Here is a 55,521-nt window from a genome sequence, read left to right as displayed (position 1 = left end):
CCGCCCATGACGAAGACGTCCCGGTCGCCGGCGGCCTCCCTCGCCCGGTCCAGGGCCGCCGCCGACCCCTCGGTCACGAAGGTGAAGTCGTGGGTGGCCGCGAGCCGGTGGCGCTCCGGCGGGCTGCCGGTGACGACGAAGAACGGCGGCCGGGCGTCGACGGCGGCGCCGTAGCCCATCCCGTCGGTCCAGCCCCGGTCGACGTCGTCGAAGGTGCGCCGGCCCATGACGACGGCGCCACTCGCGGCCGCGTGCCGCTCCAGGACGCCGCGGTCGACGGGGTGGTCGCTGCGCAGCGCCCAGGCGTGGAGGGCCTCGACGCCGTCGCCGGAGCCGCTCACGAAGCCGTCGAGGGAGACGGTGATGTCGCCGATGACGAGGGTCATGCAGGGGGGACCCCGAAGCGGTCGTGGACTCATCGGCACGGTGTCGTCAAGGGATGCACCGGATCTGTGGACAGGCTCCTGACCTGGGTATTCGTGCTGCGAGAGGTCGCCGGAGCCACTACACTTCGTACATGCGTTCGGGTGAGCCGGGTAGCGGTGACGTCCTCGACGACGTCGCCGCGCTGGTCGCCGAGCGCAACCGGATCGACGCACGGCTGGCCCGCGCGGTGCGTGCCGCCGAGCTGGAGCAGGCGCCGGAGCGGGACGGCCTGAGGTCGATGGCCTCGTGGCTGCGCGGGCACTGCCGGCTCTCGGTCCCGGAGGCCTCCCGGCTGGTGCGCAACGGGCGGGCGCTGGAGCACCTGCCGGCGCTGGCCGAGGCGCACGACGCCGGTCTGGTGTCGGCCGAGCAGGTCGCCGTCGCGGCGAAGGCGATGACACCCGAGCGCTTGGTCGCCGCCGCGGCCGCCGGGGTGGACCTGGCCGTGATCGACGCGGTCCTCACCGGTGTCGCGGTCGAGCGCGCGCACGCCGACCTGGTGCAGGTGGTGCAGCACTACTGCACCGACCTCGACCCCGACGGCCCCGAGCCGGACCCCACCGAGGGCCGGTCACTGACGCTGGCCAGGCACGCCGACGGGTCGCTGTCCTTCCGCGGCCATCTGGACGCGGTCGGTGGGGAGAGGCTGCAGACCGCCCTGGAGGCGCACGTGCAGGCCGACCGCCCCGCCGGCGACGACCGCACCCGCGCCCAGCGCCTCGGCGACGCCCTGGTGCAACTGTGCGACAACGTCCTGGCGTCGGGATCGCTGCCTCTGCTGCGCGGGCACAAGCCGCAGATCGCCGTCGTGATTGATCTGGCGGACCTGGTCGACTCCAACGACAGCCCCAACGCCGGGCGGATGGGGTTCGGGGCCACCATCTCCGCCGCCCGGGCGCGGTGGCTGGCCTGCGACGGGGCGGTGTCGCGGGTGGTGTTCGCGCCCGACGGCGCACCACTGGACCTGGGCCGGGAGCGACGGCTGGCCGACCGTCACCTGCGCCGAGCCGTCGAACTCCGCGACGGCGGCTGCGTGTTCGCCGGCTGCGACGCCCCGACCTGGTGGTGCGACGTCCACCACCTCGTGCACTGGATCGACGGCGGCGAGACCGGCCTCGACAACTCAGCCCTGCTGTGCGAACGCCACCACACGAAGGTCCACCACGGCTTCCGCGTCGAACGACATCCGACCGGCCGATGGCGCACCTATCGACCGGACGGCACCGAGATCACCGTCCGGCCGCCCCTCCTCGCCCCTGCGGCCTGACGCTGGACGCGGGAGTGCAACCGTGGTTGCATCGGCGCCGTGACGGAGACCGGCGAGTGGGTGCTGCTGTCCTACCGCCTGCCGCGGGAGCCCTCGGGTCCGCGGACGACGCTGTGGCGGCGGCTGCGCCGGCTCGGCGTCGCCCAGCTGGCCGACGGCGTGGTGGCGCTGCCGGCCGACGCCCGCACGCGGGAGGCGCTCGAGTGGCTCGCCGACGACGTCCTGGCCGCCGGTGGCAGCGCCGGCATCTGGACCGCGCACCCGGCGACCGCCGCGCAGGAGCGCGGGCTGGCGGCCGGCATGGCCGCCGCCCGGGCGGAGGAGTACCGCGAGCTGGCGGCGCAGTGCGCCGCGGCGATCGGGGAACCGCCGGCCGAGCGCGCCCGCGCGCTGCGGCGGCTGCGGGGGGAGTGGCGGGCCGTCGGGCGGCGGGACTTCTTCCCCCCGCCCGAGCGGGACGCCGCCGGTGCGGCGCTGCACGCCCTGGCGACCGCGGCCGGCGAGCCGGTCGCCGCCGGGCGGGGGGTCCGGCCGTGAGGTGGGCGACCCGCGCCGGGATCCACGTCGACCGCGCCGCCTGCGCCTGGCTGATCCGCCGGTTCGTCGACCCGGACGCCGAGTTCCTCTTCGTCGCCGGCCCCGCCGAGGTCCCGGCCGACGCCACCCCGTTCGACATGCGCGGCGTGGCGCTGGGCCACGTCGGCGGCGACTGCTCCTTCGAGACGATCCTGCGCGTCCACGGGCTCGACGACCCGGTGCTCGAGCGGATCGGCGAGATCGTGCACGAGGCCGACCTGGACGACGGCCGGTTCGACGCCCCCGAGGCGCCCGGCCTCGACGTCCTGCTCCGCGGTCTGTCGATGACCGGCGACGACGAGCGCACCCTGGCCGTCTCCGGCCCGCTGTTCGACGGCCTCTACGAGTACACCCGCCGCCGCCTGCTGCTCGGCCGTGAGCCGGCCTGACCCGACGGAGCCCCTGATGACCGACCCGACCCCCGCCGGGCCGACGGTGGCGCCCGCCACGGCCTACCCGTCCTTCCGCGAGGCGGTGCGCGCCTGGTTCCTCGTCTCGCTGCAGACGTTCGGCGGTCCGGCGGGCCAGATCGCGGTCATGCAGCGGGAGCTGGTCGACGAGCGGCGGTGGATCGGCCAGCGCCGGTTCCTGCACGCGCTGAACTACTGCACCCTGTTGCCCGGCCCCGAGGCCCAGCAACTGGCCACCTACGTCGGGTGGCTGCTGCACGGCACCCGCGGCGGCCTGGCCGCCGGCGGCCTGTTCGTGCTGCCCGGCGTGCTCGCGCTGCTGGCGCTCTCGGCGGTCTACGTCGCGTTCGGGGACACCACCGCGATCACCGCCGTCTTCACCGGTCTGGCCGCCGCGGTGCTGGCGATCGTCGTCCAGGCGGTCGTCCGCGTCGGGAAGAAGGCGCTCGACAGCCGCGCGCTGGTCGTCCTGGCGGTCCTGGCCTTCCTCGCGCTCGCGCTCTTCGGCGTGCCGTTTCCGGTCGTCGTCGCCCTCGCGGGGGTCGCCGGCTGGGCCCTCGGCCGGTGGCGGCCGTCCGCGCTGCCCCAGGAGAAGGCCGCCGAGGGGCCCGACGCCGGCCCGCCGCCGGTCGTCTCCGACGACGTCCTGCACCACGAGGCGCCCAGCGCGCGGCGCGCCGTCCGGGTGCTGCTGGTCGGGCTGCTCGTCTGGGGGCTGCCCGTCGCGGCGGTCGCCGTCCTGACCGGCGGGGGCAGCGTCCTCACCCAGCAGGGCCTGTTCTTCTCCGGTGCCGCGGTGGTGACCTTCGGCGGCGCCTACGCGGTCCTGGCCTACGTCGCCCAGCAGGCGGTCGAGGTCTACGGCTGGCTGACCCCGCGGGAGATGGTGCGCGGGCTGGCGCTGGCCGAGACCACGCCCGGGCCGCTGATCATGGTGGTCCAGTTCGTCGCGTTCCTCGGCGCGTACCGGGCCTCCGGGGACCTGGACCCGTGGGTGGCGGCCGTCCTCGCCTCGCTGCTGGTCACCTGGGTGACCTTCGTGCCGAGCTTCCTGTTCGTCCTGCTCGGCGCCCCCTACATGGAGCGGCTGCGCGGCAACCGGTCGCTGTCGGCGGCGCTCACCGGCATCACCGCCGCCGTCGTGGGGGTCATCGCGAACCTGGGCGTCTACTTCGCCGTCCACACGCTGTTCTCCGGGACCACCGAGGTCGACGCCGGGCCGCTGGCCCTCGAGCTGCCCGACCCCTCGACGCTGCGCTGGGTGCCGCTCGCGATCGCCGCCGTGGCGGCGGTGCTGCTCTTCCGCGTCCGGTGGTCGGTGCTGCGCACCCTCGGCGTGTGCGCCGTGCTCGGCCTGGTCGCCGGGCTGGCCGGCCTCCCGGTCGGGTGAGCGTGAGCAGGCCGGGGACGGGTAGGGGCTCTCCCCGGGACGGCGTGCAGCCCCGCGCGCCGACGAGGGAGGGACCGACATGGCCATCGCCACCATCAACCCGGCCACCGGCGAGACGCTCAAGACCTACGAGCCGCTGTCGGACGAGGCCCTCGACGAGAGGATCGGCTGCGCCGCGGCAGCCTTCCGCAGCTACCGGCTGACGAGTCCCGAGGAGCGGGCCGGCTGGCTGCGCGCGGCCGCCGACGTCCTCGACCGCGACGCCGACCAGGTCGCCGAGCTCATGGTCACCGAGATGGGCAAGACGCTGGCCGCGGCGAAGGCCGAGGTCGCCAAGTGCGCCAAGGCGCTGCGGTACTACGCCGAGCACGGCCCGGCGATGCTCGAGCCCAGGCCCGCCGACGCCGGCGCCGTCGGGGCCGAGCAGGCCTACCTGGTGCACCAGCCGATCGGCGTCGTGCTGGCGATCATGCCGTGGAACTTCCCGCTCTGGCAGGCGATGCGCTTCGCCGCCCCGGCGCTCATGGCCGGCAACGTCGGGCTGCTCAAGCACGCCAGCAACGTGCCGCAGACCGCGCTGTACATGGAGGAGCTGTTCCGCGAGGCCGGCTTTCCCGCCGACGTCTTCCAGACCCTGCTGATCGGCTCCTCGGCCATCGACCGGGTCCTGCGCGACGACCGGGTCGCCGCCGCCACCCTCACCGGCAGCGCCCCCGCCGGGCAGTCGGTGGCCTCGATCGCCGGGGACGTCCTGAAGAAGACGGTGCTCGAGCTCGGCGGCAGCGACCCGTTCATCGTCATGCCCTCGGCCGACCTCGACCGCGCCGCCGAGGTCGCGGTCACCGCGCGCTGCCAGAACAACGGGCAGAGCTGCATCGCGGCCAAGCGGTTCTTCGTGCACGCCGACGTCGCCGAGGAGTTCACCCGGCTGTTCGGCGAGAAGATGGCCGCCCTCGTCGTCGGCGACCCCATGGAGGACGGCACCCAGGTCGGCCCGCTGGCCACCGAGTCCGGCCGCGAGGACGTCGAGCGGTACGTGCAGGACGCCGTCGACAAGGGCGCGACTCTCGTCGTCGGCGGGAAGCGGCCCGACCGCCCCGGCTGGTTCTACGAGCCGACGCTGCTCACCGGCATCACGCCGGAGATGGACCTCTACGCCGAGGAGGTCTTCGGCCCGGTGGCCGCGCTGTGGACCGTCGACGGCCTCGAGGAGGCCATCGAGATCGCCAACAGCCACCCCTACGGCCTCGGCGCCAACCTGTGGAGCGAGGACGAGCAGGAGCGGGCCACGTTCATCCGCGACGTCGAGAGCGGCATGGCGTTCGTCAACGGGATGGTCACCAGCTACCCCGAGCTGCCGTTCGGCGGGGTCAAGCAGAGCGGCTACGGCCGCGAGCTCACCGAGCTCGGCATGTACGAGTTCACCAACGCCAAGACGGTGTGGATCGGCCCGTCCAGCAGCGAACAGGCGCAGGGGGACACCGCCAGCGCGTCGGAGTGACCCCGGCGTGGCGCGGGTAGCCGCCCCGGACGTCCGCCCCCTCAGCAGCGGGGACCCGGGCGGACGGTCCAGCGGGTGCGCGGCACCCGGACGGGAGGACTCGTGAGGACGACCACCAGCCCGGACGACCGCTTCCTGACCCAGGCGGTGCACGACCTCGGCACCGCCCTGTGGTTCGGCGGCTCGGTGATGGGCATCGCCGGCGTCAACAAGTCCGGCAGCGACCTGACCGCGGGCATCGACAAGGTCCGGGTGGCGAGCTCCGCGTGGGGGCGGTTCGCGCCGGCGCAGTGGGGCGGGATCGCGGCCACCCTCGTGACCGGGCTGCAGCTGACCCGGTCGAACACCCAGCGGCTGGCCCTGCAGCAGGGGTACGGGACGGTCGGGACGCTCAAGGCCGCGCTCACCGTCGCGGGCGCCGGCGCCACCGCCTACGCCGCCTACACCGGCAGGAAGATCGGCCGGCTGGCCGAGCAGGCGGCATCCGACGGCGGGCTCGAGGTCAAGGACGCCACGCTGCCCTCCGAGGGCACCCCGCCGGAGATCCGGAAGTGGCAGGCCCGGCAACGGTTCACCCAGGCCGCCGTCCCCGCCCTGGCCGGCGCGGTGATCACCTGCAACGCCTGGCTGGTGCAGTCCTACCGGGTGGGCCCCACGGTCAAGGGCGTCCTCGGGCGGCTGCTCCCGACCTGAGCCGCGCCCGGCCCCGGCTCAGGCCGGGGCCGGGCCGCCCGGTCCCGCCGTCAGGCGCACCCAGCCGCCGTCGCCGGCCTCGATCCGCACCGCGGTGGCCGCGGACGCGGCGAGGGCGAGCCGGCCGCCGTCCCCGGGCCCGGGCAGCCGGCCGGCCACGCGCACCTCCAGGCCCGGTCCGCCGTCGAGCAGGCGCACCGGCCGCGGGCCGGGCGCCGCCGCGTCGGCGACCAGCACCTCCGACAGGAGCAGCAGCACCTCCTCGACGACGTCCGGCGGCCAGCCGCGCGCCGCGGCCGCCGCGCGCACCCAGGCCCGCGCCTGCTCCGGCCGGCGCGGGTCCACCACGCACGCGTCCACCGCGCCCTCGTCCACCCCGCTGTCGGTCATCGGTCCACCACCCCCGGTGAGCAACGAGGAACGCCGCGGCGGGGTGCGCGACACGCCGGGGAGCGGTCAGGCGGTGTCGGGGTCCAGCGCCCGGACCACGATGCGGCTGCCGGTCCCGTCCGGCCGCACGCCCAGCGACACCGCGGGGGAGACCTTCCCGGCCAGCCACAGCATGAGCAGCCGGCGGTCCGCGGGCACCGCGTGCGCCTCCAGCGGCGGGCAGCCGGAGCGGACGGCGACCTCGGCGGTCAGCGTGCCGCCGTGCCGGACCACCCTGACCCGGACGCCGCCCCGCGCGCCGGCCGGGCCGCCGTCGAGGACGGCCGCGGTGCCGACCGCCTCGTGCAGCACGAGCACCAGCTCCTCCCGCCGCGTCCGGGCCAGACCGGCCGCGGCCAGGCAGGCGTCCCACCAGCGGCGGTTGTCCGAGCCCGCGGACGGGTCGACCAGCCGGTCGGCGACGAGGACGCCGTCGCCGGCCGGCGGGCCGGCCGGCGGCCGCAGGTCGGGGTTGGCGACGTCGCCGCCGTCCCACCACAGCACCGGGTGCGTGGCGCGGGCGACCGCGAGCCGATCGGGCGGGCCGCCCCCGGCGGTGTCGACCAGGCAGGTGACCGCGAGCCCGTGGCCGGCGACCGCCGCGGTGGTGGCGTGCTCGGCCCGGTGCCACAGCCCGCCGTCGGGGACGAGGAGGAACGCCTGCTGGCACAGCACGGTGACCGGGCCGTCCCCGCCGGGCGGCCGCCGCCCGGTCCACTCGCCGAGCAGGGACCGCAGCGACCGCTCGGCGAGGCCGCGGTGCGGCGCGAACGCGACCCCGGCGGCGGCGGGCAGCCGCGCCACCACCTCCCGCCGGAGGTCGTCGTCCACGTGGGCGACCACGGGCCGCCCGGCCGCCAGCGCGCGGCGGCACAGGTCCGCGGCGATCGCGCCGGCCTCCGCCCGTCCCGCGTGGAACGCGCACCGGTGCACCGGTGCGGCGTCCGGCTCCGTCACCGGCCGGCGCCCTCGGCGGTCGCGTCCACCAGCTCCACCGCGCGGTCGGGGTAGCGGTCGGCCAGCAGGCGGACCAGCCGGGCGGTCAGCCGCGAGGCGCCGACGACGGTCAGCCCGGGCGGGCCGGCGGCCGCCGCGACGAGGGAGTCGGCCGCCCCGACGTCGAGGAAGCGCAGGTCGCTGAGGTCCCACGCGCCGCCCCCGGCCAGCGTCGCCTGCAGCACCGCGCGCAGCGCGTCCGCGTTGGCCGAGTCCAGCTCGCCGGCGAGGTGCAGCCGGTCGCCGCGCCGGGTCAGCCGGAAGACGCCGTCGTCGTACTCCGCGGTGGCGTCGACCTGCGCGCGGTGCAGCGCGGTGAGGTCCGCGTGCTGGCCGGGCTCGAGCAGGTCGCGGAAGTAGGGGCACAGCACGGTGAGCGGGTGCCGGGCGGTCAGCTCGCCGACGACGGCCTCGAACGCGTTGACGCCGGGGGTGGTGATCGCGCCGGTGAACCGGACGGCGGGCCACCCCTCGGACAGCGCCCCGGTGACCGCCGCGGGCAGCTCGGCCGGGTCCGGCGGCACGAGCCGGACCGCCGTCGTGGCGGCCGGCTCCCAGGTCTCGCCGACGACGCCCGCGCGGCGCAGCCGGGCCCACAGCCGCTCCTCGCGGTCGCCGAGGGCGGTGACCAGGACGCACTCGCCGCGGCGCACCCCGTCCGCGACGAAGTCGCCGACGACCTGCGCGTGCGCCTCCTCGCTGTCGAGGACGACGAAGTCGTGCGCGCCGCCGGTCACCGCGGGCCCTCCGCGGGCGCGCCGGCCGGGGCCTCCCCGGTCTCGGTGACCAGCCCGGCGACGTCGCGCACCTTGCGGCCGGTGTCCTGCGAGGCGCGGACGAGCATGCCGAAGGCGGCGTCGGGGGTGATCCGGTAGCGCTCCATGAGCACGCCCTTGGCCTGGCCGATGACGTCCCGGCTGTCCAGCGCGACGGTCAGGTGCGCGGTCCGCCGCACGGTGTGCAGCGCCAGCGCGGCGTGCCCGGCCACCGGGGTGAGCGTCGCGCGGTCGGGCCCCGGTCCCGGGCCGGCCACGTACACCGAGAGCGCCCCGACGACCTCGCTGCCGGTGTCCAGCGGCAGGCAGGTGGCGCGCTGGACACCGGCGGTGGCGGCCCGGTCGGCGAGCGCCGGCCAGCGCAGGTCCCGGCCGAGGTCGGCGCTGCCCGCCGGGGTCCCGGCGAGCGCGGCGCACAGCGGGCCCTCGGACAGGCGGAGCTGGGCGGCGTCGAGCCCGGCGGCCGGGCCGCCGCTGCCGACCGGGGCCGCGGGGGAGCGCCCGGGTCCGAGCAGGGTGACCGCGACGCTGCACCCCTCGGGGAGGACGGCGGCCAGGTCGCCGGCGACCGCGCGCGCCGCCGGGCCGGCGTCGTCGCGGGCGTGCCAGCCGCGGACGGCGCGGAGCAGCCAGCCCGCGAGGTCGAGACGGGCGTGCAGGGGAGTCGTCGTCGTGGTCCTCGTCGTGGTCGTGGGACTGGCCGCAGACTGCACCGCGACACCTCCAGCCGGGCGAGCCCGGAGTCGGCGTGCACCGCCGTCCGGCATCTCGACCGGCGGGCCCCGTGGACGACCATGCTGCCACCCGGCCGGGCGACACGCCGAGGGCCGACCCCGGAGGGTGAGTTGGACCACACCGGCCGCTCAAGGACCGGCCCGGCCGCGCCGATGGGAGGACGTGACCGCCACCCCGAGGACGCCGGCCGAGCGCGCGGACGTCCTGTCCTCGCTGCTCCGGCTGCCCGACGCCGTGCTGGCCGCGATCGCCTCCGACGGCGTGCTCGTCCCGATGCCGGCCTCGCTCGGCGTCCCGCCGGAGCGGGTGATGACCCCGCCGGCCGACCGCACCACGTTCCTCGACGCGATCGTCCCCGCCGACGCGATGTTCGTCGTCACCGCCTTCGAGCGGGCCCGCACCAACGGGGTCGGCCTGGCCACCGTCCACGGCCGGGGCGAGCCGGCGGTGCCGCTGTCGCTCACCTTCGTCGACCTGCGCGAGCAGCACGGCGTCCTGCTCGGCGCCCTCGACGTGCTCGACGCGGCCGCCGGCGACCGCGGGCCCGCGCCGCTGGCGGGGCTGGAGGTGTCGCGGCGGCCGCGCACGGCGACGGTCCGCAAGACGTCGCTGGCGGTGATCACCGAGATCGACGAGCGCGCCACCCGGATGCTCGGCTGGACGCCGGCGCAGATGGTCGGCCAGCGCTCCTCGGAGTTCGTCCACCCCGACGACCAGGAGCGGGCGATCGCCAACTGGCTGGAGCTGCTGTCCCGCCAGGAGGCGCAGCGGGTGCGGCTGCGGCACCGCCGCGCCGACGGCACGTGGGCGTGGCTGGAGCTGGAGAACCAGTACGTCGCGGCCGACGACCCCGCCGACGCCGTCGTCGTCACGCAGATGAGCGACGTCTCCGACGAGATGGCCGCGCACGAGGCCCTGCAGCAGCAGGAGCGGCTGCTGCGCCGGCTGACCGAGGCGCTGCCGCAGGGCATCGCGCAGCTGACCCCCGAGCGGGAGGTCGTGCACACCAACTCCCGGCTGCCGGTGCTGCTGGGCGTGCCCGCGGTGACCGGCTGGGACGACGTCGCGGCGCGGGTGGACGAGGTGGGCCGGGCCGCGCTGGAGGCGGCGCTCGCGCGGGTCCTCGGCGAGGGCGTGGACGCCGCGGTCGAGGTCGGCATCCGCACCCCGGCCGGGGAGACCCGGGTGTGCGCGGTGAGCCTGGTCGCGCTTAGCGACCGCGAGGGCGCACCCGGCGCGCTGGTGTGCGTCTCCGACGTCACCGACAGCGCCCGCATGCGCGAGGAGCTCACCGCCAAGGCGACCTTCGACGCGCTGACCGGCTGCCACAACCGCGCCTCCACCATCGCCGTCCTGGAGGCCGCGCTGGCCGGGCCGGACGCGGGGGCGACGGCGGTGGTCTTCGTCGACCTCGACGACTTCAAGCCGGTCAACGACACCCTCGGCCACGACGCCGGCGACGAGCTGCTGGCGACCACGGCCGCGCGGCTGGCCGGCGTGCTGCGCCGCGACGACATCGTCGGGCGGATCGGCGGGGACGAGTTCCTCGTCGTCAGCCGCGGCGTCGACGGCCCCGCGGCGGCCGCCTCCCTCGGCGCCCGGATCCAGGCGGCGCTGGCGGTGCCGGCCGAGATCACCGCGGGCACCGTGCCGCTGCGGGCCAGCCTCGGCGTGGCCTGCGGCGAGCCCGGTCTCCACGCCGCGGCGCTGACCAAGCGCGCCGACCAGGCGATGTACCTGTCCAAGCAGGACCGCCGCGGCGAACCCGTGCTGTGGCGGGAGGACCTGGTCCTCACCCCCGCCTGAGCGACGGCGGCCGTAGCGTCGCGGGCGTGACCTCCGTCCGCGACGCCGGCCCGGACGACGCCGCCGCCTGCCGGGACGTCTACGCCCCCTACGTCACCGGCACCGCCGTGTCGTTCGAGACCGAGCCGCCGACGGCGGAGGAGATGGCCCGCCGGATCGCCGCCGCGCAGGAGCGGCACGCGTGGCTGGTGCTCGAGGCGGACGGCGCGGTGCGCGGCTACGCGTACGGCGGGCCGTTCATGGCCCGCGAGGCCTACCGCTGGTCGTGCACGGTGAGCGTCTACCTCGAGCCCGGCCGGCGGCGCACCGGCGCGGGGCGGCTGCTGTACACGGCGCTGCTCGACCGGCTGGCCGCCCGCGGGTACCGGGTCGCGCTGGCCGGCGTCGCGCTGCCCAACGAGGCGAGCCTCGGCCTGCACCGCGCGCTGGGCTTCGCGCCCGTGGGCACCTACCGGCGGGTCGGCTGGAAGGACGGCGCCTGGCACGACGTCGCCTGGCTGCAGCGCGACCTCGGCCCCGGCCCGACCGGCAGTCCCGCCGAGCCCCGCTGAGCGCTCAGCCCCGGTCCACGGACAGGAACGGCGGCGGGTCGGCGGGCACGTCGCCGGTGCGGGCGAAGTGCGCCCACACCCGGCGGACCTCCCGGCCGGCCGCGACGACGTCGTCCCACGGGAGGCCGGCCAGCAGCGGCGAGGCCTCCCAGGTGTGCCGGTGCGGGAACAGCAGCGGCAGGTCGACGGCGTGCGCCCCGGTGAGCGCGCCGGTCCCGTAGGAGAGCGTGTAGTGCACCGCCCGGCCGCCGGCCGCGCGGTGCCGGCGGGCGGCCCGGGCGGCGTCGCGGGCGTAGATGCGGCGGGTGAGCACCCGCACGACCGCCTCCACCAGCGGCCGGCCGACGACGGGCACCCGGGCCAGCCGGGCGGCCGGCGGCAGCAGCGCGGCGAACAGCGCCACCTCGCGGCTGTTGGTGCCGACCAGCAGGTCGACCTCCGGCGCCGCCTCCGCCCACGCGTCCTCGACCGCCTCCTCGGCCGGCAGCGGCGGGAGGCCGTACTGGGTGCCGAACGGCATCGCGGCGACCAGCCCGTACCGCCGGGCGCGCGCCGCCACCTGCGCCTGCGCGTCGACGACCTCCGCGACCGGCGCGGCGGCGTCCAGCGAGCGGGCCTCGGCGGCCATCGCGGCGCTCATCCGCGCCCGGCCGCGGGACAGCCCCAGCGGGGCGCTGGACACGACCGCGCGGCGGAACAGCCCCCGGGCGCCGTCGGCCGCCATCAGGTGGGCGATCGCGTCGCCGCCGGCGGACTCGCCGAACAGCGTCACCGCGTCCGGGTCGCCGCCGAAGGCCGCCACGTTCGCCCGCACCCAGCGCAGCGCCGCGACGAGGTCGAGCAGGCCCAGGTTGGCCGGCCGGCCGTCCCCGTCGCCGAGGAAGCCGAGCAGCCCGAGTCGGTAGGTGACGCTGACGACGACCACCCGCTGCTCGCGCACGAGCGCCGCGGGGTCGTAGGCGGGGGCGTCGCCGGCGCCGCTGACGTAGGAGCCGCCGTGCACCCACACCATCACCGGCAGTTCGTCGCCGGGGGAGGCGTCCTCCGGGACGGTCACCGACAGCCGCAGGCAGTCCTCGTCGGCGACGAGCTCGCCCATGGGGTCGGTGACCATGAGCTCGAGCTCCGGCGCCGGCGGTTGCGGGCACGCCGGCGACCACGCCGTCGCGTCGACGACGCCGGCTGCCGGCGGCTCGGGCACCGGCGGGCGGAACCGCTCCGCCCGGGCGTACCGGATCCCGGTGGCCCGCACGACGCCGTCGGACCGCCGGGCGGTGACCGTCCCCGCGGGCGCCGCGAACCGCGGTGCCGTGTCCTGCTGGGTCACGCGGCACCGACCGCGGCGCCGAGGGCGTCGAACGCGGCCTGCTGGAAGGCGCGCATGGGGGCGACCGTGGTCTGCAGCTCCACCTCGGCGGCGTGGTACATCCCCGGCTCGACGTGCAGCCGCACCGGCACTCCGGCCGCCTGCAGCCGCCGGGCGTAGGCGACGTCCTCGTCGTGGAACAGGTCCAGGTCGCCGACGCCGATCCACGCCGGTGGCAGGCCGGCGAGGTCCAGCCGGCGGGCCGGCGCGGCGTAGGGGCGGGGCTCGTCGGCGCGCGGCGCGTGCCCGAGGTAGGCGGTCCACGCCCAGCGGTTGGACCGCGGCGTCCACACGAGCCTGCCGCGGCCGGCGGTGCTGCGGCGCAGCACGGTGCGGTCGTCGAGCATGGGGTAGACGAGCAGCTGGAAGGCGACGGGAACGCCCTTGTCGTGCGCCCGCTGCGCCAGAGCCGCGGCCAGCCCGCCGCCCGCGCTGGCCCCGCCGACGGCGACGCGCGCCGGGTCCACGCCGAGCTCCCCGGCCCGGCGGTGCAGCTCGCACAGCGCGGCCAGCAGGTCGTCGAGCGCGGCGGGGAACGGGTGCTCGGGCGCCAGCCGGTAGCGGGCGCTGACCACGACGACGCCGAGGTCGCGGGCCATCCGGCTGCACAGGTCGTGGTCGCTCTCGGGGTGCCCGATGACCGTGCCCCCGCCGTGCACCCACAGCAGGGCGCCGCCGGTGCGCTGCGCCGGCTCGTACACGAACACGTCCTGCCCGGCGGGGACGTCGTGCCGCGTGACGGTCACCCCGGCCACCGGCTCGGTGACCCGGGACCCGAACAGCCGGCGCCCGATCCGCAGCTCGGCCCGCGAGCCGATCGACAGCGGCAGCCAGAGGTCCGGGCGGCGCAGCCCGGGCGGGACGGGCGCGACGGTGCGGGCGCGGCGGGCGAGGGCGACGGCGAGGCCGAGCGCGGTGAGGCGCGTCAGGCGGCGGGAGCGGGCGGTCACCGGGCGGACGCTAGCGCTCGGCCCCCGCGCGGCCGCGGGGGCTACGGTGCGCGACGGCGCCCGGGGCGGGCGCGGGCGACGGATCGGGAGGACGCGTGACCACAGCGGTGCGGCACGGGGAGGGCACGCTGCCCTCGGGGCAGTACTGGCAGGGCTGGAGCGTCCCCGACCCGGCCGGCGTCGTCGTGTTCGTGCACGGCGTGCACGAGCACGGCGGCCGGTACGCGCACGTGGCCGAGCGGCTCGGCCGCGGCGGCTACGCCTCCTACGCGCCCGACCACCCCGGCCACGGCCGGTCGCCCGGCCGGCGGGGCGACATCGGGAGCATGGCGGGCACCGTCGAGGGCGTGACGCAGACCGTCCGCGCCGCCGCCGACCGGCACCCCGGCGTCCCGGTGTTCGTCTACGGCCACAGCCTCGGCGGGCTCATCGCGCTGCAGTACCTGACCGGCGAGCCGGACGCGCGCATCGTCGGCGCGGTCGTCTCGGCGCCCGCGCTCGACACCAGTGCCGCCACCCCGGTGCAGCGGGCGGTGGCGCCGCTGCTGGCCCGGCTGGCGCCGGGCCTCGGCGTGCTCACCCTCGACGTCGAGGCGGTCAGCCGCGACCCCGAGGTGGTGGCCGCCTACCGGGCCGACCCGCTCAACCACAACGGCAGGATGGTCGCCCGCACCGGCGCCGCGCTCATGCAGACCGCCGCGGCGATGCCCGACCGGCTGCGCGGACTGCGCCTGCCGCTGCTGGTCGTCCACGGCACCGCCGACCGGCTGGTGGCGCCGGCGGCCAGCGAGGTGGTCCGCGAGCACGCGGGCTCGCCCGATCTCACCCACCGGGTCTACGAGGGGCTGTTCCACGAGCCGCACAACGAGCCGGAGAAGGAGCAGGTCCTCGACGACGTCGTGGCCTGGCTCGACGCCCACCGGGCCGGCTGAGCGGTCGTCCCGCGCCGCGATCCGTGACAGGGTCCGGTCAGCCGCGCCGCCCGGGGCGGCGGAGGAGGGGACCCGTGCCGCAGACCCTCGGCGACGGCGTGCGGCTGCTGCGCGCCTTCGTCACCAACCCGCGTCAGGTGGGGGCGGTGCTCCCGACGTCCCGGACGGCGGTCCGCGCCATGCTCGACCTCGCCGACGTCCCGGCCGCCGGCCTAGTCGTCGAGCTCGGGGCCGGCACCGGGGTGGCCACCCGGGAGATCCTCGCCCGGCTCGGCGCGGGCGCCCGGCTGGTCGCGCTGGAGATCGACCCGCAACTGGCCCGCCGGCTCGCCGAGCGCCTCGACGACCCCCGGCTGCAGGTCGTGTGCGGCTCCGCGGAGGACCTCGACGGCCTCCTCGACGGGGAGCGCGCCGACGTCGTCGTCTCCATGCTGCCGTTCACCTCGCTCGAGGCGGGCCTGCGCCGCCGGCTGCTCGACCAGCTGCCCCGGGCGCTGCGCCCGGGCGGCACCGCGGTCGTGATCCAGTACTCGCCGCTGGTGCTCGGCGAGCTGCGCCGCCGGTTCGCCGACGTCCGGACGCGGGTGACGCCGTGGAACGTGCCGCCCGCGTTCCTCTTCGGCTGCACCGGCGCCGCCGGGGGCTGACCCGGGGGCGATGAGCCGCCGGCCCCGCGGCGGTCTCACCGGGCATGACCACCGGACAGATCGACCCCCGCTACGGTGACGCCACGGCGACCGCGCCACCCTGGGCCGACGTCGAGCGGCTGCTCACCGCCGCCCAGCTCTACTGGATCACCACCGTCCGCGCGGACGGCCGGCCGCACGCGGTCCCGCTCGTCGGCGTCTGGCACGACGGCGCGTTCGCCTTCTGCACCGGCGCCGACGAGCAGAAGGCGCGCAACCTCGACGGCAACCCGCACGTGGCCGTGACCACCGGCAGCACCGGCGCGCACGGCTGGGACAGCGGGCGCGACGTCGTCGTCGAGGGCGTCGCGGTGCGGGTCACCGACCCCGGGGAGCTGCAGGCGCTGGCCGACGCCTGGTACGCGAAGTACGGCGAGGACTGGCACTTCGCGGTGCGCGGCGACGAGTTCGTCGAGCTGAGCTCCTCCGGCGGGGCCACCGAGGGCGGCGCCCGGGTGTACCGGGTCCCGCCGGACAAGGTGCTGCTGTTCGGCGGGCCGCACGGCCAGACCCGGTACCGCCCCTGAGCCGGGGCGCCGCCCTCCTACGCTGCCCGCCGTGGACGCGACGACGACGCTGGCCGGCGACCTCGGCTTCCCCGAGGGCCCGCGCTGGCACGACGGCCGGCTGTGGTTCTCCGACTTCCACGACCGGCGGGTGCGCACGCTCACCCCGGACGGCGTCCTGACGACGGTCCTCGACCTGGACGACGCGCCGTCCGGGCTGGGCTGGACGCCGGAGGGGACGCTGCTCGTCGTCGCGATGACCCGGCGCGCGCTGCTGGAGGTCGCCGGCGGGCGGCCGGTCGTGCGCGCCGACCTCACCGGCCTGACCCGCTCCCGCGCCAACGACCTGGTCGTCGACGCGGCCGGCCGGGCCTACGTGAGCAGCTTCGGGTTCGACCTGGTCGGGGGCGCGCCGGTGGAGCCGACCGGGCTGGTGCGGGTGGACCCCGACGGCACCGCGTCCGTCGTCGCGGACGACCTGCGCTTCCCCAACGGCATGGCGCTCACCGGCGACGGCCGGACGCTGGTGGTCGCCGAGACCTACGGCGCCCGGCTCACCGCCTTCGACGTCGCCGACGACGGGCTCGCTGTCCGGCCGGCGGGTGTTCGCGGAGACGCCGGGCCTGGCGCCCGACGGCATCTGCCTCGACGCCGAGGGGCACGTCTGGTTCGCCACCGCCCGCACCGCCGAGGTGCTGCGCGTGCGGGAGGGCGGCGAGGTGACCGGCCGGGTGCCCGTCGGGTCGGGCTCGCTGTCCTACGCCTGCACGCTCGGCGGCGACGACGGGCGGACGCTGTTCGTCTGCACCGCGCCCACCTGGGCCGAGGGCGGCCCGCGCGCCGGCCGGGTGGAGGTCGCCCGGGTCGACGTCCCCCGCGCCGGCCGGCCCTGACCCTCAGGCCGGGCGGGCCGGGAGCAGGTGCTCCTGGTGGTCCAGCTCCCGCTCGAGCGTGCGCAGCCCCTCGTCGGGCAGCCGGCCGAGGTCGCGCCAGCGCAGCAGCTCCTCGCGCTCGGCGTCGATGACCGCCCGGCGCACCCGCAGCGCCGCCTCGTACTCCGGCGACATCGGCACCTCGCCCTCGGCGTCCACGAGGACCTCCAGCCGCCGCTCGTAGCGGGTCCGCCGGGTGCGCAGCGCCGCGCGGATCGACTCGATCGCGGCGTCGTCGACGTGGTCGTGCCGCTCGGCCTGCAGCTCGTCGAGCCGGGCGAGGCCCGCGTCGACCGCCGCGACGCGCGCCTGGTTGCGCAGCCGGGCGGCGTCGGCGGCGTCGGCCCGCAGCCGCAGCCGGCGCACCAGCGGCGCGAAGGTCGCGCCCTGGCCGACGAGGGTGACCAGCACGGCGAGGAAGGCGCAGAACAGCAGCAGGTCGCGGTCGGGGAACGGGTCGCCGGCGTCGGTGGTCAGCGGGATGGTGAAGACGGCGGCCAGGCTGATGACGCCGCGGGTGCCGGCCCAGCTCAGCACGGCGATCTCCCGGCCGGACAGCTGCCGCGGCGGGGTCGAGGGGTCGTCGTCCTCGTCGGCGGCGGGAGCGCCGCTGAGCCGCATGTGCAGCGCCTGCGGCGCGTGCTCGGTGAGCCACAGCCACAGCGGCCGGACCAGCAGCACCGCGCCCACGGTGATCAGCGAGGCGACGACGACGGTCGAGGGCGCGTACTGGCCCAGGCCGCGGATGACGGCGGGCAGCTGCTGGCCGATGAGCAGGAAGACGACGCCCTCGAGCAGGAAGTCCACCAGCTTCCACACCGCGTCGGTCTGCAGCCGGGTGGCGCCCGACTGCCAGTACGGCGCGTTGTGCGCGATGACCAGCCCGGCGACGACGACGGCCAGCACGCCGGACACGTGCACCGACTCGGCCAGCAGGTAGGCGACGAACGGCGTCGCCAGCGAGACCGCGTTGGACGACAGCGGGTCGCGGCGCAGCCGGCGCAGCGGCCGGACGCCGTAGGCGACGACCAGCCCGGCGGCGACGCCCCCGGCGGCCGAGAGCGCGAACTGGCCCAGCGCCGACCAGGTGGAGAAGCCGTCGCCGACCGCGGCCGCGATGGCGACGCTGAGCAGGGTCAGCGCGGTCGCGTCGTTGAGCAGCCCCTCGCCCTGGATGAGCGTGACCAGCCGCGGCGGCAGCCCGACCCGGCGGCCGACGGCGAGCGCGGCCACCGGGTCCGGCGGGGCGACGGCAGCGCCCAGGGCGATGCCCGCGGCGAGCGTCGCCCCGGGGACCCACAGCGCGAACCCGACGCCGATGACCAGCGCGGTGACCAGCACGAGCAGCACCGACAGGCCGACGACGGTCCGCATGTTGGCGCGGATCGCGATCAGCGAGGAGTCCAGCGCGGCGCTGTAGAGCAGCGGCGGGAGCAGGACGGTGAGGACGATCTCGGGGTCGAGCGTGAGGTTCGGGCCGGGCAGCAGCGCGTAGACCAGCCCGGTCACGGTGAGCAGCGCGGCCGCCGGGATGCCGGTGCGCCCGGCGAGCCAGCGGGCCGCCACGATCACCGCGACCGCGGCCAGGACGAGCAGGAGGACGGTCTCGGCGTGCACCGAGTCATCCTCGCCGAGCGCCGTCCCCGGCTCATCCCGACGCCCCGGCTACGCGGCGACGGACTCCATGGCCTCGGCGGTCAGCGTCACCGAGCGCAGCCGCGCCTCGGTGCCGGGCGCCTGGTGGGCGACGATCAGCTCGTCGGCGTCGGCGAGCCGGGCGAAGTCGGTGAGCCGCTCGCGGACCTCGGCCGGGGTGCCGACGGCGGTGTGCGTGAGCATCGAGTCCACGTGCCGGCCCGCGCCCGAGGACAGCAGCAGCTCGGCGGCGTCGTCGTCGAGGTCGCGGCCCTGGCCGAACAGGCCGACGGCGAGCCGGCGGCGGGTGGCCTGCAGCAGCTCCTGCGCCTGCGCGGTGGTGTCGGCGGCGACGGCGTTCACCCCGGCGATCACGTACGGGGCGTCGAGCTGCGCGGAGGGGCGGAAGTCGCGGCGGTAGGCGGCCACCGCGGGCTCCAGCAGCTGCGGCGCGAAGTGCGAGGCGAAGGCGTAGGGCAGGCCGAGCGCGGCGGCCAGGCCGGCGCCGAACATCGACGAGCCGAGCACGTACAGCGGCACGTCCGACCCGCGGCCGGGGACGGCCTGCACGCCGGGCACCCGCGACTCGCCGGTCAGGTAGCCCTGCAGCTCGAGCACGTCCTGGGGGAAGCGCTCGGCGGAGGCGGCGTCGCGGCGCAGGGCGTACATGGTGTTCTGGTCCGAGCCGGGCGCGCGGCCCAGGCCCAGGTCGATGCGCCCGGGGTACACCGCCTCGAGCGTGCCGAACTGCTCGGCGATCGTGAGCGGCGAGTGGTTGGGCAGCATGACGCCGCCGGCGCCGAGCCGGATGGTGGAGGTGTGCGCGCCGACGTGCGCGATGAGCACGCTGGTGGCCGACGACGCGATCGTCGGCATGTTGTGGTGCTCGGCGTACCAGACCCGGCGGTAGCCGGCCTCCTCCGCCCGCTGCGCCAGCGCGACGCTCCCGGCGATGCTGCTGCCGTAGGTCTCCCCGGGGGCGACGGGGGCGAGGTCGAGCACGGACAGCGGGATGCGCACGGGGGTCCTCCTGGGACGACGAGGTTCGTTGCCCGCTGCAACGCCCGGCGGTCCCGGGGGCTTCCGCCGCGGCGGTAGTCGGACGCAAGTCACCGGCAACCGGGCCGGGCGACGGTGGCACCGTGACCGCGACCGCACCGCTGCCGTTCCCCGTCACGCCCCGCCGGCCCGGCGACCCCGAGGCCGACGTGACCCGCCTGGCGCTGGCGCACCGCGCGCTGTGCGCCGGCTGCCGGCTGCTGGCCGGCGTCGCCGCGGAGGCCGCCGCCGGGGCGGTCTGGACGGCGGAGCGGCGGCGGGCGGTCGTCGCCTTCGGCCGGTGCGTGCTGCGCGAGGTGCGCGCGCACACCGCGCGGGAGGACGCCGTCCTGTGGCCGGTGGTGGCCGCCTCCGCCGGGACGCACGCCGCCGACCTCGAGCCGCTCACCGAGGACCACGCCGTGCTGCGTGCGGTGCTGGGCCGGGCCGACGCGGCGCTCACCGCCTTCGCCGCCACCGCCGCCGGCCCCGACGCCGCGGCGCCGCTGGCCGCCGTCCTCGCGGAGCTGGCCGACGCCCTCGACGAGCACGTCGCGGAGGAGGAGCGCGAGGTGTTCCCGGTGATCCGCCGGTGCGTGTCGGTGCGCGACCTGGCCCGCTACGAGGGCGTCTGCGCGCGCGCCTCGGGGCCCCGGTCCGCGGCGTTCGCGCTGCCGTGGGTCGCCGACGCCTGCCGCACCCCGGGCGAGCGCGCCGGGCTACTCGGCGCGACCTCGCCGCTGCTGCGGGTGCTGCTGCGCGCGGCCGAGCCGGGCTGGCGCCGCCGCCGCGACCTCGTCGCCGGCCGCTAGTCCGCTTCCGCTGGTCCGGCGCCGCTGGTCCACGGCCGCTGGTCCAGCGCCGCGCGGGCCTGCGCGATCCACCCCGGGTGGCCGGTCCGCTCGGCCACGGCGACGGCGACCGCCCGGTGCGCCTCGGCCGTCTCCCGGTCGCCGCGGGCGGCGGCCAGCCGGGCGAGCAGCGTCGCCGTCGGGCCGAAGGCCAGCTGGGCGGTGTGCGTCCCGCACACCGTGTCGCGGTAGGGGAGCAGCTCCGCCTCGGCCTCGGCCATCCGCACGCGGTCCCCGAGGGCCAGCCCGACGAGGCCCCGGCAGTACTGGAGGAACGGGGTGAACAGGTCCCGCACCGCCTGGAGCCGCGGCGGGCCCACGGACCGCGCCTCCTCCAGCCGCCCGGCCAGCACCAGGGCCAGGGCCCGGGTCTCGGTCGCCAGCTCGGGGGAGATCGGCGCCAGGCCGGCCATCTCCTCGGGGTCCACCGGCCGGGCACCGGGGTCGGCGAGCCGCAGGGAGAGCTGGGTGGTCAGCCGGAGCGCCCGCGCCACCGCGGGGTAGTAGCCGGCGTCGAGCAGGGCCTGCTCGGCCACGTCGTACGCCGCCTGGGCCTCGGCGACCCGCCCCGCGACGGCGGCGCGCAGGCCGGCGTAGCAGCGGGCGATGCCGTGCAGCAGCGGCAACCCGTAGGCCGCGGACAGGCGCTCGGCCTCCGCGGCGTGCCGGTCGGCGGCCTCGAGGTCGAGGACGGTGCAGGTCGTCTGGAGCAGCACCAGCCGCGCCACCGCCTCGAAGAGGCCGAAGCCCTCCTGCTGCGCGAGGGCCAGCAGCTCGGTGCCCAGGGCCGTCGCCTCGCTGCGGTCGGGCCCGCGCGTGGCGTGGAACTGCCGGACCGTCAGCGCGTGGGCCAGCGCGAGCGGGTCCCCGGCGAGGCGGGCCTCGGCGAGCGCCCGGGCGGAGGCCTCGACCGCCTGCGGGTCGTTCCGCTCCTCGAGCTCGACGGCCAGCATCGCCAGCAGCCGGGCGCGCTGCGGATCGCCGGGCGGCAGGGTGCCGACCACACGCCGGGTGCGGTCCACGAACCGGTCGTCCACGGGGTCCACCCAGGAGTTCCAGAAGGTCGGGACGTCCGAGGACAGGAGCACCGCCGCGGTCAGCTCCGGCGGGGCGTCCTCGGGCAGGACCGCCAGCGCGCGGGTGCGCAGCGCGCGGGCGTCGCCGACGGCGCCGGCCAGCGCCGTGGCGTGCGCCTGCGCGGCGAGCAGCGGCGCCATGCCGGCCGCGTCACCCCGCTGCACCGTCGTGGCGGCCTCGGCCGCCCGGCCCCACATGACCGCGGCGTCGGCGTACGCGAAGCGCCGCTCGGCGAGCTCGGCGGCCGCCTGTGCCCAGCGGGCGGCCGCCGCGGCCGAGCCGGGTCCCGCGGAGGCGGCGTGGTGGGCGAGCGCGGTGACGTCGTCGGGCCGCAGCCGCTCCAGCACGGCGGTCACCCGGCCGTGGAGACGGGTGCGGCGCAGGGAGGACAGGTCCTCGTAGAGGGTGTCGCGGACCAGCGCGTGCACGAACCGCAGCCGCCCCGGACCCGGCTCGACCAGCAGCCCGCTGACCAGCGCCGTCTCCAGAGCCTCGACCAGGGCCTCCTCGTCCTCGTCGGTGCCACCGCCGGCCGGGGCGGCGGCGGCGAGCAGCACGTCGGCGTCGACCTCGCGGCCCATGACGGCGGCCAGCCGCAGCAGCGTGCCGGTGCGCGCGGGCAGTCCGGCCAGCCGGTGGCGGACGACGTCGCGCACGGTGCCCGGGACGGCGTCGACGTGGGCGCCGGCGTCGACCAGCCGCAGCAGCTCCCGGACGTAGAACGGGTTGCCGTCGGCGCGGGCGCCGATCGCGGCGCGGGTGCGGCGGTCGACCGGGGTGAGCGCCCAGTCCCCGACCAGCTCGTCGACGGCGGCGGCGTCCAGCCCCCGCAGCGACAGCCTGACCGGGGACCGCCGGGCGAGCGCGGCGAGCACGTCGGCCAGCCCGGCGCTCTCCTCCGGGCGGTGCCCGGCGACGACCAGCACGCGCGACCCGGCCAGGGCGGGCAGCAGGTCGAGCAGCAGCGCGGTGGTCTCGCGGTCGGCGCGGTGCAGGTCGTCGACGGTCACCAGCAGCGGCGCACGCGCCGCGACCGCGGCCAGCCAGCCGGCGACGGCGCGGTGCAGCCGGAACCGGTTGCCGGTGGGGTCGCCGCCGGTCGCGGCCGGGGCGTCGTCGGTAAGCAGCGCGGCGAGCGGGGCCGGGTCGGCGGGCGGGTGCTCGGCGGCGAGCGCGCGCAGCGCCGCGGCCCACGGCCAGCCGGGCGGGGCGCCGTCGGTCTCGGGGCAGGACACCGCCAGCGTCGTCCAGCCGCGGCCCGCGTACTCCGCGCGCAGGTGGTCCAGGACGGTGGTCTTGCCGCTGCCGGCCTCGCCGGCGAGCAGGGCGACCGCGACCTGGCCGCCGGCCGCCCGCTCGGCCGCGGCGGACAGCGCGGCCAGCTCGGCGTCGCGGCCGACCGGGCGGGGCACGTCCGGCGCGGGGGCGGCCGGAGCCGGGGCCGGGACGGACGAGGGGGAGGGCGCCGGGCGGCCGACCGGCGGTGCCGGTGGACGCGCGGGCAGGAGCGAGGGGGACTGGGCGAGGACGGCCTCCTCCAGCGCCCGCAGCTCCGGGCCGGGGTCGACGCCGAGCTCGTCGGCCAGCCGTGTGCGGACCTCGCGCAGCGCGGCCAGCGCCTCGCCCTGCCGCCCGGCGCGGTAGAGACCGAGGGCGAGCAGGCGCCAGCCCTCCTCGCGCAGCGGGTGCTCGGCGACGTGCGCGCGCAGCTGCGGGAGCGGGTCCCGCCCGCCGGGGGCGTCGAGGGCGACGGCGGCCCGGCGCTCGACCGCGGTCAGCCGCAGCTCGTCCAGCCGGGCGGCCTCGGGACCGGCCCAGGGCTCGTCGCGGTACTCGGCGTACGCGGGACCGCGCCACAGGTCGATCGCGGCGCTGTACCGGGCGCGCGCCTCGGCGGGGTCGGTGGCGGCCAGCCGGTCGCCCTCGTCGAGCAGCCGCACCGCCTCGAGCACGTCCACGGCGTCGTCGGCCGGGCGCAGCGCGTAGCCCGGCGGCACGGTGACCAGCAGCCGCGCGGGCGTGCGCGGGGCGCGGCCGGGCTCCAGCACCCGGCGCAGGTGGCTGACGTGGGCCTGCAGCGTCCCCAGCGCGTCGGCGGGGGAGGCGCCGCGCCACAGGTCGGCGACCAGCACCTCGGCGGGGACCACGTGCCCGCCGGCGACCAGCAGCCGGGCGACCACCGAGCGCTGCCGCCGGCCGCCGAGGTCCAGCGGCTGGCCGTCGCGCACGGCACCCACGTCGCCCAGCACCCGGAACCCGACGGTTCCGGCACCCCCGCTCCCCATAGCGGCGCGAGCATATGGCGCGCGAGCCCGATCGCCGAGGGATCGGGGGAGGTTCCACCGGAAGCGGTCACGGCCGGGTCACGTCGCGTGTCGTCCTGTCCCGGGGGTCGCCGACCAGCGGCTCGCAAGCCGCTGCCAACCGCGCGCCGTCACCGTGCCGGCATGACCTCGACCGTCCCCGCCCTGCCGTTCCCCGTCACCCCGCGCCGGCCCGGCGACCCCGAGCCCGACCTGTTCGGCTTCTCCCTCGTGCACCGCGCGCTGCGGTCGGGCTGCCGGCTCCTGGCCGACGCGGCCACCCGCATCGCCGCCGGCGAGCCGTGCCCGCCGGGGCGGCGTCGCGCCGTCGTCCGCCACGCCGGGGCGGTGCTGCACGAGGTGCACGTGCACCACTCCCGGGAGGACGACGTCCTGTGGCCGGTCATCGTGGCCTCGGCCGGGGACTCCGTGGACCTGGGCCCGCTGTCCGACGGCCACACCGCGCTGCAGGGCGTGCTCGACCGCGCGCAGGCCGCGCTCGCCCGGTTCGCCGACGACGGTCCCGCGCAGGCCGGGCCGCTGGCCGCCGTCCTCACCGAGCTCGCCGACGAGCTCGACGAGCACATCGAGGAGGAGGAGCGCGAGGTGTTCCCGGTCGTGCGCCGGTTCGTCTCGGCCGGGGACTTCGCGCGGGTGGAGACCCGCTTCCGCAAGGGCACCAGCCTGCGGCACATGGCCTTCGTCCTGCCGTGGGTCGTCGACGCCTGCCGGACGCCGGAGGAGCGGGCGCGGCTGTTCGCCGGGGCGCCCGCGCCGCTGCGGCTGCTGCTGACGGCCGTGCAGCGCCGCTGGACCCGCCGCCGCGACCTCGTCGCCGGCGTCTGAGCCGGTCCCGGCCGGGGTCCCGTCCGGGGACCCCGGCCGCCGGGTTCAGGCGCTGCGGGCGCGGCGGGTGCGGGTGGGCACGGCCTCGACCGGGGCGTCGGCGCCCTCGACGCCGAGGCGCCGCTCGAAGCCGGGCGGGACGACGAGGTCGTCGCGGGACAGGTCGGCGGCGGACTCCCGCGCCAGGCCGGTCAGCGCGGAGCCGAGGCCGTCGCGCAGCAGGTCCAGGACGTTCTCGACGCCGGCCTGCCCGTTGGCGGCCAGGCCCCACAGGTAGGCGCGGCCGATCATCACGGCCCTGGCGCCCAGCGCCAGGGACTTGGCGACGTCGGAGCCGCGGCGGATGCCACCGTCGAGCAGCACCTCGACCTGGTCGCCGACCGCCTCGGCGATGGCGGGCAGGGCGCGGATGGAGGCGGGGGTGCCGTCGAGGTTGTTGCCGCCGTGGTTGGACACCGAGATCGCGGTGACGCCGGCGTCCACGGCGCGCTTGGCGTCGTCGACGCGCATGACGCCCTTGAGCATGAACGGCCGGTCGTCGCCCCACAGCTCGCGGAGCCAGGCGACGTCCTCCCAGGTCGGCATGGGCGACTGCATCCAGGCGCCGTAGGCGCCGAAGAACGTCGGCGGGGTCTCGGCGGGGTCGCCGACCATGTTGGGGACGGACAGGTCGGGCAGCTTCCGCGTCCTGGCGAACTCCCACAGCCAGCGCGGCCTGAGCGCGACCTGCGGGGCGTAGCGGCGGACCGCCTGGAGGTCGATCCTCTCCGGGATGAACGGGGAGCCCCAGTCGCGGCCGTAGGAGAACGACCAGTCGAGGGTGGCGATGAGCCCGGCGGCGCCGGCCCGCCTCGCGCGCTCGACCTTGGCGGCCATGGTGTCGCGGTCGCCGACCCAGTACAGCTGGAAGAAGGTCTTGGGATTGGCGGCGATGACCTCCTCCATCGGCTTGCTGGCCATCGAGGACAGGCCCATCGCCACGTTCCGGGCGGCGGCGGCCCGGGCGACGGCGACCTCGCCGTCGGGGTGCACCGCCTGCACGCCAGTGGGGCTGATCAGCACCGGCATCGACACGTCCTGGCCCATGACCGTGGTGGCCAGGTCGCGCTTGTTGGACAGGCCGGCGGTGTGCGGGGCGAAGCCCAGCTCGTCGAAGGCGCGCAGGTTGTCGTCGACGGTCAGGCCCTTCTCCGAGCCGGCCACCAGCGCGCCGTACACGCCCTTGGGCAGCCGCCGCCTCGCCCGCCGCTGGGCCTCGGCCACGGTCTCGAACCAAGGGTTGGCCATCTCGTCTCCGTCCGGTCGGTCCCCGGGACCGACCCCCGGTGGCACTCAGTGCCACCCTAGCGGCGCAGATGTAGCGCGGGCCACACCCCGGGACCGTCGCGCCCCCGGGACGGAGCAGCCCCGCGGCCGAGGGGCCACGGGGCTGTCGTCGGGGGTGCGCCGGCGGGCGGCGCGGGTGTCGCGGTCAGAAGCGGGCGGCCGCGGCGGTGATCTCGTGCGCCGACTCGAGCGTCGGGGCGGCGGCGAGGGCGCGCTGCAGCTCGCGCTCGTCGCGACGGCGGGCGCGGGTGCTGCGGGCGGAGGCCAGGGCGGTGCGCAGGCGGGTCATCTCGGTTCCTCCTCGGGGCGGGTGCCGCCGGTCGATCCACGGCGGCGGCCACCTCCGGTCGTCACCGGCGGGCCCGTGCAGGTGCGGCGGCTCACTGTGACCACCGTCTCGACCTGCTGGGTCTGCATCTCCAACCATCCTCTCCGGCGCACGGTTCGTCAAGCGAACCCAGCGTGACCTACGCTGCACCCGTGACCGCCGACACACCTCCCGACGGGTACGACCGGGCGCGCTGCTCGGTCGCCGGCACCCTCGCCGTGGTCGGCGAGAAGTGGAGCCTGCTGGTGCTGCGCGAGGCGTTCCTCGGCGTGCGCCGGTTCGCCGACCTGCAGCGCGCGCTCGGGGCGCCCAAGGCGGTGCTCACCGACCGGCTCAACTCGCTGGTCGCCCAGGACCTGCTCACCCGCGTCCCTTACCAGGAGGAGGGCGCGCGGCAGCGGCACGAGTACCGGCTCACCGAGCGCGGCCGCGACCTCTACCCGGCGCTGGTGGCGCTGATGCAGTGGGGCGACCGGTGGCTCGCGGAGGACGGCGTCCCGCCGCTGGCGCTCACCCACCGGGACTGCGGCGCGCCGGTGGCGCTCGGGCTGCGCTGCGCCGCGGGTCACGAGGTCGGCGGCCCGCGCGAGGTGACCGCCACCCCGGTGCGCCGGGAACGGGCCGGTGAGACGGCCGACACACCCGCGGGCTAGCGTCGGCGGCGCCTGCGCTGCCGCTGCGACCCGGGAGGCCTCCCTGCCCACCATCGTCATCCCCGGTGCCGCGAGCGCCCCGGAGCTGTCCGCCCACCTCGCCGTGCCGCCGGTGGGGGAGGGGCCGTGGCCCGGCGTCGTGGTCGTGCACGAGGTCTTCGGGCTCACCGACGACGTCCGCCAGCAGGCCGACCGGCTGGCCGCCGCCGGCTACCTCGCCGTCGCGCCCGACCTGTTCACCGCCGGCGGCGCGGTGCGCTGCCTGCGCTCGACGTTCCGGTCGCTGGGCCGCGGCGAGGGCCCGGCCTTCGGCGACCTCGAGGCGGCCCGCCGGTTCCTCGCCGACCGCGACGACTGCACCGGCCGGATCGGCGTCCTCGGGTTCTGCATGGGCGGGCAGTTCGCGCTGCTCGGCGCCACCCGCGGCTTCGACGTCGCCGCGCCCAACTACGGCCCGCTGCCGAAGGACGCCGAGAGCGTGCTCAAGGGCGCCTGCCCGGTGGTGGCCAGCTTCGGCGGCCGCGACCGGGCGCTGCGCGGCGCCGCAGGCCGGCTGGAGCGGGTGCTCACCGACCTCGGCGTCGAGCACGACGTGGAGGAGTACCCGGACGCCGGGCACTCGTTCCTCAACCGGCACAACGCCGGGCCGTTCACGGCGCTGGAGAAGGTGCTCGGCGTCGGCTACCACGGCCCCTCGGCCGAGGACGCCTGGGCGCGCATCCTGCGCTTCCTCGACCGGCACCTGCGGGCCCAGGCGTGAGCGAGGGAGTGAGCGGCCCGCTGACCGGCCTGCGGGTCGTCGAGCTCGGCGGGATCGGGCCCGGCCCGCACGCCGCGATGGTGCTGGCCGATCTCGGCGCCGACGTCGTGCGGGTGGAGCGGCCCTCCGGCGGCCTGTCGCTGGGCGGGGCCGCCCGCGACGTGGTCATGCGCGGCCGGCGCTCGCTCGGCGTCGACGTCAAGGCGCCCGAGGGGCGCGACCTCGTGCTCGGCCTGGCCGGGCGCGCCGACGTGTTCCTCGACGTCTTCCGCCCCGGCGTCGCCGAGCGGCTGGGTCTCGGCCCGGACGCGTGCCTCGAGCGCAACCCCGGGCTGGTCTACGCGCGGATGACCGGCTGGGGCCAGGACGGGCCGTGGGCCGACCGGGTCGGCCACGACGTCAACTACCTCGGGCTGACCGGCACGCTCGCCGCGCTCGGCCGGCCCGGGCAGGTGCCGCGGCCGCCGTTGAACCTGGTCGCCGACTACGGCGGCGGCTCCATGCTGGTGCTGGTCGGCATCCTCGCCGCGCTGCACGAGCGGTCCCGCTCGGGCCGCGGCCAGGTGGTCGACGCCGCCATGGTCGACGGCGTCGCGCTGATCTCCCAGATGCTGTGGTCGATGCGCGGCACGGGGCTGTGGTCGGACCGGCCGGGCACCAACGTCCTCGACGGCGGCGCGCCCTACTACGACGTCTACGCCTGCGCCGACGGGCGGTTCGTCGCCGTCGGCGCGCTGGAGCCGCAGTTCTACGCGGCGCTCCTGGAGGGGCTCGGGCTGGCCGGCGACGACCTGCCCGCGCAGACCGACCCGCGCGGCTGGCCGCGGCTGCGCGAGCTGTTCACCGCCGCGTTCGCCGCGCACCCGCGGGAGCACTGGGAGCGCGTCTTCGACGGCACCGACGCCTGCGTCACCCCGGTGCTCACGACGGAGGAGGCGGCCGCGCACCCCCACCTGGCCGCCCGCGGCACGCTCGTCGAGGTCGACGGCGTGCGGCAGGCCGCCCCCGCGCCGCGCTTCTCGCGCACCCCGGCCGGCCCCGCCGCGCCGGTGAGCCCCGGCCCGGCCGACGCCGCCGCCGTCCTGGAGGAGTGGTCGCGCCCCCGATGACGGGAGCGCACGAGCCGCGGTGCGCCGCGGAGGAGGAGGGACCGTGACCGAGCCCGTGCTGGTGGAGCGCCGCGGCGCCGTCCAGGTCATCACGATCAACCGGCCGGAGGCGAAGAACGCGCTCGACGGCGCGGTGGCCCGCGGCGTCGCCGCGGCCGTCGACGAGCTGGACGCGTCCGACGAGCTGCGCGCCGGCGTGCTCACCGGCGCCGGCGGCACGTTCTCCGCCGGCATGGACCTCAAGGCGTTCCTGCGCGGCGAGCGGCCGGCGATCGAGGGGCGCGGGCTGTGCGGGATCACCCAGACGCCGCCGCGCAAGCCGCTGGTCGCGGCCGTCGAGGGGTGGGCGCTGGCCGGCGGGTTCGAGCTGGTGCTGGCCTGCGACCTCGTCGTCGCCGGGTCCTCGGCGCGCTTCGGCGTGCCCGAGGTGACCCGCTCGCTGGTGGCCGCCGCCGGCGCCGCGCTGTTCCTGCCGCGGCGCATCCCGCAGGCGGTGGCGATGGAGATGCTGCTGACCGGGCAGCCGATCGACGCCGAGCGGGCGGCCGCGGTCGGGCTGGTCAACCAGGTGGTCGCCGAGGGCGGGGCGCTCGAGGCCGCGGTCGAGCTGGCCGGGGTCATCGCCGCCAACGGCCCGCTCGCGGTCGCCGCCACGAAGGAGATCGCCCGCGGCACCGCGGACTGGACCGCCGAGGAGGGCTGGGGAAGGCAGCAGGAGCTGATCGAGCCGGTGTTCGCCTCCGAGGACGCCCGGGAGGGCGCGACCGCGTTCGCCGAGCGCCGCGCGCCGGTCTGGCGCGGCCGCTAGCCCACCGGGCCGGTCGAGGTCCGCACGACCAGGTCGGCGGGCAGGGTGCGCGGCGGCGGGGCGGGCCGGCCGGCGAGCAGGTCCAGCAGGGCCTGCCCGGCCGCCCGCCCCTTCTCCCGGGTCGGCTGGCGCACGGTGGTCAGGCCCAGCCCGGCCGCCGTCGTCGCGTCGTCGAAGCCGGCCACGGACAGGTCCTCCGGCACGCGCAGCCCGCGCCGGGCCGCCGCGCGCAGGGCGCCCTCGGCCAGCCGGTCGCTCAGGCACAGCAGCGCCGTCGGCCGGGGGTCGGCGGCGAGGACGGCGTCGGCGCCGGCCTCCCCGACGGCGGGCGTGCTGTCCCCGCCGTGGAACACCGGGACGGCGGCCCAGTCCAGCCCGGCCCGCTCCGCGGCGTCGCGGTAGCCGGCCAGCCGGTCGCGGGTGACGGCGTAGGTGGCCGCCTCCTGGGTGGCGACGTCGACCAGCCCGGAGGTGATCGGGTCGCCGTGCATGCCGAAGGAGACGACGGCGAGCCGCCGGTGCCCGAGGTCGAGCAGGTGCCCGGCGACGGCGGCCGCTGCGGCGCGGTCGTCTACGCCCACCCACGGCGTCGCGGGGGCCCCCAGGACGGCCAGCCGGTCCGGGCGGGGCTGGTCGACGACGGCCAGCGGCAGGCCGCGGGCGACCGCCGCCGCGAGCAGCGGGTCCTCGTCGCCGACCGAGGAGACGACCAGCCCGTCGACGACGGCGTCGGTGACCGCGGCCAGGCGCCGGGCGGGGTCGGTCGAGCCGGGGACCAGCAGCAGTCCCGACCCGGCGGGCTCGGCGACCTCGGTGACCCCCGCCAGCAGCGCGACCGCCACCGGGTCGGCGAAGGCGTAGGACAGCCCGTTGTCGTAGGCGACGCCGATGGCGCCCACCCGGCCGCGGCGCAGGCCCGCGGCCAGCGGGTTGGGCCCGGGGTAGCCGAGCCGGCGGGCGGCGGCGAGCACGCGCTCGCGCAGCGCCGGGGAGAGCTGGTCGGGCCGGGAGAAGGCGTTGGACACCGTCTTCGCCGAGACGCCGACCTCGGCGGCCACGTCCCGCAGGGTCACCGGGCGGGCGCGGTCGGCGGGCACGCGGCCATTCTGCGGGGGCACGCGGGGCTCACCGCCCGCCGCCCGCCGCCCGCCGTCCGGGGGTCAGCCCGGCGTCTCGGAGCGGCCGGACGGGGCGGGCGGGCGGTCGAAGTCGCCCTGCAGCCCGCTGAGCTGCAGGATGCGCTCCACGATCGGCGACGCGGCGCGCAGCACCGGGCGCCGGCCGACGGCGTGGGACGCCTCGACGCACCGGGCCAGGACGCTGACGGCGGTCGAGCTGATGAAGGACACCCCGGCGGCGTCGATGGCGTCGACGAGCAGCGGGGTCCGCCCCTGGCGCTCCTTGAACCGCGTGGCGACCGCGGTGTCCACCTCGCCGCGCAGGCACAGCACCCGGTCGTCGCCCTCCTCCCGGACGGTGATCGATCCAGGAGACGGCCGGACGTCCTCGGGGTGGACAGTCATCTCGGCCTCCTCGCCCGCGGACGCGTCGAGAGGAAGGGTGCCGCGGGTCCGCCGGCTCGGCCCGACCCGCGCAGACGACGGTACGCGTCGGGCGTGGCGGCAGGCGGCATCCGCGGGCCGGGGTCCTAGTTGATGCAGCCGGTGTCGGCCGCCGTCCGGGGCTCCTCGGTGGGCGCGGCGGTGTCGCCGGTGTCCGCGGGCGGGGTGGTGGCCTGGCCGATGCCGGTGAAGTCCGCGCCCAGGATCAGCTGGACGGTGCCGGACGCGGCGTCGTCGGCGACCTCGGTGACCGCTCCGGGAACCTGCGCGGCGAGCGTGGCGGCCAGCGCCTCGTCGCCGGCGGCGTGCCGGATCGTCGTCGTCCCGTAGTCGGTGCTGTCGGCGTTGCCGGTGCTGACCACCGGGAAGCCCGCGGCCTCCAGGTCGGCCGTGGCCTCCGCGGCGATCCCCGGGACGCCGGAGCCGTTGTAGACCGCGACCGGGACCTCCGACGGGTCGACCGTCGCCGGCGGCGCCGGGGCCTCCGGTGCGGGCGCCTCGGGCTCGGCGGACAGGCCCGCGAAGAACGCGCGCAGCGTGCCCTCGTCCGCCAGCTCCACGATCGAGGAGCCGGCCTCGTTCTCCGCGTTCGGGTCGGCGATGGGGATGGTCTGGAACCGGATGTCCCCGGCCGTCACCGACTGCATCTGCTGCGCGAGGTCGAGCAGGTCGAGGTCCTCGTCGATGGTCAGCGACTCCGACGCCGCCCGGATCAGCTCCCGCTGCTTGCCGAGGTCCAGCAGCACGTCCTGGGAGAGGATCTTGCGGAGCACCCCACCGATGAAGACCTGCTGGCGGACGATCCGGTCCAGGTCGCCGCGGGGGAGGGCGGGGGTGCCGTCCGGCCGGACGCCGTGCCGCTGGCGGACGAACCTCAGCGCGTCGGCGCCGGAGATCGTCTGCTTCCCCGCGGGGAACACCGCGCCGGAGTACCGCGAGTCGTCGACGGCGTGGCAGAGGTTGACCTCGACGCCGCCGACGACGCTGGTGAGCTCGAAGAAGCCGAGCAGGTCGACCTCGGCGTAGTGGTCGATCCGCAGCCCCGACAGCTGGTTGATCGTCCGGATCAGCAGCTGGGCACCGGCAGCCTGCTTCTCGCTCTCGGGCGCGGCGGCGTCGACCTCGGCGGCGCCGTAGGCGTAGGCGGCGTTGAGCTTGTCCGTCCCGTGCCCGGGGATCTCCACCCAGGAGTCCCGCGGGAAGGAGACGAACGACGCTCCCGACCCGTCGGCCGGGACGTGCACCAGGATCATCGTGTCGGTGTTCGTGCCGGAGTCGACCCCGGCGTTGAGCTCGGCGAGCTGCTCGGGGGTGAGGTCGGCCCGGCTGTCGTTGCCGACCAGCAGCAGGTTCATCGCCTCGGGCATGCCGCCGGACTCGGCGTTGCCGTCGGCCGGGATGGCGTCGGTGCGGTTGACCGTCGAGTCGGCCAGCCGCCCCAGGTACCAGCCCCACCCGCTCCCGGCCAGCACGACGACCGACACGACGGCGGCGACGACGCGGGCCGCGACGGCGCCCCCGGAGGAGCGGCGGCGCGGCGCCGGGTTCCCGCGGCCGCCGGCCCGGGCGGCACCGGGGGAGCGGTCGCGGGACGGGCGACCGGCGCGCGGGTCGAGCCGTGGGGGGATCGGCCGGCCCGGGGGCCCGCCGTGCTCGGGACGGTCTCGGCTCACGCGGCGCAGGTTAGGGGCGTGCGGCGGTCCTGTGGGGCCCGCGACACGGGGCGACCCCGCTTCGCCCGGGACGGATCGGTGCTGACGCGTGCTTCATCGATGAAGAAGCGGGTATCCGCCCCGGCATGGCAGGTCCGGCAGTGGTCCCGACCCTGTGCGCGGTGCAGTTCGTCGACGTCCTCGGCACCACGCTGGTGGTCGCGGCGCTGCCCACGATGCTGGCCGACCTCGGCGCGCCGCCGTCGGCGGCCGCGCCGGTGGTGACCGTCTACGCCGTCCTGTTCGGGGCGCTGCTCATGCCGGCCGCGCGCCTGGGCGACCGGTTCGGCCACGCGCGCGTCCTGGGGACCGGGCTGGCCGGCTTCGGCGCGGCGTCGCTGCTGGCCGCGGTCGCTCCGTCGGCCGGCGTGCTGGTGGTGGCGCGCGGCGCCCTCGGGGCCGCGGCCGCGCTGTCCGTGCCGACCGCGCTGCGCCTGCTGACCGCCGCCGCGGTGGAGGGGAGCGCGCGGCGGCGGGCGCTGGCCGCCTGGAGCGCGACCGGCGCGGCCGCCGGCGCGAGCGGGCTGGTGCTCGGCGGCGTGCTCACCGACCTGGCCGGCTGGCGGGTGCTGTTCTGGGTGCAGGCGCCGCTGGCCGTCCTGCTCCTGGCGGCGGTGCGCCGAACGGCGCCGCCGACCCCGCGGCGGACCGGGGGAGCGCTCGACCTGGCCGGCGCCGCGGTGCTCACGGCCGCGGTGGCGGCCGTGGTGGCCGGCGCGTCGCTGCTCGAGGGGGACGCGCACCGGACCGCCGGCGTCGCGCTCCTGCTCGCCGGGCTCGCCGCCGCCGCGGGCCTGCCGGCGGTCGAGCGGCGCTCGCCGGACCCCCTCCTGCCGCGGCCCGCAGTCGGGCACCCCCGCCTGCGCCGCGGTGTGCTCGCCTCGGCGGCCAACACCGCGACCACCAGCTCGGCGGTCACCGTCGCGACGCTGCACCTGCAGGACGCCGGCGGCCTCGGCGCGACCGCCGCGGGGCTGGCGCTGGTGCCGTTCAGCCTGTGCGTCGTCGCCGGGGCGGGCCTGGCCGCGCGGGTGCTGCGGCGGAGCTCGGCGCGGGTCACCGCCGCGGCCGGGCTGGCCGTCATCGCCGTCGGCGACGCGGCGCTGCTCGGCGCGGACCTGGGCACGGGGGTGGTGTCGGCCGCGGTCGCCGTCGCGGGGCTGGGCATCGGGCTGTCCTCGGTCGCCGCGACGTCGCTGGGGACCGACGTCGGCCCGGAGCTGCAGGGGACGGCGGCCGGCGCGGTGAACACCGCCGCGCAGCTCGGCACCGCCCTCGGGGTGGCCGCCGTGCTGCTCGTCGTCCGGGCCACCGAGGGGACGGGCCTGCCGCTGGCCGGCAGCGGCCTCGGCTGGGCCACCGCGGCGCTGCTCGCGGCCCTCGCGGCGGGACTCCTGACCCGCCGCCCGGCCCGGACCGCGGAGCCGGCCAGGAGTGCGGGTTAGTGTGCCGGGCACCACACCAGGTCGGAGGGAGCAGACATGCGTGACGCGGTGATCGTCGAGGCGGTGCGCACGCCCGTGGGCAAGCGCAACGGCGGGCTGTCCGGGGTGCACCCGGTCGACCTGTCCGCGCACGTCCTCACGTCGCTGGCCGAGCGGGCCGGCATCGACCCCGCCGAGATCGAGGACGTCATCTGGGGCTGCGTCTCCCAGGTCGGCGAGCAGACCTTCGACATCGCCCGGACGGCGGCGCTGGCCGCGGGCTGGCCGGAGACGGTCACCGGCGTGACCGTCGACCGGCAGTGCGGGTCCTCGCAGCAGTCGGTGCACTTCGCGGCCGCGGGCCTGGTCTCGGGCCAGTACGACGTCGTCGTGGCCGGCGGCGTGGAGTCGATGTCGCGGGTGCCGATGGGCAGCGCGCGGCAGGACGCCAACCCGTTCGGGACGCGGTTCTTCGAGCGCTACGGCGGCGCGAAGATCAACCAGGGCCTGGGGGCGGAGACGATCGCCGAGCGGTGGGGCCTGTCGCGCCAGCGCTGTGACGAGTTCTCCGTCGCCTCCCACGAGAAGGCCGCCGCCGCCCGCGCCGAGGGCCGCTTCGACGCCCAGATCGCGCCGGTGACCACGCCCGACGGCACCGTCGTCAGCCAGGACGAGGGCATCCGCGAGTCGTCGGTGGAGAAGCTCGGCAGCCTGAAGACGGCGTTCACGGAGGACGGCGTCATCACCGCCGGCAACTCCTCGCAGATCTCCGACGGCTCGGCGGCGCTGCTCATGACGACGTCGGAGAAGGCCGCCGAGCTCGGCCTGCGCCCGATCGCCCGCGTGCACACCGCGGTGCTGGCCGGCGCCGACCCGGTGGTCATGCTCACCGCGCCGATCCCGGCCACGCAGAAGGCGCTGGCGAAGTCGGGGCTGTCGATCGACGAGATCGGGGTCTTCGAGGTCAACGAGGCCTTCGCGCCGGTGCCGCTGGCGTGGCTCGCGGACCTCGGCGCCGACGAGAAGTCGCTCAACCCCAACGGCGGCGCCATCGCCCTCGGCCACCCGCTCGGCGGCTCGGGCGCGCGGATCATGACGACGCTCGTGCACCACATGCGGGACAACGGCATCCGCTACGGCCTGCAGACGATGTGCGAGGGCGGCGGCCAGGCCAACGCCACCATCCTCGAGCTGCTGTAGAGACGCCCCGCCCCGCGGACCCGGGGTCGCCTCCGACGGCGGCCCCGGGTCCGTTTACGTTCCGGAGCGTGACAGCGACCGCGGGAGACCCGACCCTGCTCGACGTCCTGACGCTCGAGGAGGTCGACCGGGACCTCTACCGCAGCACGCTGGTGTTCACCGACCCGTTCCCGCTCTACGGCGGGCAGGTCGCGGCGCAGGCGCTGCTCGCCGCCGGCCGCACGGTGGCGCCCGACCGGCTGCCGCACTCGCTGCACGGCTACTTCCTCCGCAGCGGCGACGCCGCCCGGCCGACCGTGTTCCGCGTCGACCGCGACCGCGACGGCGGGTCGTTCTCCGCGCGCCGGGTGGTCGCGGTGCAGGGCGGCGAGGTGGTGCTGTCGATGTCGGCGTCGTTCCAGGCGCCCACCGCCGGGCCCGACGTCCAGGTGGCCGCGGCGCCGGCGGCCGAGGACCCCACGGAGTGCGAGCCGTTCGCGCTGCCCCGGCTGTTCACCATGGACGGCCGCCGTCCCTCCCAGCCGCACCCGGCCGCCTCCTGGCCGACCCGGTTCTGGTCGCGGTCCACCGTCGCGCTGGCCGACGACCCGCTGGTGCACGCCTGCGCGCTCACCTACCTGTCCGACATCGGCACCGGGCTGTCGGCGCTGCCCGAGGACGAGGCGGCGCCCGGCCCGACGCTGGACCACGCGGTGTGGTTCCACCGGACGGCCCGGCTCGACGACTGGGTGCTCATGGACCTGGTCCCGCACACGGTCTCCGGCGGGCGCGGCTGGTACACCGGCTCGGTGACCACCCGCGACGGCGTCCTCGCCGCGAGCCTGACCCAGGAGACGCTGTTCCGGCCGGGCCGCAACCCGTTCCGCCCGGGTCGCTGACGCCGTCCGCGGGCCGTTCCCGGAGCCCGGCGGTGGCAGCGTCGGCAGGATCGGCGAGGATGGTGTGTCAGCGAGGGGGAAGGACGGACACGTGGCGAAGCACCGGGCAGCAGAGAGCGACCCCACCGACTTCGACGCGGCGACGGCCGCGCTGGCCGATGTCACGGGCGACTACACCATCGACGTGGCGCACACCCGGATCGGGATCCGGGCGCGTCATGCGATGGTGACGACCGTCCGCGGGTCGTTCGCCGACTTCGCGGGCGAGGCGCACCTCGACACGCAGAAGCCCGGGGCCAGCAGCGTGTCGATCCGGATCAGGACGGCCAGCATCGACACCGGCCAGGCCGACCGGGACGCGCACCTGCGCTCGCCGGACTTCCTCGACGTCGAGCGGTTCCCGGAGATGGTGTTCACCTCGACCGACGTCGAGCAGGTCGACGACGACGCCTACCAGGTGACCGGCGACCTCACCATCCGCGACGTCACCCGGCCGGTCACCATCGAGTTCGCGATGACCGGCTCGGCGAAGGACCCGTTCGGCAACACCCGGGTCGGCTTCGAGGGCGCGCTGGCGATCAAGCGCAGCGAGTGGGGTCTGACCTGGAACACGGCGCTGGAGACGGGCGGGTGGCTCGTCAGCGACCGCATCCAGGTCGAGTTCGACGTCTCGGTGATCCGCACCGCCTGACCGGCCGTCGATCCGGCGACCTGTCGCCACGTCGCCGGATCGGCACGGAGGCATGTCGCCGCGTCGAGGTGTCGACACGGGATCGTGGTCCCGGTCGGAGCGGCACACCGCGGCGGCCCGTTCCGCCCCTCGGACGGGCCGCCCGGGTCCACGGCTCAGCCGGGGCGGACGACGTCGTACCGCACGACGGCGAACTCGCCGTTCTGCGCGACCTCCCGGGTGACCAGCTCGACGTGCGCCGGCAGCAGCGGCATCCCGGCGCCCAGGGTGACCGGCGCGATCGAGACGACGACCTCGTCCAGCAGCCCAGCGCCGGCGAACTGCGCGGCCACCGGGCCGCCGCCGACCACCCACACGTCGAGGTCGCCGGCCGCGGCGGTCATCTCCGCGTGCAGCGCGCGCAGCTCGTCAGGGGTGTCCGCGGCGGTGAAGCGGATGTCCGCGCCCTCGTACGGCGTCAGCCGCCGGTGGGTGAGCACCCACGCGGGCTGGTCGTAGCTCCACGCGTCCGGGCCGCCGTGCTCGCGCACCCACTCGTACGTGGAGGCGCCCATGACCAGCGAGCCGACGGTCTTCTCGAACGCCTTGTAGCCCATCGCCCCCTCGTGGTCGGCCTCCCGGGTGAGCAGCCAGTCCAGCGAGTGGCCGGGGCCGGCGATGAAGCCGTCGAGGGTCGTGGCGGTGTAGTAGACGGTGCGGGTCATCGGTCCCTCCGGGAGAGCCACTCGATGGGGTCGCCGGCGTCGACCGCGACGCCGGCGTCGCGCAGCCAGTGCCGCGCGAGCAGCCGGCGGTGCGCGGAGAAGGTGAGGACGTGCGCGACGACGCTGCCGAGGACGAAGCTCTCCGGCGGCTCGCACAGCGCGTCGACCAGCCGGTCGCCCCAGGCGCCGCGGCGGGCGATCTCGCGGACGGCGGCCAGCCAGCGCGGCGCGACGGCGTCGTGCCGGTCGATGAGCGCGGCCGGGTCGCCGGCGCCGCGCACGGGGTGCTCCCCGCCCTCGATCGAGGCCACCCAGACCTCCAGCGACCAGACCAGGGTGTCGAGGACGGCGGCGAGCGTCTCCTCGGCGCCGTCCCAGGCGAGGACCGTCAGGCCCGGCGCCCGCACCCGCCGGTACTCCTCGTCGGGCAGGCCCTTGGCCAGCTCGAGCAGGGCGCGGGTGTCCTCGACGCCGTGGTGGACGAGCAGCGCGGTGACCTCGTCGCCGCCGCGGCGCGCGGGCTCGTCGGCCACCCACAGCGACGCCGGCGGGTGGAAGTGGATGCCGTTGGGCGCGGGCAGCCAGTGCCCGTCACGCGCGGCGCTGCCCGCGTGGGCGGAGCCCGGGCTGCGGCCGTAGGCCCGCGCGAACGCCCGGCTGAACCCCTCGACCGACTCGTAGCCCGCGGCGAAGGCGGCGTCGGTGACGCTCGTGCCCTGCCGCAGCTGCCAGGCCGCGCGCTCGAGCACCACCCGGCGGCGCAGCGCGACCGGGGACTCCCCGGCGCCGCCGGACACCTGCCGGCTGAAGTGGAACGGCGAGGCGTACGCGTCGCCGGCCATGTCGGACAGCGTGCGGTTGTCCTCGTCGAGGACGGCGTCGAGCAGTTCGCGGAGGCGGTCGCGGCCGGGCGGGGTCACGCGTCGAGTCTGGCGAGCCGGGTGGCCGCGTGGCCCGACCGTTCTTGCGCCGTGCCCGCCGGCGGACACCGACCGCGCCCACCGGCACCCGCGGGTGTCGGTGGGGCACGACCGGGTAGGGCAGCACGGCGCGGCCGGCCGGACGGCGGCTGCGCCCCCGCTGCACCACCGGAAGAGGCCCTCCCCGTGCCGCCACGCGCATCCACCGACGCCCCGCCGCAGGCCCCGGCCGGGGACGAGGGGTACCGCCCGGACCCGAAGCGGTGGACCGCGCTGTCGGTGACGCTCGTCGTCGGCTTCATGAGCCTGCTCGACGTCAGCATCGTGTCGGTCGCGCTGCCCTCGCTGCAGTCCGACCTCGGGGCGACGCCCGCGACCGTGCAGTGGGTGGTGTCCGGGTACGCGCTGACCTTCGGGCTGATGCTGGTCCCCGCCGGCCGGCTGGGCGACGCGTTCGGCCGCCGGCGGCTGTTCCTGCTCGGGCTGGCCGGGTTCGTGCTCTCCAGCGCCGCGGCCGGGGCGGCACCGTCGGTGGGCTGGCTGGTCGCCGCCCGGCTGGTGCAGGGGTTGGCGGCCGGGTGCCTCGCGCCGCAGAACTCCGCGCTCATCCAGCAGCTGTTCCGCGGCGCCGAGCGCGGGCGGGCGTTCGGCCTGTTCGGCGCCACGGTCGGCATCTCCACCGCCGTGGGCCCGATCGTGGGCGGTGCCATCCTCGGCCTGGCCGACGGGCCCGGCGGCTGGCGGTGGCTGTTCTACGTCAACGTGCCGATCGGCGTCGCCGCGTTCGCGCTCGCCCTGCGGCTGCTGCCCCGCGGCGGCGGTGGCGGGCGCGGGCGGATCGACGTCGTCGGGGTGCTGCTGCTCGGCGCCGGGGCGCTGGCCGTGCTCTTCCCGCTGGTGCAGGCCGAGTCCGGCGGGCTGGCGCGGCTGTGGTGGCTCTTCCTGGTCGGGGCGGCGCTGCTCGCGGTGTTCGTGGCGTGGGAGCGGCGGGTGGTGGCCCGCGACGGGCAGCCGGTGTTCGACCCGCGGCTGGTCACGCAGACCCGCGGCTACGGCATCGGCGCGGCGCTGGGCACCGTCTACTTCGTCGGGTTCAGCGGCATCTGGCTGGTGTTCGCGCTGTTCTTCCAGACCGGGCTGGACTACACGCCGCTGCAGTCGGGGCTGGCGGTGACGCCGTTCGCGCTCGGGTCGGCGTCGGCGGCGGTCGTGGCTGGGCGGCTGGTGGAGCGGCACGGCCGGCGGCTGACGGTGTTCGGGCTGTCGGGCGTCATGGTCGGCCTGGCGGCGGCCGCGGTGGTCCTGCTGCTGGTCCCGCCGTCGGCGGCCGGGTGGGCGATCGCGCCGGCGCTGCTGGTGGGCGGCATCGGCGGCGGGTTCGTCATCTCGCCCAACATCACGATGACCCTGCGCGACGTGCCGGTGTCCATGGCCGGATCGGCCGGCGGGGGGCTGCAGACGGCCCAGCGCTTCGGCGCCGCCGTCGGCACCGCGGCGCTGCCCGGGCTCTTCTACCTCGTGCTGTCGGCGTCCGGGGACCACCCGACGGCGGCGGCGGCCGGGCTGGCCGTGTCCGTGCTCGGCGCCGGCGCCGCGCTGGTGCTGGCCGTGGTCGACCTGCGCCGCAGCCGCGCGGAGGAGGCCGAGCGGCACGGCCCCGACGGCGTGCACAGCCACGGCCACGCCGCGCACCACTGACCCCGAGGAGGACCCGCATGGCCGGACCGACGGTGGCGGTGCTCGGCACCGGGACGATGGGCGCGGGGATGGTCACCTCGCTGCGGCGTGCGGGGCTGCCCGTGCGGACGTGGAACCGGGACCCCGCCAAGGCGCGGGCGCTCACCGGCACGGGCGCGGAGGCGTTCGGCTCCCCGGCGGAGGCGGCCGACGGCGCCGACGTCGTCCTGACCGTGCTGCTCGACGCCGACGCGGTGCTCGACGTCGTCCGGCAGGCCGCCCCCGCCCCCGGGACGACGTGGCTGCAGTGCTCCACCGTCGGTGTCGAGGGCGCCGACCGCACCGTCGAGGCGGCGCGCGAGCTGGGCCTCGTGCTCGTCGACTGCCCGGTGCTCGGCACGAGGGAGCCGGCCGCGAAGGGCGCGCTGACCCTGCTGGCCAGCGGCCCGGAGGAGGCCCGCGAGCGGCTGGCGCCGGTGTTCGACGCGCTCGGCTCGAAGACCCTGTGGCTCGGCGAGGCCGGCGCCGGCAGCCGGCTCAAGCTCGCCTGCAACTCGTGGCTGTTCATGCTCACCGCCGGCACCGCGCAGGCGATCGCGCTGGCCCGCGCCCTCGGCCAGGACCCGCAGCGCTTCCTCGACGCGATCGAGGGCGGGCCGGTCGACTCCGCCTACGCCCACCTCAAGGGCGGGCTGATGCTGGCCGGCGACTACCCGCCGAGCTTCGGCCTGACCGGCGCGGCCAAGGACGCCCGGCTCATCCGCGCGGCGCTGCGGGCCGGCGGGGTCCCCGACCGGCTCACCGCCGCGGTGCTCGAGACGATGGAGGCCGCCGCCGGCCGGCTCGACGACCCGGGCGCGGTGGACATGGCCGCGGTCATCGAGGGCCTCACCCCGGCCGACCGCGGCTGAGCCGGGCCACCCGGCGGGCCGCGCGCAGCGGCTCCGGCGTGCGGACACCGGCCGTCGTCGCCAGGACGACGGCGGCCGCGGTCGCCGGGCCGGTGCGCCAGCCGGCGGAGGCCACCACCGGGCGTGCGCCGGGCACCACGCGCACCGCCCGCGCCACCTCCTCGCCGCCGAGCAGCAGCGGCGCGGTGTCCCCGCGCGCCGGCCCGGGCGGGTCGCCGCGTGCGGCCAGCGGCCGGTCGGTGACGCCGACGCTCGGGAGGTCCAGCACGGCGCCGAGGTGCAGCGCGAGCCCGGCCCGCCGCGGGTGGTCCCGTCCCGCCGCCGCGACCAGCAGGAGGTCCGGACGGCGGGGCAGCGCGGCCACCGCGGCGGCCAGCAGCGGCCCCTCCCGCAGCGCGAGCAGCGCCGGCGCGTAGGGGCCCGCCGCCGGGCCCCGCGCGACGGCGGCCGCGTCCCCCAGCACCGCGGCCGCGACCAGCCCTCCGGCGTCCTCGACCGCGGCCACCGCGCCGGCGAGCGGCCCGGCGGGCGGGGTCCACGGCGGCGGGCGCAGCGCGGCCAGCCGGTCCTGCTCGGCGGCCAGCGCCGCGGCGTCGCCCGGCCAGCCCGCCGCGGCTACCGCTTCGAGCTCTCGGCCAGCCGGCGCAGCCCGGCGTCGGCGTCCCGGCCGCCGGGGCCGGCGCTGGTGGCGTCGTCGGGCAGCTCGGTCCCGCCGTGCTCGTCGAGCATGCGGGCCTCGTCGAAGGGCGCCGCACCGGACAGCGCCGCCTCGAGCCGCTCGCGGTCCAGCTGCCGGGTCCAGGTGGCCACCAGCACGGTGGCGACCGCGTTGCCGGCGAAGTTGGTCAGCGCGCGGGCCTCGGACATGAACCGGTCGATGCCGACGATCAGCCCCACGCCGTCGAGCAGCTCGGGCCGGTGCGCCGACAGGCCGCCGGCGAGGGTCGCGAGCCCCGCGCCGGTGACCCCGGCGGCGCCCTTCGACGCGATGACCATGAAGGCCAGCAGGCCGATCTGCTCGCCGATCGACAGCGGGTCGCCGAGCGCCTCGGCGATGAACAGCGAGGCCATCGTGAGGTAGATGGCGGTGCCGTCGAGGTTGAACGAGTAGCCGGTCGGCACGACGATGCCGGCCACCGGCTGGCTGACCCCGGCGTGCTCCATCTTGGCGATCAGCCGCGGCAGCGCCGTCTCCGACGACGACGTCGACAGGATGAGCAGGAACTCCCGGCCCAGGTACCTGAGCAGCCGGAACACGTTGAGCCTCGCCACCAGCCGCAGGAGCAGCCCGAGGACGACGAAGACGAACACCGCACAGGTGGCGTAGAAGCCCAGCATGATCACGGCGAGGCTCTTCAGGGCGTCCACGCCGGTCTCGCCGACCACCGCCGCGATCGCGCCGAACGCGCCGACCGGGGCCAGCCACATGACCATCGCCAGGATCCGGAAGACCAGCTTCTGCAGGTGCCCGATGCCGCGCAGCAGCGGCTCCCCGGACGCGCCCATCGCCTGGATGGCGAACCCGACGAGCAGCGCGACCAGCAGCGCCTGCAGCACCGACCCGTCGGTGAGCGCGGAGACCAGCGTCGTCGGGATCAGGCCGAGCAGGAAGTCGACCGTGCCGCCGCTCTCCTCGGCGGTCTCGGCGAGCGCCGAACCGCGGCCCCGCAGCTCCTCGGACAGCGCCAGCCCGTCGCCGGGGTGCAGCAGGTTGCCGACGACCAGCCCGATCGCCAGCGCGACCGTGGACATCAGCAGGAAGTAGCCCAGCGCCAGGCCACCGATCCGGCCCACCGCGGCGGCCTTCCGGATCGCGCCGATGCCCAGCACGATCGTGCAGAAGATGACCGGCGCGATGAGCATCTTGATCAGCCCGACGAACGCCGTCCCCAGCCACTCCAGCGAGGTGGCGAAGCCGGGGAACACCAGCCCGACGACGATCCCGAGGACCACCGCCGCGATCACCGCGATGTACAGCCAGTGCGTGCGGTCACGCCGCTGTCGAGGGGTCGGGCGGTCGCCGTCGGACGGGGCGGCGCCCGGGTCCTTCGACAGGGAGGCCATGGCAGCTCCAGGGCGGGGAGGGGACGGCGGTCGCCCCACGGTGGGCTGCCGGGTCGGGGCCCGCAACACGGACGGCGTGCACCGGAACGGGTCGGGGTGGTCACCCACGGTGGCAGACACCCAGGACGGCCCCGCGCTCCACCCGGTCACCCGTGAGCTCGCGGAGGGCCCCAACGACGCGGCGATCAGCACGCTGCTGCCCAGCGGGCGCATCCAGACGCAGTACATCTGGGTCGGCACCGACGGGGAGCGGCTGTTCGCCAACACCGCGACCGGGCGGCGCGAGTTCGAGAACCTCCAGCGCGACGCCCGGGTGACGCTGGCCATCCGGGACGAGTCCGACCCCTACCGCTACGCCGAGGTGCGCGGCCGGGTGACCGACACGACCACCGGCCCCGTGGCGCGGGCGCAGATCGACGAGCTGTCGCAGGAGTACGACGGCCGGCCCTACCCGCCGGAGAACATCAGGACCGAGCGGTCACCGTCTGGATCGAGCCGGAGCGGCAGACGACGACGGGTTGACGCCCCGGACGGCGCTCTCCTCCTGCGCGTACCGCGCCGTGCTCCTACTGCGCGTACCGCGCGGCGAACTCGCCCGGCGTCATCCCGGTCACCCGGGCGAAGTCGCGGGTCAGGTGCGGCTGGTCGGCGTAGCCCAGGTCGGCGGCGACCCCCGCCAGCGTCGCCGTCCGGTCGCGCAGCCGGCCGGCGGCCTCCTGCAGCCGCCGCCGCTGCACCAGCCACTTGGGCGTGAGGCCCAGCCGGCGGGACACCAGCCGCTGCAGCGCGCGCTCGGACAGCCCCGTCTCGGCGCACAGCTGGTCGACGCGGGTCAGGTCCGGCCGCGACTCCACCAGCGCCACGAGCCGGTCGACCAGCGCGCCCTCCTCGTCGACCGGCGGGAACCGGCGCAGCGCGTCGTCGTAGGCGGCCCGCGCCTCCGCGTGTGCCGCGGGGGAGTGCGGGTCGGCCGCCATCGCCGCGCGCACCCGGGCGGCCAGCCGGGCGCCGTCGTCGCCGAGCACCTCGCCGACGTCGACGTGCCGGTCGGTGTACGGCGCCACCGGCCCGCCGGCCACCAGCGCGCCCGCGGCGGGGGTGAGCATGACGCCGACCGCCCAGCCGTCGCCGGCGAGCGTCGTCGTCGACAGCCCCGGCACGACGCCGTAGAAGCGGGCGTAGTCCGGCGCGACGACGAGCAGGCAGACCGGGTACTGCAGCACCCGCTGCACCGCCTCCTCGCCGGGCGGCACCGACCACACCGGGATCCAGAACCGCTGCACCAGCGCGGCCAGCGGGCCCGTGACCTCGTAGCGGTACATGACGTGCGAGGCGTCGCGCGGGTCGCGCAGGTGCGCCCGCTCGACGGCGTCCCGAGGGTGGACGGCGGTGCTGTCGGGTTCCATCAAGACGCAGGCTGCCGCACGCGGCCAGGGTCGGGCCATGGACACGACGACCGCCACCCCGATCGCCACCGACTACGCCGCCGTCCTCGAGCCGCTGCTCGCCGTCGCCGACGCCGTGCCCGCCGCCGGGTGGGACGCCGCCACGCCCTGCGAGGACTGGACCGCCCGTGACCTGGTGGCGCACGTCGTCGACACCCAGCGGGAGTTCCTCACCGGCCGCGGCGTCGACCTCGGTCCCGCGCCCGACGGCACCGCCGGCCCCGCCGCGGCGCTGCGCGGGCACGCCGCCCGGGTGCTCGCTGCCGTCGCCGACCCGGCCGTCGCCGACGCCGGGTACGACGGCTTCTTCGGCCCGACGACGGTGGGGGAGACCCTGGCGCAGTTCTACGTGTGGGACATGGTCGTCCACCGCTGGGACCTCGCCCACGCCACGGGCCAGGACGCGACGCTGACCGAGGCCGAGCTCGACCGCATCGAGTCCGGCGCCCGCAGCTGGGGCGACGCCCTGTACACGGAGGGCATCTGCCGGCAGGTGGACGCGCCGGAGGGCGCCGACCGGCCGACGCGGGTCCTGGCGCTGCTCGGCCGCCGCGCCTGACCCGCCCCTCCGCCGGGTAGCCCCGGGGCATGCACCCGGGCAGCACCGACCCCGCCGACGGGCCCCGCGAGGGCCGGCTGCGGCTGCGCGACGGCCGCACGATGGCCTACGCCGAGTGGGGCGACCCCGACGGCCGGCCCGTGCTCGGCTGCCACGGCTCGCCCAGCTCCCGGCTGGAGCGGCACGTCGAGGACCCCGCCGCCTACCGCCGCTGGGGCGTGCGGTTCGTCGTGCCCGACCGGCCCGGCTTCGGCGCCTCCGACCCGCAGCCGGGGCGGCGGGTGACCGACTGGCCGGGCGACGTCGTCCAGCTGCTCGACCACCTCGGCATCGACCGGTTCGCCGTCCTCTCGCTGTCCGGCGGCGCCGCGTACGCGCTGGCCTGCGCGCACGCCCTGCCGGACCGCGTGCACGCCGTGGGGATCCTCGGCGGCGCCCCGCCGCCGGACGTCCCGTGGCCGTGGCCGGGCTGGCTGCCGACGTCGGTCCGCGCGGCCGCGCACCGTCCGTCCCCGGCGACGGCGGCCCTGCTGCTGCCGGTGTTCGCGCCGCTGACCGTCCGCCCGCAGCTGCTGCCGCGCTACCTGCAGCTGCGGCTGAACCCGGCCGACCGGCGGGTGATCGGCCGGCCCGCGGTCCGGCGGGTGCTGGCGCGCACGTTCACCGAGGGGCTGCGCCAGGGCGCCGGGGTGCTGGCCGAGGACCGGGCGCTGCTGTTCCGGCCGTGGGGCTTCCCCGTGGGAGAGGTCCGCCAGCACGTCCACATCTGGCACGGCACCCAGGACTGGCAGGTGCCGGTCGCGCTCGGCCGGGTGCTCGCCGGGATGCTGCCGTCGGTCACCGCGCACTGGCACGCCGGCGAAGGGCACTTCCTCGTCTTCGACCACGCCCGCGACGTCTACGGTGCGCTCGCCCGCGGAGTGGGTAGCCGCCCGGCATGACCGCCCCGCACGGGAGCCGCACCGTGCCCCCCACCTTCGTCGACGCCAACCGCCTGTGGGTCGACTCCCGCCTCCGGTACGAGATCGGCCTGCGGGTCGAGGGGCGCATCCTGCGCCGCCTCGGCGCCCGCGGCGAGCGCGTCGTCGAGATCGGCACCGGCCGCCGCGGCCTGGGCGCGCGGGTCGCCGTCGAGCGGCTCGGCGCCACGCAGGTGACGGCGTTCGACCTGTACCCGGCCACCGTCGGCCGCGCCCGCATCGCCTGCGCCGACCTCGCCGACCGGGTCACCTTCCGCGTCGGGGACGCCACCGCGCTCCCGGTCGACGACGCGAGCACCGACCTCGTCGTCGACCTCCACGCGCTGCACCACATCCGGGACTGGCGGGCCGCCGTCGCCGAGGTCGCGCGGGTGCTGCGCCCGGGCGGGCAGCTGGCGCTCACCGAGATGACCGCGCGGTTCGTCGACGCGCCGTGGCTGCGCGCGGTCTCCCGCCACCCGGCCGACCGGTTCTCCACCGAGCAGCTGCTGGCCGAGCTGCGCGCGCACGGGCTGGAGGTGCCGCCGGGGCGGCTGCGGCGGGCGGCCGGCGACCGCTGGGTCCAGGCCGTCGCGACGAGGACGTGACGCCACCGGGCACGACGACGGCGGGCGTGCGCGTCCCCGCGGTCGTCCGCGAGACCCTGGCGCTGCTGCGCCGGCACGCCGGGCGGGTCTACGCCCTCTCGCTCGCGGTCACGCTGGTCAACACCGTCCCCGACGTGCTGCGCCAGCTGCTCGTGTACGACGACCCGAGCCTCGCGCACGCGCTGCTGGTCGACGTCGTCGGCTTCGCCACCGGCCTGCTCGCCCAGCTGTGGCTGACCGGCGCGCTCACCGGCCTGCCCAGCGACGGCCGGGTGCGCCTCGGCGGCGCGCTGGGGCGGGGGACGGCGACCGCGCTGCGGGCGGTGCGCACCTCGCCGGCCGCGGTGCTCGCCGGGGTGGCGCTCGGCGGCGCGGTGTCGGCGCTGCTGACCGTCCCGGCGTCGGTGGCCGCGCTCGGTGTCGACGGCGTGGTCGGCCCGCTGGACGCCCCGTCGGCGGCGGCGTTCACCGTGGCGACGGTCAGCGACGTGGTGGCCAGCTGGGCGACGCTGCCGTTCCTCGCCGTCGTGCTCGTGCTCACCGCCGGTTCGGGCGGGGCGTCCGCGGGCAAGGGCCGCCCGTGAGCAGTCACGACTGGGACGTCACCCGCAGGACCGTCGGGTCGCTGTCGATGTGGATCGGGACGGCGGCGCTGTTCGCGCCCCGGTGGATCGCCGGGGCGCTCGGGGTGCGCCCCGACGCCGCGCGGGGCGACGTCGCACTGCCGCTGCTGGTGCGCCTGGGCGCGGCCCGCAACATCGCGATGGGCGCGGCGCTGCTGGCCACCCCGGCGCCGCAGGCGCGGCGCACCACCGAGGTGACGCTGCTGCTCACCGCGCTGGACGCCGCGGCGGTGTGGACCTCCCGCGCCGAGGGCGACGTGGCGAGGCGCAGCGCCGTCCTGTCCGGGATCGTGCTGGGGTTGGCCTCCTACGGCGCCGCCCGCTGGCACCGGCGCTGACGCCGGACCCGTGCACTTCCGCGTAAGTGCACGCCTAGCGCCAGGCGAAGACCGGCTGCTCCAGGTGGGCCACGCGGGTGGGCAGCCCGCGGCACACCACCTGGCAGAACTGGTACACGACCGCGGCGGTCGGGGCGTGCACCCAGCCCCCGAGCAGCGGCAGCCGGATGACCGGGGCCTCGGACTCGGGGATGGACACCAGCACCGGCTCGACGTCGAGGTCGGCCAGCGGCACCTGGTACGCCGCGGCCACCTCGGCCTCGGCCGGGCGCAGCTCCCCGGCGTCGCCGGCCCACACGACCACCGGCGTCATGACGTAGCCGGAGCGGGTCACGTAGTCGTCGAGCAGGCCGACGACGTCGTCCTCCCCGCGGACCAGCCCGACCTCCTCCTCCAGCTCGCGCAGCGCCGCCTGCACGGGGGTCTCGCCCGGGTCGAGCCGGCCGCCGGGCAGCGCCCACTGCCCGGCGTGGGCCCGCAGCCCGGCCGCGCGGCGGGTGACCAGCAGGGCCGGCACGTCGCCGGTGCAGGTGACGCAGACGGCGACGGCGGCCTGGCGCAGGTCGGGGCGGCCGGCCGCGCGCCGCGGGAGGTCCCGCAGGCGCGCGGCCGCCGTGTCCCGGTCGGGGGTGCTCAGAGCCAGCCGCGCCGGGCGCCGAGCTGGCGGACGGCGGCGTCGAGCTGCGCGGCCACCGCGGAGACGTCGGTGTCGTGGTGGCCGAACCGCAGCCGGCCGCCCACGTCGCGGCCCTCGGTGAGCAGCCCGCCGCGCCGGTCCACCTCGAGCACGACCTCGACGCCGTGCGGGCCGGCCAGGAAGGTCACCTCGAGCTCGTTGACGCGCCCGCGCAGCGACGACGGCGGCGCGAACTCGACCTCCTGGTAGAAGGGCAGGTCGCTGCCGGCCAGCCGGCCCTTCTCGACGTCGGCGCCGCGGAAGCGGAAGCCCAGGCCGTCGAGCGCCCGGACGACGGTGCGCTGGACCGGCAGCGGCTCGACCGTCACCGCGTCGAGGTCGCCGGGGTCGACGGCGCCGGGGATGTCGACCTTGGTGCGGAGGCCGATCTTCACGCCGCGCAGCGTCCAGCCGTCGAGCGTCGTGAAGGGGCACTGCCAGGGCACCGGGAAGCTGAACGGGATCGACGCCTTCGCGCCCGCCTCGATCCGGCCGGCGCCGGCGATCGGCGCGGTGCCGAAGGTGACGTTCTCCTTCCACTCGTTGTCGCCGCTCTCGACCTCGACGGTGGCCTGCAGGGACACCCGGATCTCGTTGATCTCCTGGGCGACCTGCCCGCCGGTGAGGTGCACGGTGCCGGTGACGGTGCCGCCGGGGGTGGTCACCGGGCGGTCGAGGACGGCGTCGACGCTCGCGTTGCCGGCGCCGAGCTTCGCCATCAGGTTGCGGAAGGCCATGGTGGTGCTGCTCCGTTCGGTTGGGGACGGCGGGCACCCTGACACGACGGCCGGGACCTGACGAGGGGTTCCCGCGCGTGCCGGTCAGGTGCCGGTCTTCTGCCGCACGAGGTCCTCCACCGCCTGCGGGATGCGGTTCTCGAAGTCGTGGACGCGGGCCCAGGTGGGGGTGACGTCGATCCGCGCCATCCGGTCGTAGAGGGCGTGCACGCCCTGCTCCCACTGCGGGAACAGCTCGGCCGGGGTGACCCTGCGGGCGCCCTCGACGTACTCGGGGAACACGCCGTCGACGAGCGTGACCTGCGCGGTCCCGCGGACGAGCAGCACGTTCGGCGGCCACGCCGGCGGGCTGGTGTCGATCGTCAGCGCCACCGCCGGGTGCGCCTGCAGCGCCGCGACCTTCGCCGAGCCCGGCACGGTGCCGACGACGATCGTCGTCCCGTTCCAGAGGAACCCGACCGGGACCACCCGGGGCGTGCCGTCGCGGGCGACGTAGGCCAGGCGCGCCGGGTTCGCCGAGTCGAGCAGGCGGCGGGCGACGGGGTCGTCGAGGACCGCGCGGACGTCGTCGGGGGTCATCGGCCGGCCTCCCCGGGACGGCTGTGGGAGCGCGGCCAGCCTCCCACCCGGGCGCCGTCGCCGGGCCGGTCCGCGACGCCCCGTGCTGGACACGCCGAGATGGTTGGACGTCCTACTAAATCGGGCCTACCGTGCAGCCATGGCGTCTGCGGAGCTGCACGTGCCCGTCCACCCCGTCCGCTTCGTCACCGCGGCCAGCCTGTTCGACGGGCACGACGCGGCGATCAACGTGATGCGGCGGCTGCTGCAGAGCCAGGGCGCGGAGGTGGTGCACCTCGGTCACGACCGCGGCGTCGACGAGGTGGTGCGCGCCGCCGTCGAGGAGGATGTGCAGGGCGTCGCGATCTCCAGCTACCAGGGCGGGCACGTCGAGTACTTCAGCTACCTCAAGGAGCGGCTGGCCGACGCCGGGGCGGGGCACGTGCAGGTGTTCGGCGGCGGCGGGGGCGTCATCGTGTCCGAGGAGATCGCGCTGCTCGCCGAGCGCGGGGTGCGGGTGTTCAGCCCCGAGGACGGCGCCCGCCTGGGCCTGCCCGGGATGATCAACGAGCTCGTCCGCGCCTGCGACGTCGACCTGACGACCGAGGGTCCCGACGTCGACGCCCTCCTCACCGGCGACCCGCGGGCGCTGGCGCGGGCGATCAGCGTGCTGGAGGCCGGTGCTGACGAGGCGCTCGCCGCCCGCGTGCGCGAGGCCGCCGCGGCCCGCACCGTGCCGGTGCTGGGCATCACCGGCACCGGCGGCTCGGGCAAGTCCTCGCTCACCGACGAGCTGCTGCGGCGGCTGCGCCGCGACCAGGAGGACAAGCTGCGGGTCGCCGTCGTCGCGATCGACCCCACCCGCCGCCGCGGCGGCGGCGCGCTGCTCGGCGACCGGATCCGGATGAACGCGCTGGAGTCCGGCGACGGGTCGCACACCTTCTTCCGCTCGATGGCCACCCGCGCCGCCGGCGCCCAGGTGCCCGAGCACCTCGACGACGTCCTCGCCGCGGTGAGGGCCGCCGGGTTCGACCTGGTGATCGTGGAGACGCCGGGCATCGGGCAGGGCGACGCGGCGATCGTGCCGTTCAGCGACGTCTCGCTCTACGTCATGACGCCGGAGTTCGGCGCCGCGAGCCAGCTCGAGAAGATCGACATGCTCGACCTCGCCGACGTCGTCGCGATCAACAAGTTCGAGCGTCGCGGCGCCGAGGACGCCCGACGCGACGTCGCCCGGCAGATGGTGCGCAACCGCGAGGCGTTCGGCGTCCCGTGGGAGCAGATGCCGGTGTTCGGCACCAGCGCCGCCCGCTTCGACGACGACGGCGTCACCGCGCTCTACCAGCACCTGCTCGGGCTGCTCGTGGAGAAGGGCCTGCCCGCGGGCACCGGCGTGCTGCCGCGGGTGGACGTGCGCGCCTCGACCGGGCTGGCCAGCGTCGTCCCGTCGTCGCGGTCGCGGTACCTCGCCGAGGTGGCCGAGGCGGTGCGCGCGCACCACCGGGTGACCGAGGAGCAGGCCGCCGTGGTGCGGCGCCGCGAGCACCTGACCACCGCGGCCGAGGTCCTGGACGGCGACGCGGCGGAGGCGGCGAGGGCGGCCGCCGGGGCCGCCGACGCCGAGCTGCTGCCCGAGGTGCGCACGCTGCTCGAGGAGTGGCCGGCGCGGGTGGAGCAGTACTCCGGCGACGAGTTCGTCTACACGGTCCGCGGCAGGGAGATCCGCACGCCGCTCACCCGGGAGACGCTGTCCGGGACGAAGGTGCCGCGGGTCGCGCTGCCCCGGACCTCCGACGCCGCGGGCCTGCTGCGCTTCCTGCGGCGGGAGAACCTGCCCGGCTCCTTCCCGTACACGGCCGGCGTCTTCCCGTTCAAGCGCGCCGGCGAGGCCCCGGCGCGGATGTTCGCCGGCGAGGGCGACGCGTTCCGCACCAACCGGCGGTTCCGGGTGCTGTCGGCCGGCAACGACGCCACCCGGCTGTCCACGGCGTTCGACTCGGTGACCCTCTACGGCCGCGACCCGCAGCCGCGGCCCGACGTCTACGGCAAGGTCGGCACCTCCGGCGTCTCGATCGCCACGCTCGACGACATGCGCGTGCTCTACGACGGGTTCGACCTGTGCGCGCCCACGACGTCGGTGTCGATGACGATCAACGGCCCCGCGCCGGCGATCCTCGCGATGTTCATGAACACCGCGATCGAGCAGCGGCTGGACCGCTTCCGCGAGGAGGAGGGCCGCGAGCCCGACGCCGCTGAGGCCGAGGAGATCCGCGCCTGGGTGCTGGCCACCGTCCGCGGCACGGTGCAGGCCGACATCCTCAAGGAGGACCAGGGCCAGAACACCTGCATCTTCTCCACCGAGTTCGCGCTGCGCTGCATGGCCGACATCCAGGAGTGGTTCATCCAGCACCGGGTGCGCAACTTCTACTCGGTCTCGATCTCCGGCTACCACATCGCCGAGGCTGGGGCGAACCCCATCAGCCAGCTCGCCTTCACGCTGGCCAACGGCTTCACCTACGTCGAGGCCTACCTCGCCCGCGGGATGGCGATCGACGACTTCGCGCCCAACCTGAGCTTCTTCTTCTCCAACGGGATGGACGCCGAGTACACGGTGATCGGCCGGGTGGCCCGGCGGATCTGGGCGGTCGCGATGCGGGACCGCTACGGCGCCGGCGCGCGGTCGCAGCAGCTCAAGTACCACGTGCAGACGTCGGGCCGGTCACTGCACGCGCAGGAGATGGACTTCAACGACATCCGCACCACCCTGCAGGCGCTGTGCGCGATCTACGACAACGCCAACTCGCTGCACACCAACGCCTACGACGAGGCCGTGACGACGCCGTCGGAGCACTCGGTCCGCCGGGCGCTGGCCATCCAGATGATCATCGACAGGGAGTGGGGGCTGGCGGGCAACGAGAACCCGCTGCAGGGGTCGGCGATCGTCGAGGAGCTCACCGACCTGGTCGAGGAGGCGGTCCTGGCCGAGTTCGACCGGATCGCCGAGCGCGGCGGCGTGCTGGGCGCCATGGAGACCGGCTACCAGCGCGGCCGGATCCAGGACGAGTCGATGCTCTACGAGCACCGCAAGCACGACGGCTCGCTGCCGATCGTCGGCGTCAACACCTTCCTCGACCCCCGTCGCGACGAGGCCCCGCCGAAGCAGCTGGAGCTGGCCCGCGCGACCGAGGCGGAGAAGCAGTCCCAGCTGGACCGGCTGGCCGACTTCCACGCCCGGCACGCCGACGAGGCGCCGGCCGCGCTCGCCCGGCTGCAGGAGGCGGCGACGTCGGGCGGCAACGTCTTCGACGCGCTGATGGACGCCGTCCGGGTGTGCTCGCTCGGCCAGATCTCCGACGCGTTCTTCGAGGTGGGTGGCCAGTACCGGCGCAATGTGTGAGGACGACCTCGGCGCGCCGGTCCCGCTGACGGGGCCGGCGCGCCGGATCGTGTCGCTGGTGCCGTCGCTGACCGAGGCGCTGGCGGTCACCGTGCCCGGCCGGCTGGTCGGCGCCACCGACTGGTGCACCCACCCGGCCGGCCTCGGCGTGCCGCGCGTCCGCGGCACCAAGAACCCCGACCGGGCGGCGGTCGCCGCGCTGGCGCCGGACCTCGTCGTCTGCAACCGGGAGGAGAACCGGCGCCTGGACGTCGACCGGCTGCGCGCGGCCGGCATCGCGGTGTGGGTGACGGTCATCGAGTCGGTGGACGAGGCGCTGGCCTCGATGCGGCGGCTGTTCGCCGAGGCGCTGGCGGTCCCCGAGCCGGACTGGCTGACGGACGCCGCGCGCGCGTGGGCACGCCCGGCGCCGGAGCCGCCGCTGCGCTGCGCCGTGCCGGTGTGGCGGGACCCGTGGATGGTGGTCGGTCCGCGCACCTTCAGCGGCGACGTGCTCGCCCGCCTCGGCCTGGTCAACGTCTTCGGGGAGGGGGAGGACCGCTACCCGCACGTGGCGGTCGACGACGTCCTCGCCGCGCGGCCCGACGTCGTCCTGCTGCCCGACGAGCCCTACCCGTTCACCGCCGACGACGGCCCCGAGGCGTTCCCCGGGGTGCGGTCGGTGCTGGTGTCCGGGCGGGCGCTGACCTGGTACGGCCCGTCGCTGGCTCCCGCCCGCGACCACCTGCTGGCCGCGCTCGGCCCCCGCTCAGCCCCGGGGTGACACCTCGTCCCGCAGCAGCGCGAGGGCCGGGACGTACAGGCGGGACTTGATGGTGCCCAGGGTCGGGCCGGCCTTCCCGGCGAGCGCGGCGGCGATCTCCACGGCGGCCGGGCGGACCTCCTCCTCGGCGACGGCGCGGTCGACGATCGCCGCGGCGAGGGCGTCGGTGCCGCCGTAGCGGCGGCCGGTGGTCATCGCCACGTGCGCCGTCTGCGGGGTGAGCCGGGCCTGGACCAGGGCGGACATGCCGGGGCTGAAGGGCAGGTCGATGTCGATCTCCGGCAGGCACCAGAAGCCGCGGTCGGCGCGCATGACCCGCTGGTCGTGCGCGAGCGCGAGCATCGCCCCGGCGGCGAAGGCGTGGCCCTGGACCGCCGCCACGGTCGGGACCGGCAGCGCCAGCACGCGGGCGAGCAGCCGCTGGACCGTGCCGACGTAGGCGTCCCGCTGGTCGGGGTGCTCGAGCAGCCAGGCGAGGTCCAGGCCGTTGGAGAAGAACTTGCCGGTGGCCGTGGTGACCAGGGCCCGGGGCCCGGAGGCGCCCTCCACCTCGTCCAGGGCGGCGTCGACGGCGGCGAGCCGGTCGGGGGAGAAGCGGTTCTCGTCGGCGCCGAGGTCGAGCACGAAGACGTCGTCGGAACGGTCGAGCGTGGGCACGGTGGTCTCCCGGTTCGGTGGGTGGGGATGGGGGGCGGCTCAGGCCGGCGGGCCGCAGTCGACGACCGCGCCGACGGCGGCGGCCAGCTGCGCGCGGGTGTGCGGGTGCACCCGTCCGGCGCGGATCCCGGGGAAGAGCAGCGCGGCGGGCAGGCGCACGACGCAGGTGGTGACGGCGCCCGTGGCGGCCACGTCGTCGCGGTCCCAGAGCGAGCGGGCGAGCCGGCGCAGCGTGTCGAGCAGGTCGGCGTCCAGGGCGCGCAGGCCGTCGGCGACGTCCGGGGCGACGGCGTCGGTGAGCACGTCGTCGCGCTGCAGCCCGACCAGCAGCCGCGCCGCCCGCAGGTCCTGCTCGGCGAGCCGGGCCGGGGCGTCGGCGGCGGCCTGCACCGCCCGGCGGGCGTCCCGGCCGGCCTCCGCGACGGTGGCCCGCTGCAGGTCGAGGAACTGCCGCGCGCGGCGCAGCCACGCGGCCCCCACGACGGTCTCCAGCGAGCCGAAGGCGTGGTAGATGCTGCCGTTCGAGGCCCCCGACCGGGCGGCCAGCGCGCGGACGGTCAGCTGCGCACGGCCGCGGTCGACGAGCAGCTCCTCGGCGGCGTCGAGGAGCGCGTCGGGCGCGTGGACCCGGGGCCGGGGCATCGGGACCTCCTCCGTGGACGGACGAGGCCACCGTAGTGGGGGGGGGGGGGGGGGGGGGGGGGGGGGGGGGGGGGGGGGGGGGGGGGGGGGGGGGGGGGGGGGGGGGGGGCGGGGGGGGGGGGGGGGGGGGCGGGGGGGGGGGGGGGGGCGTGTG

At 77.1% G+C, this 55,521-nt stretch carries 55 protein-coding genes and 2 pseudogenes (1 of these 57 only partly in view); 32 read left to right on the top strand and 25 right to left on the bottom strand.

The window, feature by feature from the left end; genetic code table 11:
- Positions 1 to 386, bottom strand: the 5' portion of a protein-coding gene (locus tag ACI79B_RS12365) for a dihydrofolate reductase family protein (RefSeq protein ID WP_456927878.1). The gene continues 184 nt to the left of window position 1, outside the view; 386 of the gene's 570 nt are visible here — the first part of the coding sequence; it begins with the start codon at positions 384 to 386; its stop codon lies off the left edge, out of view.
- Between the two features lie 131 nt (positions 387 to 517).
- On the opposite strand from ACI79B_RS12365, the gene ACI79B_RS12360 reads away from it, so the two are divergent.
- The 6 genes from ACI79B_RS12360 (at position 518) to ACI79B_RS12335 (ending at position 6,263) form a co-directional block, all read left to right on the top strand.
- Complete coding sequence (locus ACI79B_RS12360) at positions 518 to 1,693, top strand: DUF222 domain-containing protein (protein WP_456927877.1); 1,176 nt, start codon at positions 518 to 520, stop codon at positions 1,691 to 1,693.
- A gap of 39 nt (positions 1,694 to 1,732) precedes the next feature.
- Positions 1,733 to 2,230: a Chromate resistance protein ChrB gene (locus tag ACI79B_RS12355; RefSeq protein ID WP_456927876.1), complete on the top strand. Its 498-nt coding sequence runs from the start codon at positions 1,733 to 1,735 to the stop codon at positions 2,228 to 2,230.
- On the top strand, positions 2,227 to 2,658 hold the full coding sequence (locus ACI79B_RS12350; RefSeq protein ID WP_456927874.1) for a chromate resistance protein ChrB domain-containing protein: 432 nt from the start codon (positions 2,227 to 2,229) through the stop codon (positions 2,656 to 2,658). The genes ACI79B_RS12355 and ACI79B_RS12350 overlap by 4 nt, the downstream gene beginning before the upstream one ends.
- Before the next feature lie 16 nt (positions 2,659 to 2,674).
- Positions 2,675 to 4,069, top strand: a complete 1,395-nt coding sequence (gene chrA / locus ACI79B_RS12345; protein WP_456927873.1) for a chromate efflux transporter — start codon at positions 2,675 to 2,677, stop codon at positions 4,067 to 4,069.
- 79 nt (positions 4,070 to 4,148) lie between these two features.
- The gene (locus ACI79B_RS12340; protein ID WP_456927872.1) at positions 4,149 to 5,570 is read left to right on the top strand and encodes an NADP-dependent succinic semialdehyde dehydrogenase; all 1,422 of its coding nucleotides are present in this window, start codon (positions 4,149 to 4,151) and stop codon (positions 5,568 to 5,570) included.
- 102 nt (positions 5,571 to 5,672) lie between these two features.
- The gene (locus ACI79B_RS12335) at positions 5,673 to 6,263 is read left to right on the top strand and encodes a hypothetical protein (protein WP_456927871.1); all 591 of its coding nucleotides are present in this window, start codon (positions 5,673 to 5,675) and stop codon (positions 6,261 to 6,263) included.
- Positions 6,264 to 6,281: 18 nt separating this feature from the next.
- On the opposite strand, the gene ACI79B_RS12330 is transcribed toward ACI79B_RS12335, so the two are convergent.
- The 4 genes from ACI79B_RS12330 to ACI79B_RS12315 form a co-directional block, all read right to left on the bottom strand.
- On the bottom strand, positions 6,282 to 6,653 hold the full coding sequence (locus ACI79B_RS12330; RefSeq protein WP_456927870.1) for a hypothetical protein: 372 nt from the start codon (positions 6,651 to 6,653) through the stop codon (positions 6,282 to 6,284).
- 66 nt (positions 6,654 to 6,719) lie between these two features.
- A complete protein-coding gene (locus ACI79B_RS12325) occupies positions 6,720 to 7,649 on the bottom strand; it encodes a hypothetical protein (RefSeq protein WP_456927869.1) in 930 nt (309 codons plus the stop codon).
- Positions 7,646 to 8,425 (bottom strand): MEDS domain-containing protein, encoded by a 780-nt coding sequence (locus ACI79B_RS12320; protein ID WP_456927868.1) that lies wholly within the window; start codon positions 8,423 to 8,425, stop codon positions 7,646 to 7,648. The genes ACI79B_RS12325 and ACI79B_RS12320 overlap by 4 nt, the downstream gene beginning before the upstream one ends.
- The gene (locus ACI79B_RS12315; protein WP_456927867.1) at positions 8,422 to 9,177 is read right to left on the bottom strand and encodes a GAF and ANTAR domain-containing protein; all 756 of its coding nucleotides are present in this window, start codon (positions 9,175 to 9,177) and stop codon (positions 8,422 to 8,424) included. The genes ACI79B_RS12320 and ACI79B_RS12315 overlap by 4 nt, the downstream gene beginning before the upstream one ends.
- A 184-nt stretch (positions 9,178 to 9,361) precedes the next feature.
- Here ACI79B_RS12315 and ACI79B_RS12310 point away from each other — a divergent pair, with 184 nt between their 5' ends.
- The gene (locus tag ACI79B_RS12310; protein ID WP_456927865.1) at positions 9,362 to 11,005 is read left to right on the top strand and encodes a diguanylate cyclase; all 1,644 of its coding nucleotides are present in this window, start codon (positions 9,362 to 9,364) and stop codon (positions 11,003 to 11,005) included.
- A gap of 26 nt (positions 11,006 to 11,031) precedes the next feature.
- The gene (locus tag ACI79B_RS12305) at positions 11,032 to 11,556 is read left to right on the top strand and encodes an N-acetyltransferase family protein (protein ID WP_456927864.1); all 525 of its coding nucleotides are present in this window, start codon (positions 11,032 to 11,034) and stop codon (positions 11,554 to 11,556) included.
- A 4-nt stretch (positions 11,557 to 11,560) separates the two neighbouring features.
- On the opposite strand, the gene ACI79B_RS12300 is transcribed toward ACI79B_RS12305, so the two are convergent.
- A complete protein-coding gene (locus ACI79B_RS12300) occupies positions 11,561 to 12,883 on the bottom strand; it encodes a carboxylesterase family protein (RefSeq protein ID WP_456927863.1) in 1,323 nt (440 codons plus the stop codon).
- Positions 12,880 to 13,872, bottom strand: a complete 993-nt coding sequence (locus ACI79B_RS12295) for an alpha/beta hydrolase (RefSeq protein ID WP_456927862.1) — start codon at positions 13,870 to 13,872, stop codon at positions 12,880 to 12,882. Before ACI79B_RS12295 ends, ACI79B_RS12300 begins: the two co-directional genes overlap by 4 nt.
- A 95-nt stretch (positions 13,873 to 13,967) precedes the next feature.
- Here ACI79B_RS12295 and ACI79B_RS12290 point away from each other — a divergent pair, with 95 nt between their 5' ends.
- From ACI79B_RS12290 to ACI79B_RS12275, 4 genes and pseudogenes are all read left to right on the top strand, one after another.
- Positions 13,968 to 14,804, top strand: coding sequence for an alpha/beta hydrolase (locus ACI79B_RS12290; protein WP_456927861.1), 837 nt, complete (start codon positions 13,968 to 13,970; stop codon positions 14,802 to 14,804).
- A gap of 74 nt (positions 14,805 to 14,878) precedes the next feature.
- The gene (locus ACI79B_RS12285; RefSeq protein ID WP_456927860.1) at positions 14,879 to 15,451 is read left to right on the top strand and encodes a class I SAM-dependent methyltransferase; all 573 of its coding nucleotides are present in this window, start codon (positions 14,879 to 14,881) and stop codon (positions 15,449 to 15,451) included.
- 44 nt (positions 15,452 to 15,495) lie between these two features.
- Positions 15,496 to 16,017, top strand: a complete 522-nt coding sequence (locus ACI79B_RS12280) for a pyridoxamine 5'-phosphate oxidase family protein (RefSeq protein ID WP_456927859.1) — start codon at positions 15,496 to 15,498, stop codon at positions 16,015 to 16,017.
- 31 nt (positions 16,018 to 16,048) lie between these two features.
- Positions 16,049 to 16,889, top strand: a pseudogene (locus ACI79B_RS12275) (SMP-30/gluconolactonase/LRE family protein).
- A 3-nt stretch (positions 16,890 to 16,892) separates the two neighbouring features.
- On the opposite strand, the gene ACI79B_RS12270 reads toward ACI79B_RS12275, so the two are convergent.
- Entirely contained in the window at positions 16,893 to 18,545 is a 1,653-nt protein-coding gene (locus tag ACI79B_RS12270; protein ID WP_456927858.1) for a Na+/H+ antiporter, read from the bottom strand.
- A 48-nt stretch (positions 18,546 to 18,593) separates the two neighbouring features.
- The gene (locus ACI79B_RS12265; RefSeq protein ID WP_456927857.1) at positions 18,594 to 19,583 is read right to left on the bottom strand and encodes an LLM class flavin-dependent oxidoreductase; all 990 of its coding nucleotides are present in this window, start codon (positions 19,581 to 19,583) and stop codon (positions 18,594 to 18,596) included.
- Between the two features lie 122 nt (positions 19,584 to 19,705).
- Here ACI79B_RS12265 and ACI79B_RS12260 point away from each other — a divergent pair, with 122 nt between their 5' ends.
- Positions 19,706 to 20,413, top strand: coding sequence for a hemerythrin domain-containing protein (locus ACI79B_RS12260; protein WP_456927856.1), 708 nt, complete (start codon positions 19,706 to 19,708; stop codon positions 20,411 to 20,413).
- Here the strand turns inward: ACI79B_RS12260 and ACI79B_RS12255 are convergent.
- On the bottom strand, positions 20,410 to 23,757 hold the full coding sequence (locus tag ACI79B_RS12255; RefSeq protein ID WP_456927855.1) for a BTAD domain-containing putative transcriptional regulator: 3,348 nt from the start codon (positions 23,755 to 23,757) through the stop codon (positions 20,410 to 20,412). The genes ACI79B_RS12260 and ACI79B_RS12255 overlap by 4 nt on opposite strands.
- A 219-nt stretch (positions 23,758 to 23,976) precedes the next feature.
- On the opposite strand from ACI79B_RS12255, the gene ACI79B_RS12250 reads away from it, so the two are divergent.
- Positions 23,977 to 24,678, top strand: coding sequence for a hemerythrin domain-containing protein (locus tag ACI79B_RS12250; protein WP_456927854.1), 702 nt, complete (start codon positions 23,977 to 23,979; stop codon positions 24,676 to 24,678).
- A gap of 45 nt (positions 24,679 to 24,723) precedes the next feature.
- On the opposite strand, the gene mftD is transcribed toward ACI79B_RS12250, so the two are convergent.
- Entirely contained in the window at positions 24,724 to 25,965 is a 1,242-nt protein-coding gene (gene mftD / locus ACI79B_RS12245) for a pre-mycofactocin synthase MftD (RefSeq protein ID WP_456927852.1), read from the bottom strand.
- A 184-nt stretch (positions 25,966 to 26,149) separates the two neighbouring features.
- Entirely contained in the window at positions 26,150 to 26,293 is a 144-nt protein-coding gene (locus ACI79B_RS12240; protein ID WP_387993827.1) for a hypothetical protein, read from the bottom strand.
- A 191-nt stretch (positions 26,294 to 26,484) separates the two neighbouring features.
- Between ACI79B_RS12240 and ACI79B_RS12235 the strand changes: the two genes are divergently transcribed.
- The 4 genes from ACI79B_RS12235 (at position 26,485) to ACI79B_RS12220 (ending at position 29,662) form a co-directional block, all read left to right on the top strand.
- Positions 26,485 to 26,985, top strand: a complete 501-nt coding sequence (locus tag ACI79B_RS12235) for a winged helix-turn-helix transcriptional regulator (RefSeq protein ID WP_456927851.1) — start codon at positions 26,485 to 26,487, stop codon at positions 26,983 to 26,985.
- A gap of 112 nt (positions 26,986 to 27,097) precedes the next feature.
- Positions 27,098 to 27,745 carry a dienelactone hydrolase family protein gene (locus tag ACI79B_RS12230; RefSeq protein WP_456927849.1) on the top strand — a complete coding sequence of 216 codons (648 nt, stop codon included), beginning with the start codon at positions 27,098 to 27,100 and terminating at the stop codon, positions 27,743 to 27,745.
- Positions 27,742 to 28,854 carry a CaiB/BaiF CoA transferase family protein gene (locus ACI79B_RS12225; protein WP_456927848.1) on the top strand — a complete coding sequence of 371 codons (1,113 nt, stop codon included), beginning with the start codon at positions 27,742 to 27,744 and terminating at the stop codon, positions 28,852 to 28,854. The genes ACI79B_RS12230 and ACI79B_RS12225 overlap by 4 nt, the downstream gene beginning before the upstream one ends.
- A 43-nt stretch (positions 28,855 to 28,897) precedes the next feature.
- Positions 28,898 to 29,662 carry a crotonase/enoyl-CoA hydratase family protein gene (locus ACI79B_RS12220; protein WP_456927847.1) on the top strand — a complete coding sequence of 255 codons (765 nt, stop codon included), beginning with the start codon at positions 28,898 to 28,900 and terminating at the stop codon, positions 29,660 to 29,662.
- Here the strand turns inward: ACI79B_RS12220 and ACI79B_RS12215 are convergent.
- The 3 genes from ACI79B_RS12215 to ACI79B_RS12205 all read right to left on the bottom strand — a co-directional run bounded on the left by ACI79B_RS12215 (position 29,659) and on the right by ACI79B_RS12205 (position 32,897).
- Positions 29,659 to 30,759, bottom strand: coding sequence for a LacI family DNA-binding transcriptional regulator (locus ACI79B_RS12215; RefSeq protein ID WP_456927846.1), 1,101 nt, complete (start codon positions 30,757 to 30,759; stop codon positions 29,659 to 29,661). The genes ACI79B_RS12220 and ACI79B_RS12215 overlap by 4 nt on opposite strands.
- A 63-nt stretch (positions 30,760 to 30,822) precedes the next feature.
- Positions 30,823 to 31,185 (bottom strand): STAS domain-containing protein, encoded by a 363-nt coding sequence (locus tag ACI79B_RS12210; protein WP_456927845.1) that lies wholly within the window; start codon positions 31,183 to 31,185, stop codon positions 30,823 to 30,825.
- A 125-nt stretch (positions 31,186 to 31,310) separates the two neighbouring features.
- Positions 31,311 to 32,897: an LCP family protein gene (locus tag ACI79B_RS12205; protein ID WP_456927844.1), complete on the bottom strand. Its 1,587-nt coding sequence runs from the start codon at positions 32,895 to 32,897 to the stop codon at positions 31,311 to 31,313.
- A 125-nt stretch (positions 32,898 to 33,022) separates the two neighbouring features.
- On the opposite strand from ACI79B_RS12205, the gene ACI79B_RS12200 reads away from it, so the two are divergent.
- From ACI79B_RS12200 to ACI79B_RS12185, 4 genes are all read left to right on the top strand, one after another.
- A complete protein-coding gene (locus tag ACI79B_RS12200; protein ID WP_456927843.1) occupies positions 33,023 to 34,381 on the top strand; it encodes an MFS transporter in 1,359 nt (452 codons plus the stop codon).
- Positions 34,382 to 34,417: 36 nt separating this feature from the next.
- Positions 34,418 to 35,560, top strand: coding sequence for a thiolase family protein (locus ACI79B_RS12195; RefSeq protein ID WP_456927842.1), 1,143 nt, complete (start codon positions 34,418 to 34,420; stop codon positions 35,558 to 35,560).
- A 68-nt stretch (positions 35,561 to 35,628) separates the two neighbouring features.
- Complete coding sequence (locus ACI79B_RS12190) at positions 35,629 to 36,438, top strand: acyl-CoA thioesterase (protein WP_456927841.1); 810 nt, start codon at positions 35,629 to 35,631, stop codon at positions 36,436 to 36,438.
- Positions 36,439 to 36,529: 91 nt separating this feature from the next.
- Positions 36,530 to 37,129: a YceI family protein gene (locus ACI79B_RS12185; protein WP_456927840.1), complete on the top strand. Its 600-nt coding sequence runs from the start codon at positions 36,530 to 36,532 to the stop codon at positions 37,127 to 37,129.
- 155 nt (positions 37,130 to 37,284) lie between these two features.
- Here the strand turns inward: ACI79B_RS12185 and ACI79B_RS12180 are convergent, their stop codons facing one another.
- Entirely contained in the window at positions 37,285 to 37,833 is a 549-nt protein-coding gene (locus tag ACI79B_RS12180; protein WP_456927839.1) for a dihydrofolate reductase family protein, read from the bottom strand.
- Positions 37,830 to 38,753: a helix-turn-helix domain-containing protein gene (locus ACI79B_RS12175; RefSeq protein WP_456927837.1), complete on the bottom strand. Its 924-nt coding sequence runs from the start codon at positions 38,751 to 38,753 to the stop codon at positions 37,830 to 37,832. The genes ACI79B_RS12180 and ACI79B_RS12175 overlap by 4 nt, the downstream gene beginning before the upstream one ends.
- 186 nt (positions 38,754 to 38,939) lie before the next feature.
- Here ACI79B_RS12175 and ACI79B_RS12170 point away from each other — a divergent pair, with 186 nt between their 5' ends.
- Together ACI79B_RS12170 and ACI79B_RS12165 are read left to right on the top strand one after the other, a co-directional pair.
- Complete coding sequence (locus tag ACI79B_RS12170; protein ID WP_456927836.1) at positions 38,940 to 40,451, top strand: MFS transporter; 1,512 nt, start codon at positions 38,940 to 38,942, stop codon at positions 40,449 to 40,451.
- 17 nt (positions 40,452 to 40,468) lie between these two features.
- A complete protein-coding gene (locus tag ACI79B_RS12165) occupies positions 40,469 to 41,341 on the top strand; it encodes an NAD(P)-dependent oxidoreductase (RefSeq protein ID WP_456927835.1) in 873 nt (290 codons plus the stop codon).
- On the opposite strand, the gene ACI79B_RS12160 is transcribed toward ACI79B_RS12165, so the two are convergent.
- Positions 41,319 to 41,846 carry an endonuclease V gene (locus tag ACI79B_RS12160; protein WP_456927834.1) on the bottom strand — a complete coding sequence of 176 codons (528 nt, stop codon included), beginning with the start codon at positions 41,844 to 41,846 and terminating at the stop codon, positions 41,319 to 41,321. The genes ACI79B_RS12165 and ACI79B_RS12160 overlap by 23 nt on opposite strands.
- 110 nt (positions 41,847 to 41,956) lie before the next feature.
- On the bottom strand, positions 41,957 to 43,405 hold the full coding sequence (locus ACI79B_RS12155; RefSeq protein WP_456927833.1) for a cation:dicarboxylate symporter family transporter: 1,449 nt from the start codon (positions 43,403 to 43,405) through the stop codon (positions 41,957 to 41,959).
- Between ACI79B_RS12155 and ACI79B_RS12150 the strand changes: the two are divergent.
- Positions 43,311 to 43,838, top strand: a pseudogene (locus tag ACI79B_RS12150) (pyridoxamine 5'-phosphate oxidase family protein); the annotation flags it as partial. The gene ACI79B_RS12155 and the pseudogene ACI79B_RS12150 overlap by 95 nt on opposite strands.
- A gap of 133 nt (positions 43,839 to 43,971) precedes the next feature.
- Here the strand turns inward: ACI79B_RS12150 and ACI79B_RS12145 are convergent.
- Entirely contained in the window at positions 43,972 to 44,811 is an 840-nt protein-coding gene (locus ACI79B_RS12145) for a helix-turn-helix domain-containing protein (protein WP_456927832.1), read from the bottom strand.
- Positions 44,812 to 44,848: 37 nt separating this feature from the next.
- Between ACI79B_RS12145 and ACI79B_RS12140 the strand changes: the two genes are divergently transcribed.
- The 5 genes from ACI79B_RS12140 to ACI79B_RS12120 are packed head-to-tail and all read left to right on the top strand — an operon-like array spanning position 44,849 to position 47,937.
- Complete coding sequence (locus ACI79B_RS12140; RefSeq protein ID WP_456927831.1) at positions 44,849 to 45,409, top strand: TIGR03086 family metal-binding protein; 561 nt, start codon at positions 44,849 to 44,851, stop codon at positions 45,407 to 45,409.
- A 29-nt stretch (positions 45,410 to 45,438) separates the two neighbouring features.
- Positions 45,439 to 46,350 carry an alpha/beta fold hydrolase gene (locus tag ACI79B_RS12135; RefSeq protein WP_456927830.1) on the top strand — a complete coding sequence of 304 codons (912 nt, stop codon included), beginning with the start codon at positions 45,439 to 45,441 and terminating at the stop codon, positions 46,348 to 46,350.
- Positions 46,347 to 46,976: a class I SAM-dependent methyltransferase gene (locus ACI79B_RS12130; protein WP_456927828.1), complete on the top strand. Its 630-nt coding sequence runs from the start codon at positions 46,347 to 46,349 to the stop codon at positions 46,974 to 46,976. Before ACI79B_RS12135 ends, ACI79B_RS12130 begins: the two co-directional genes overlap by 4 nt.
- 26 nt (positions 46,977 to 47,002) lie before the next feature.
- Positions 47,003 to 47,560 (top strand): hypothetical protein, encoded by a 558-nt coding sequence (locus ACI79B_RS12125; RefSeq protein WP_456927827.1) that lies wholly within the window; start codon positions 47,003 to 47,005, stop codon positions 47,558 to 47,560.
- Complete coding sequence (locus ACI79B_RS12120) at positions 47,557 to 47,937, top strand: DUF4267 domain-containing protein (RefSeq protein ID WP_456927826.1); 381 nt, start codon at positions 47,557 to 47,559, stop codon at positions 47,935 to 47,937. Before ACI79B_RS12125 ends, ACI79B_RS12120 begins: the two co-directional genes overlap by 4 nt.
- A gap of 34 nt (positions 47,938 to 47,971) precedes the next feature.
- On the opposite strand, the gene ACI79B_RS12115 is transcribed toward ACI79B_RS12120, so the two are convergent.
- From ACI79B_RS12115 to ACI79B_RS12105, 3 genes are all read right to left on the bottom strand, one after another.
- Entirely contained in the window at positions 47,972 to 48,499 is a 528-nt protein-coding gene (locus ACI79B_RS12115) for an NUDIX hydrolase (RefSeq protein ID WP_456928031.1), read from the bottom strand.
- 71 nt (positions 48,500 to 48,570) lie between these two features.
- Positions 48,571 to 49,350 carry a sporulation protein gene (locus ACI79B_RS12110; protein ID WP_456927825.1) on the bottom strand — a complete coding sequence of 260 codons (780 nt, stop codon included), beginning with the start codon at positions 49,348 to 49,350 and terminating at the stop codon, positions 48,571 to 48,573.
- Between the two features lie 84 nt (positions 49,351 to 49,434).
- Positions 49,435 to 49,929, bottom strand: a complete 495-nt coding sequence (locus ACI79B_RS12105; RefSeq protein WP_456927824.1) for a pyridoxamine 5'-phosphate oxidase family protein — start codon at positions 49,927 to 49,929, stop codon at positions 49,435 to 49,437.
- A gap of 139 nt (positions 49,930 to 50,068) precedes the next feature.
- Between ACI79B_RS12105 and icmF the strand changes: the two genes are divergently transcribed.
- Together icmF and ACI79B_RS12095 are read left to right on the top strand one after the other, a co-directional pair.
- Positions 50,069 to 53,305: a fused isobutyryl-CoA mutase/GTPase IcmF gene (gene icmF, locus ACI79B_RS12100; RefSeq protein WP_456927823.1), complete on the top strand. Its 3,237-nt coding sequence runs from the start codon at positions 50,069 to 50,071 to the stop codon at positions 53,303 to 53,305.
- Positions 53,298 to 54,068, top strand: a complete 771-nt coding sequence (locus ACI79B_RS12095) for a helical backbone metal receptor (protein ID WP_456927822.1) — start codon at positions 53,298 to 53,300, stop codon at positions 54,066 to 54,068. The genes icmF and ACI79B_RS12095 overlap by 8 nt, the downstream gene beginning before the upstream one ends.
- Here the strand turns inward: ACI79B_RS12095 and ACI79B_RS12090 are convergent.
- Both ACI79B_RS12090 and ACI79B_RS12085 read right to left on the bottom strand, forming a co-directional pair.
- Positions 54,054 to 54,725, bottom strand: a complete 672-nt coding sequence (locus ACI79B_RS12090) for an enoyl-CoA hydratase-related protein (protein WP_456927821.1) — start codon at positions 54,723 to 54,725, stop codon at positions 54,054 to 54,056. The two genes, ACI79B_RS12095 and ACI79B_RS12090, sit on opposite strands and share 15 nt — an antisense overlap.
- A gap of 39 nt (positions 54,726 to 54,764) precedes the next feature.
- The gene (locus ACI79B_RS12085) at positions 54,765 to 55,367 is read right to left on the bottom strand and encodes a helix-turn-helix domain-containing protein (protein ID WP_456927820.1); all 603 of its coding nucleotides are present in this window, start codon (positions 55,365 to 55,367) and stop codon (positions 54,765 to 54,767) included.
- Positions 55,368 to 55,521: the final 154 nt, after the last annotated feature.

The organism is Geodermatophilus sp. SYSU D00879 (assembly GCF_054050375.1).
This window is presented reverse-complemented; position numbering and strand designations above follow the sequence as displayed.

What these genes read in the sequence shown, in the direction of transcription:
- ACI79B_RS12340 (WP_456927872.1), top strand. Translation starts at nt 4,149, where the DNA reads ATGGCCATCGCCACCATCAACCCGGCCACCGGCGAGACGCTCAAGACC.
- ACI79B_RS12105 (WP_456927824.1), bottom strand. Translation starts at nt 49,929, where the DNA reads ATGACCCCCGACGACGTCCGCGCGGTCCTCGACGACCCCGTCGCCCGC.
- ACI79B_RS12095 (WP_456927822.1), top strand. Translation starts at nt 53,298, where the DNA reads ATGTGTGAGGACGACCTCGGCGCGCCGGTCCCGCTGACGGGGCCGGCG.
- ACI79B_RS12210 (WP_456927845.1), bottom strand. Translation starts at nt 31,185, where the DNA reads ATGACTGTCCACCCCGAGGACGTCCGGCCGTCTCCTGGATCGATCACC.
- ACI79B_RS12250 (WP_456927854.1), top strand. Translation starts at nt 23,977, where the DNA reads ATGACCTCGACCGTCCCCGCCCTGCCGTTCCCCGTCACCCCGCGCCGG.
- ACI79B_RS12165 (WP_456927835.1), top strand. Translation starts at nt 40,469, where the DNA reads ATGGCCGGACCGACGGTGGCGGTGCTCGGCACCGGGACGATGGGCGCG.
- chrA (WP_456927873.1), top strand. Translation starts at nt 2,675, where the DNA reads ATGACCGACCCGACCCCCGCCGGGCCGACGGTGGCGCCCGCCACGGCC.
- ACI79B_RS12195 (WP_456927842.1), top strand. Translation starts at nt 34,418, where the DNA reads ATGCGTGACGCGGTGATCGTCGAGGCGGTGCGCACGCCCGTGGGCAAG.
- ACI79B_RS12180 (WP_456927839.1), bottom strand. Translation starts at nt 37,833, where the DNA reads ATGACCCGCACCGTCTACTACACCGCCACGACCCTCGACGGCTTCATC.
- ACI79B_RS12085 (WP_456927820.1), bottom strand. Translation starts at nt 55,367, where the DNA reads ATGCCCCGGCCCCGGGTCCACGCGCCCGACGCGCTCCTCGACGCCGCC.
- ACI79B_RS12330 (WP_456927870.1), bottom strand. Translation starts at nt 6,653, where the DNA reads ATGACCGACAGCGGGGTGGACGAGGGCGCGGTGGACGCGTGCGTGGTG.
- ACI79B_RS12155 (WP_456927833.1), bottom strand. Translation starts at nt 43,405, where the DNA reads ATGGCCTCCCTGTCGAAGGACCCGGGCGCCGCCCCGTCCGACGGCGAC.
- mftD (WP_456927852.1), bottom strand. Translation starts at nt 25,965, where the DNA reads ATGGCCAACCCTTGGTTCGAGACCGTGGCCGAGGCCCAGCGGCGGGCG.
- ACI79B_RS12110 (WP_456927825.1), bottom strand. Translation starts at nt 49,350, where the DNA reads ATGGCCTTCCGCAACCTGATGGCGAAGCTCGGCGCCGGCAACGCGAGC.
- ACI79B_RS12240 (WP_387993827.1), bottom strand. Translation starts at nt 26,293, where the DNA reads ATGACCCGCCTGCGCACCGCCCTGGCCTCCGCCCGCAGCACCCGCGCC.
- ACI79B_RS12130 (WP_456927828.1), top strand. Translation starts at nt 46,347, where the DNA reads ATGACCGCCCCGCACGGGAGCCGCACCGTGCCCCCCACCTTCGTCGAC.
- ACI79B_RS12140 (WP_456927831.1), top strand. Translation starts at nt 44,849, where the DNA reads ATGGACACGACGACCGCCACCCCGATCGCCACCGACTACGCCGCCGTC.
- ACI79B_RS12360 (WP_456927877.1), top strand. Translation starts at nt 518, where the DNA reads ATGCGTTCGGGTGAGCCGGGTAGCGGTGACGTCCTCGACGACGTCGCC.
- ACI79B_RS12200 (WP_456927843.1), top strand. Translation starts at nt 33,023, where the DNA reads ATGGCAGGTCCGGCAGTGGTCCCGACCCTGTGCGCGGTGCAGTTCGTC.
- ACI79B_RS12135 (WP_456927830.1), top strand. Translation starts at nt 45,439, where the DNA reads ATGCACCCGGGCAGCACCGACCCCGCCGACGGGCCCCGCGAGGGCCGG.
- icmF (WP_456927823.1), top strand. Translation starts at nt 50,069, where the DNA reads ATGGCGTCTGCGGAGCTGCACGTGCCCGTCCACCCCGTCCGCTTCGTC.
- ACI79B_RS12145 (WP_456927832.1), bottom strand. Translation starts at nt 44,811, where the DNA reads ATGGAACCCGACAGCACCGCCGTCCACCCTCGGGACGCCGTCGAGCGG.
- ACI79B_RS12280 (WP_456927859.1), top strand. Translation starts at nt 15,496, where the DNA reads ATGACCACCGGACAGATCGACCCCCGCTACGGTGACGCCACGGCGACC.